A 55,586-nucleotide genomic window follows, 5' to 3' on the forward strand; every position below is an offset into this window, starting at 1 on the left:
ATCGGTGGTCTTACTCCATCAGAACGCGTTCACAACCTCACGGGGAACTACAGCTAGATGACCGCCGCGATTTGCGTACGCATGGTGATCACCACGACGAGCACCACGGCCATGATGACGGCCAGCGTGTAGAGCCAGCGGTACGTCCACAGGTGGGTGCCGACGCTACGTGGCGGCACGTGTCCGAGCGCCATGGCACGCCCGATGGTGAAGACCGCAATGGGGATAGCGGCCGCCCAGATCACCATGCAGTATGGGCACAGCGCTTTGAAGACGGCGACCGACTGGTAGGTGAAGTACGCGACGAAGACGAGCGCTCCGATCGATCCCGCCACGAGCGCGACCCACAACCACCGGGGGAAGGAAACCTTGGATAGCTGCAGCAGGGCAATCAGCGCAATGACGGAAAACGCCATGGCGCCGATCAGCGCGTTCGGCAGGCCCGCGACGAGGTGGGCTTGCGGGCTGAGAAGCGAGACGCCACACCCGATGAGCGTGTTGAGGTCGCAGGCCGGGGCCGCCAGCGGGTTCTTCAGGTATGCGAGCTCGGCAGCGAGCAGGGCCACGCTCGCCCAGATCCCAAAGAGGGAACAAACGAGGAGAACGAGTCCATACTGGGTGGCACCGAAAACGCTGGGGGTCCGGCTCGTGCGAGTCATTGCACCAGTGTATCGACAGGTTCGGCCGGAGCCAGCTGGTAGTAGGGCCGCAGCGGCGTGACGTTCACGGAGCCGCTCGAGGTGATCGAGACGACGCGGTAGTCGACCGGAAGCTGGCGGGATTTATCGAAGCGCAGGATCGTTATCTCGGCATCGGAGTTCATTCGACCCATGACGGTGTTTTCCTTCAGGCCGCGACCCGTGGAGGCATTAGTGTAACGGATCTGGGCACCGTCGCTCCCGGCGACGAGATCCGGCCCGACCCGGTGGTGGACGTGACCCGAGATCCACATGGGCGCGCAGCCCGTATTCTCGGCGACGCGCTGAGTGTAGGGGTCGTGCACGATCATGAGCGCGAGCGGCCCGCGGCACGCGGCCTGCGACAGCCGCGCCGCCATGTCGGGTTTCGACTCCTCGCGTTCGGCGAAGGTTCCTTGCCCAAGCACGGTGATCGTGGGGTCGATATCGCCCAGGATTGACAGTCCCGCGACGGTGATGCGCTCGCCCGACAGCACGTGCCAGCCGGCCGCACGCTCCTGCGCCGTCGTCGTTTTCGAATCGTGGTTTCCATCGGAGACGACAACGGGATAGTCCTGCCATGCCGTGGCGTAGGCGTCCACGCAGAACTGCTCGGCGCTCGTGCCGTTGGTCGTCGTATCGCCGCCATTGATGATGAAATCGGCGTGCACGGCATCCGCGATCCGCGCGATGGGCTCGGCGAGCGAAATATTGCAGTGCAGATCGGAGACGAAAACGGCGGTGACGAGATCATCGCCGCTGGCTTCCACGAGCTCACCGCGGCTGCCACCGGAGGCCAGGATCCGGTAGGCGGCGTGCGAGGGCGAGGGCGCGAGGGTGCGGGCGATCTCCGTGTTCACCCCGTCATAGAAGTCCATCGTCGAGTTGTATTGGGCGACCGCCGCATCGGCTCCGAGGTCAAGCAGCGGCCCCAGTTGGCCAACGACCTTGATGTCGCGAAGTGGCGTGTTCGCGAGCGCCTCGATGGACCGGGCGCCGGACAGGGGATGCCGGGCGAGCGGCGCGATCAGCAGCGCGATGCCGGCGATGGCGGTCGCGCCGAGCAGGGGCGCGATTCCCGGGGTGCGAAGGACGCGGGCGGTCACCGCGAGCGCCCGGCCGCGGGCCGTGAGCCGTACCGCGGTGATCGTGATCAGGCCGATACCAAAGGTGATGGCGGCGCGGCCAAGAATGTCAGCGATGAGGGCGTCGCGGGGACCCCGGATGGCGGCTTCCGGGTTTTCGGCGAGCTGGAGATAGGCGTTGAGGTTTGCCGTGAGCTGGGAGCCGAGATCCTGTGTGGGATCGGCCGCCGGCACCTCGTGGACGTCGACCTGGATGCCAAAAGGACGCGGCAGTGGCGAGTCGATCACGACGGCACCGAGCGGCCCCAGCGTGACGCGGATATCGCTGCTCAGGGTGGTGGTGATAACGGCGTTGTGGGGGCCGATCGCGGTGTCGACCTTCGCGGTTCCCCACCCGATGCCAAGGGACGCCGCCGTGAGCGCGAGGAAGGCGGCAATCGCGCCTCCGATGCGCCGCGGCGTGAACCGTGGGGTTACGGGCTCGTGGACGCTAACGAGCCGAGCCATGAGGCGATCGAGACAAAGAGCACGTTCGCGCCGATTCCGAGCGCGATCAAGGTGGCCCAGGTGTTCTTACAGCGTTGGGCGAGCGCGACGACGGCGAGGACGACGACGACCAGGGAGACGATCAACGAGATGAACAACAGCACCGAGGCGGCGGTTTGATCGCCGGCCGCGAGGGAGCGTCCCGTGGAGTAGGCGAATGACGCCTGGATCAAGACGACGATGATCGCGAGAACGAACGCAATCCACGGCAGCATCGATTCCGTGCGGCTTGCCGAACCAATCCGCGGCTTGTCCGGCTTTTTCTCGGGAGTTGTCATGCCTTTAGTCTGTCATGCGTCGATGACTCGTCAAGACGAATGATGACCTCGGCGATGACGTCGGCGGTCTCCTGCCACGATGAGACTTCGAGACATGGCACGCCGAGCGCCTTGACCGGGTAGTCATTGCCATGCGGGTCGAGTCGGTCGCCGATAAAGAGCATGTCGGTGAGCGCGATGCCGGTCGCCGCGGCAAGCTCGCGCATGCCGTAGGCCTTATCGACGCCGCGCGCGGTGATATCGACCGACGTCGATCCGCCGGAGCGCACCTCCAGATCGGCAAGCTGCGGAGCGAGTTCATCGCGCAGCCGGTTCTTTTTTTCGCCGCTCGGGTCCCATGCCTTCTTTGCCTCCAGCGGCGCGGCCTGGCCGAGCGCGGAGTAGGTGATTTGGGAGCCTCGGTCCTCGATCGCGGGCCCCCAGGTCTCGCTCTCCCACAGCCCGAGTTCCTTGGCCGTGGCTTCGACGGCGGCCATTGCGCGGTGGCGCTGGTCCTCGCTGAGGTTGCGCGCGTAGACCTCGCGGTAGGCCGAGCCGTCGGCAACGAGGTAGCGGGTGCCGCACGTCGGCATGAGGTGGAGCCTGCCGCTGGCCGCCTCGGTGAGGTCCAGGTGGGGCAGCAGTTGCGTTTCGAACTGCGCAAACTGGCCGCCCGAGATGACGCAGACGGGTACTCGCTCAAGGAGTTCCATGAGGCCACGGGCGACGTCGTTCGGAACCTGAGACTTCGAGGGCGCGAGGGTGTCGTCGAGATCGAAGGCGACGAGACACGGCGCGGGCCGGGATGCAAGACTGGCGGTATGACTCACGGTGATGATGTTATACCGACGATCGGATATGGGACGTATGCGCTCACGGACCCGGCATCCTCGGTGGCAAGCGCGATCGAGCTCGGCTACCGCCTCATCGATACGGCCTCGAGCTACGGCAATGAGCGCGAGGTCGGATTGGGCGTGCGAGATTCGGCTGTGGCACGCGATCAGGTCGCGGTGAGCTCGAAGCTGCGGGGCGATGACCAGGTGGCGGGCGCACGCGCGGGCCTGGAGCGAAGTTTGGACGACCTCGGGCTTAGCTACCTCGACAATTACCTCATCCATTGGCCGCTGCCGAGCCTTGGGCGCTACCTCGAGGTCTATGGCGAGCTCATGGCCGCGCGCGAGGAGGGCCTGATCCGGCGGCTCGGTGTCTCCAACTTCCTGCCCGAGCACCTCACCGCGCTTTACGACGCCTATGGCGAATGGCCTGCCATTAACCAGATCGAGCTGCATCCCTACTTCCCGCAGCAGGCGCTTCTTGCTTGGTGCCAGGAGCGCGGCATCGAGGTGCAGGCGTGGTCTCCGCTCGGCCGAAAGACCGACCTGCTCAGCAACGAGACTGTGACGACGATGGCGCTCGCGCATGCCTGTACTCCGGCCCAGTTGGTGCTGGCCTGGCACCTGGCTCGGGGCTGCGCCCCGATCCCCAAGACCGACTCGACCGAGCGCGCGGCCGAGAACCTCGCGGCAGGCTCGATCCGGTTAACCGGGCGTGAGGTCGAGGCCCTGGCGTCGCTCGAGCGCGGCCGAATCGGCGGCGACCCTGCCACCCACGTGGAGATGTAGCCGCCGTCTCACCGCCAGCTCGGCTGTGGCGCGCGCGGCACCGGTAGGGTTGAGGTCACGACCTGAGTGAAGGAGCTTTCATGGCTACGCCCCATATTTCTGCCGCCCCCGGCGATTTCGCCCCCGCTGTTCTCATGCCGGGCGATCCGCTGCGCGCCAAGCGCATCGCGGAAAAGGTCTTTGACGAGCCTCGGCTCGTCAATGAGGTGCGCGGCATGCTCGCCTACACCGGCACCGTCAATGGCAAGCCGCTGTCGGTCATGGGCTCGGGAATGGGCCAGCCCTCGGCGACGATTTATACGACCGAACTGTTTAAGTTCTACGGCGTCGAACGCATTATTCGCGTCGGCACGACGGGCGGCATCAGCCCGAACGTCTCCGTCGGCGACGTCATCATCGCGATGGGCGCGCACACGGACTCTGCCATGAATCAGCACCGGATCCCGGGCGTCAACTTCTCCGCCGTCGCCTCCTTTAACCTCGCCCAGGCCGCGGTTGCCGCCGCGGGAGACGCCGATAACGTGCACGTCGGCACGATCATCTCGCGCGATCACTTCTACCTCGTCGTCGACGGCCAGGTCCAAAAGCTTGCCGATTACGGCGTCCTTGGCGTCGATATGGAGGCCGCCGCCATGTACGGCGTCGCCGCCGAGTTCGGGAAGGAAGCGCTCACCGTGCTGACCGTCTCGGACCACCTGCTCGACGGGTCCAAAGACATGACTGCTGAGGAGCGCGAATCGAACTTCGATGGCGCCCTGAAGCTGGCGATCGCCGCCGCCCACAGCTGACGCGTGATCATCGCCCTACCTCAGGCCGGTGACCTGGCGGACTACACGGACCTCACCGACGTCGCGCTGCGCAAGAAACTCGAAACCGAGCGCGGCCTGTTCATGGCGGAGTCCTCCACCGTGATCTCGCGTGCGGTCGCCGCCGGTTACCGGCCGCGTTCCTTCCTCATGGCCGAGCGTTGGCTGGACTCGATGCGCGAGACGATCAGGCGCGCCACCGGTCACGACGACGGCGGCGAGGTGCCGGTCTATATCGGCACCGACGAGGAGCTCCGCCAGCTCACGGGCTTTCACGTCCACCGCGGAGCCCTAGCCGCGATGCACCGCCGGGAGTTGCCGAGCCTTGCCGAGACTCTCGCGGGCGCTCGCCGCGTCGCGATCCTGGAAGACATCGTCGACCACACCAATGTGGGGGCCGCATTTCGCTCCGCCGCGGCGCTCGGGGTCGATGCCATCTTGTGCACCCCATCATGCGCGGACCCGCTCTACCGGCGGGCCGTGCGCGTCTCGATGGGGACGGTCTTCCAGGTGCCATTCACCCGAATCTCGCCGTGGCCGCAGGGCATCGAGCAGCTGCGCGCACTCGGGTTTCGCGTGGCGGCGCTAGCGCTCGCCGAGAAGGCGCTCACGATCGATGAGCTCGCTGCTCGAAACGATGACAAGCTCGCGGTGGTGCTCGGGACCGAAGGCGATGGCCTCACGCGGCGCACGATCGCCGCCTGCGATGACGTCGTGACGATCCCGATGGCACACGGCGTGGATTCGCTGAACGTCGCCGCTGCGGCGGCGGTCGCCTTTTACGCCCTGCGAGCCCGGTAGCCCCTAGACGCCGCCCGCAAAATCGTGTTGCCGCCACGCTTCGTAGACGGCGATCGAGGCGGAATTCGCGAGGTTCAAGCTCCGCCGACCAGGCTGCATCGGGATCCGCACAATGCCCGCAAGCCGATCATCGGTAAGGACGCTGTCCGGAAGCCCGCTGGGTTCACAGCCAAAGAGCAGCACATCGCCCTCGTCATAGGAAATGTCAGCGAAGGAACGCTCGGACTTTCCGGAAAACGCCCAGACGCGCTTCGGCGCAAGCGCGGCGAACATGGCGTCAATATCATCGTGGATCACGAGATCAGCGAGATCGTGATAGTCGAGTCCGGCCCGCTTCAGGTGCGCATCCGAAAAGTCGAAACCGAGCGGTTTGATCAGGTGCAGTGTGGCGCCGGTGCAGGCGGCGAGCCGGATTGCGGCCCCGGTATTTCCGGGAATCCGCGGCTCGTGGAAAACAATATGGAACACTCCCCCATTAGACATTGGTCCCACCGACGAATCGAAATTCGTGACACAATCACGCTATGACCCAGGACACATCTAGCGTGACGACCGGCCATGCGCCGACGCCTGCCCCGGGGCTCCCCGTCGTCCTGGATGTGGACCTCGAAGGACGTGTGCTCGCGCGCAGCGCGAGCGAGCCACGCCAGCTCCTGGAGATCGGCCGCAAAGGTCAACCTCGCATCCTGACATCACTGGCGACCTCATGCACCGGGCTCTACATTCCCGGCCACCGCACGATCGTCGTCGAACACGACTGGGGCGGCGGGACCACGCCGCAACTGTCCCTACTCAATATGGTCGCAACCCACATTCCGGCCGGCCTCGAGGGATTTCACCTGCTCGCGCACGGCGCCGGTATCACCCATCGCGTCCTGCACGTCCACCATCAGGGCATCACGTATCTCTCCGATGACCGAAAGCGCCACACCCTCGACGTCTGGTACCGGGATTGGCGCAGCGCTCCCCAACTCCTGCACCTCGACGTGCCGGCCGATGCTCGCGCCACGACCTCCAAGGACGGGGCCAGCGTCGCAGTCTTCTCCCCCGACGTCAGCGAGATCACCATCCACCGGTTGCTCACGGGCGAGACCATCACCGTCGAGCTGCCACCCGGCAATATCGTGACGAGCACACGCCTGGTGCCCGATGGCTCCCGCATGATCACGACGTACCTGCGGCCCGACGGCTCGCGCGGCGCGTGGTGGTGGGAAGGCGCCGATCACGTGCGCGAAGCACGCCCAACGATCGGCAAAGTGATCCCCGGCGGGGTCTCTCCCGACGGCGCCCATGCCGTCTGCTTGGACGAAGCGACAAACACCTTCGTGCTGCTGTCGATCGATGGCGACGAACTCATGCGCTGGCACTGCGCTGATGTCGGGGTGACGACGAGCGCCGCCTGGAATATCGCCGGAGACATGTGCGCCGTGGACTCCGCTGGCGCATCGGGCGCGTGGCGCTGGAGGTTAGCCGACGGCGATATCACTCACCTGTGGTGATGGGAGCCAGGCGACGATACTGGCGATCGAGATACACGAGCGGCGCAAGCTCTCCTTCGGTCACCTTAATCTCGGTTACTTCGCCGACGATGAGGACCGAATCCGCGACGTCGTGGCGCGCCACGATCGACGCCCGCAGCCAGGCGGAGGCGCCCGGGAGGTAGGGCACGCCATCATCGGTGAGGTCGTAGGATCCGGGAAGGAACCGGTCACCGCCCCGCATCGCGAAGCGCGTCGCTACCTCATCGGAGGCGTCATCAAGGAAATTAATGATCACTTCCGAGGTGCCCGCAACCGCCATTCCTGCGCCCGATGCACGCGAGACTGCAAAGGCGATGCTCGGCGGTGCTGCCGCAACCGAGATCACCGATGTTGCGGTGAATCCAGCCAGTTCCCCATCAACGGTGAAGGTCACGACTGTCACGCCAGCGACGTGGCGACGAAAAATTGTTCGGAACATCTCCCGTAGTTCACTCATAGGACAAGTGTCTCATCATCCGACTACTATGGAGTGACCGCGTGACGGCACGAAGGAGACGAGATTTATGCACGTCGATCTGAACTCTGATTCGGGAGAGTCCTTCAGCAACTGGCAGATGGGCGACGACGCCACCATGATGCAGATCGTGACCTCGGCGAACATCGCCTGCGGTTTCCACGCCGGAGATGCCTCAGTGATGTCGACGACGGTTGGCCTCGCGGCAGAAAACAACGTCGCGATTGGCGCCCACGTGTCCTACCAAGACCTGGCCAATTTTGGCCGCGTCTTCCACGATGTTGCCCCGAGCGATCTGACGAGCCTCGTTCTTTATCAACTTGGCGCGCTGCAGGCCCTTGGTGCGCCGCGCGGCGCGAAGATCCGCTACGTCAAGCCGCACGGTGCGCTGTACAACACGATCGTGACCCACGAGGCTCATGCCCGCGCGGTCGTTGACGCGCTGGTGGAATTTGATGATGAGCTCCCCATCTTATGCCTGCCCAACTCCGTGATTTACCGAGAGGCTGAGCGGGCGGGACTGCGGCCCGTGGTGGAAGCATTCGCGGACCGTGCCTATACGCCTGAGGGCACACTCGTCTCGCGTCGCGAGGCCGGTGCCGTCATCACGGATCCGCAGGTCGCGGCCGAACGCATGGTGCGTCTCGCCACCGAAGGTGTCCTGGAAGCAATCGATGGCAGCGATGTCAGACTCCAGGCGGAATCGATCTGCGTGCATGGGGACACGCCCAGCGCCGTTAACCTCGCCCGTACGGTGCGGGAGGCGCTGTCGAACGCCGGGGTTGAGGTGCAGGCATTCGTATGAACCGCACGATTCGCCCCTGCGGAGATCTCGCTTTCCTCGTCGAACTCGACTCACTCGACGACGTCGTGGCGCTGCACCATGCCCTCACATCGACCAAGCCTGCCGGTTTAGTCGAATGCCTCGCGGCGGCTTCAACCGTCCTCGTCCGAGCGGTCTCGCCGGTCGCGGCGCTAGAACTCGCCAGGTATGTCCGAGGCCTCGATGTCCACGATCGGATTGAGCGCGATTCAAAGGAAATCGTCATCGATGTGCGTTACGACGGCGAGGATCTCGATGACGTTGCAAAGTTGTTAGGGATGAGCCGCGAGGCGGTCATCGAGGCGCATACCAGCCAGGCCTGGACTGCCGCTTTTGGCGGGTTTTCGCCAGGCTTTGTCTATTGCATTGGCGAGAACGACTCGCTCAACGTTCCCCGCCGGGACTCGCCGCGAACGTCGGTACCTGCTGGGTCGGTCGGATTGGCGGGACATTTTTCGGCCGTCTATCCCCGCTCCACTCCCGGTGGCTGGCAACTCATTGGCCGCTCGAGCGCACCCATGTGGGACGCGAGCGCCGATCAGCCCGCACTCGTCGCCCCCGGCAACATCGTCCGATACCGAGCTGTAAACGAACTCGTCGAGATCTCCACGACGTCCCCCTCAATGCCCACGGGAATCGAGCACGGACTCCGGATCAAATCAACCGGAATCCAGTCTCTCTTGCAGGATCAGGGCCGCCCAGGCTTCGCGGACCTCGGTGTCTCCGAATCGGGAGCCATGGACCTGCGTAGCGCTCGCCGAGCTAACCTGCTCGTGGGTAACCCGGTTGGATATGCCGTCATCGAGTCCCTCATGGGTGGCCTATCGGTGACGGCAATCGGTGACCAGGTCGTCGGCGTCGCGGGAGCCGATGTCGATATCACGGTCACGGGAGCTCCCCTGGGCGGCGATGTTCCCGACTACACACCGCCGATCAACCGCCCATTTGCGCTCCTTGATGGCCAGAGCCTGACCCTGGGCTCCCCCAAGCGCGGGATGCGTTCCTATCTCGCGGTTCGCGGCGGATTCGATGTTCCGACGGTGCTTGACTCGGCTTCCGCTGACCTGTTGTCCCAGGAAGGTCCCGCCCCACTCGCGCCCGGTGTGGAACTCCCGGTGGCGAGCGCTGCGTGGCCCAGTTTTGTATCCGACCCTAAGCATGCCCCGGCGCTACCCCGAGACGTGGTCTCGGCCTCCATCATTCTTGGCCCGCGCGATGACTGGTTCGATTCGGACCAGATCGACCTGCTGCTCTCTCAGGAGTGGACGATCACGGAGACATCGAACCGAATCGGACTGCGCCTGGATGGCATGCCGCTCAAGAGCCGGGATATCGGCGAGCTCCCCTCCGAAGGGACTGTGGCGGGCGCGATCCAGATCCCCCATGAAGGAAAACCCGTGCTCTTCATGCGCGACCATCCGGTGACCGGCGGCTACCCAGTTATCGGAGTCGTCAACCATCATGACCTTGATGTCCTAGCGCAAATGCCCCCGGGATCTAAGATCCGATTCCGCCTCTACCACCAACCCTCCGTCGCCGACGACGCCATCGGTGCGCGGGCACCGGAAGGAAACGAGTCATGAAGAAGGTCCTCATTGCTAACCGCGGCGAAATCGCGGTCCGCATCGCCCACACGTGCGCGGAAGCGGGTATCGCGTCCGTTGCGATCTTTGCCGACCCGGATGCCGAGGCCCTGCACGTGCGGGTCGCCGACGAAGCGTATTCGCTGGAGGGCGAAGAAGTAGCGGACACCTACCTAAACGTCGAGAAGATCTTGGATATCGCGCGCCGCAGCGGCGCCGACGCGCTACACCCCGGATACGGTTTCCTGGCCGAACGCGCCGATGTTGCCCAGGCCGTCATCGATGCGGGCCTAATCTGGATTGGCCCGGAGCCCCAAACGATTGAGCTGCTTGGAGACAAGGTCGCCGCCAGAAAGATCGCCGAAAAGGTTGGCGCTCCCCTCGTCAAAGGTAGCGATGGCAATGTGCCCGATTCTCGCAAGGCCCGTGAGGTCGCCGAAGAGCTTGGGCTACCGATCGCTATCAAGGCTGCCTATGGTGGCGGCGGGCGCGGCATGCGCGTCGTTCACCGCCTGCAGGACGTGGAAGAGGCATTCGAGTCGGCAGTACGCGAATCCGAGGCGGCCTTTGGACGCGGTGAGTGCTACCTCGAGCAGTTCCTAGAAAAACCCCGCCACGTCGAGGCCCAGGTTATCGCCGACAAGCATGGCAATGTCTTTGTGCTTGGCACCCGCGACTGCTCCTTGCAACGCCGTAACCAAAAACTCGTGGAGGAAGCACCCGCACCATTCCTCACGGCTGAACAAAACGACCTCATCGTCAATTCGGCGCGCGACATATGCCGCGAAGCCGGCTACGTCGGCGTCGGAACGGTGGAATACCTCCTCGGCGCGTCGGGCACGATCTCCTTCCTTGAGGTCAATACCCGCATCCAGGTTGAGCACACGGTCACCGAGGAAGTCACCGGTCTCGACATGGTCCTCGCCCAGCTGCAGATCGCGGCCGGCGAACGGGTGCCCCTGGACGGCGATGTGCAGCCGACGGGACACGCCTTCCAATTCCGGATCAATGCCGAAGACGTCGGCCGCGGGTTCCTGCCCGCCACGGGCACGATCGACGTATTCGACCCACCGACCGGCCCAGGTATTCGGATCGATACCGGAGTGCACACTGACTCGGTGATCTCCGGGCGCTATGACTCGATGCTCGCCAAGGTGATCATCTCCGGAATCTCGCGCAAGCACGCCATCCGGCGAGCGCGCCGAGCGCTCAAAGAGCTGCGGATCCGAGGAATTACGACGGTCTTGCCGTTCCATCGCGCAATCTTGGAAGAGGAGGCGTTCGTCTCCGATGAGGGCCTCGGCGTGTACACCACGTGGATCGAGCAAGAGTTCTCCGACCGCATCAAGGACGATCCCGACTTCCGGCAGGCGGTTCCGAGTCAGGAACGCGTGCGCATGATGATCGAGATCGACGGCAAGAACGCGAAGCTCGGTGTTCCCGCGGCCTTCATGCGGGCTTTGGTCGCTGGCGGCGACGGGGGCGCCCTCGATGCGCTCGACGGCTCGGTGTCGGGACAGGAGCCGGGTGATCAAGCCGAACTCCGCTCCCCTATGGCCGGCACCGTCCTCAAGGTCGTCGCGAGCGAAGGGCAGGACCTCGAAGAGGGAGATCCCGTCGTGGTCTTGGAGGCCATGAAAACGGAAACGCCAATCCACGCCCACCGTGCCGGAACCCTCGAAGAACTCGCAGTCAGCACCGGTGACAAAGTCACGCTCGACGACGTCCTCGCCCGAATCGTTACGGAATGAGGTAGTCCGAGTCCTTGGCGTCCGTAATCAGCATGTAGCCGGGGCCGTGGCCGAAGGCTAGATCGGGCGCCGATTCCATCACCGCCGCCTGGGGCGTGACGCCGCACGCCCAAAACACCGGGATGCTCCCGTCGGGAATGTTGACCGGAGAACCAAAATCGGGCCTGGCCAAGTCGGTTATCCCGATCATCGCCGGCTCCCCCACGTGCACCGGAGCACCATGCACCGCGGGATAACGCGAGGTAATCCGCACGGCATCGGAGACGCGATCGGCAGCGATTGGGCGCATCGAGACCACCAGCGGTCCCGAGATCCGGCCCGCAGTCTCACAGCGGATCGACGTTCGATACATCGAGACGTTCGTGCCCTGATCGATGTGAGGGATTCGGATCCCGGCCTCCATCAAAGGCGCTTCAAACGTGAAGGAGCAACCCAGGATGAAGGTCACGAGATCATCGCGCCAATACGGCGTGAGGTCCGTGACCGTATCGACGAGCTTGCCACGTTCGTAGACGGTATAGGCCGGAAGATCGGTGCGGATATCGCCGCCAGCAAGCAGCGGTCCGGAGGTCTCCCCCGCATCCAGGACCCCAAGAATGGGGCACGGCTTCGGGTTGCGCTGGGCGAACAGCAAGAAGTCGAAGGCAATATCCTTCGGCACGATCATGAGGTTTGCTTGCGCATAACCTGCGCACCACCCCGTCGTGGGCACGGTGAGTCCCTGCCGGAACAGTGACCGTGCCGCACGCGGGTGAAGGTCCCGTGCCTCCTCAAGCGGCGGTGCCGTGACCATGGGGCCTTATCCTCCGCTCCACAGCTGGGCGAGGCCGCCAAGCGATTGCCAGCCAAGGAAGATCGTCAGCAGCCACGTCACGACCCCGATCACCAGGAGCCAGGCGGGATACACATAGCCGTTGAGCAGGTCGCGCCGGCGCCACGCCACCCACAAAATGAGTGCGAAACCAACGGGCAGGATGAGTCCATTGACGGCACCGGCCACGATAAGAATCGTCGTCGGAGCTTGGCCCAGCAGGAGGAAGACGATCGTGGAAAACACGATGAAGCACACCGTCACGATGTTCCGCGTCCAGACCGAGGCACCTTGTTTGGTCATGAAGGACACCGAAGTAAAGGCCGCGCCAACCACCGAGGTAATGGCCGCGCCCCACAGGATGACGCCGAAAATCCTCATTCCGATCTCGCCAGCGGCAGCGCCGAAGGCGGCCGCGGCCTGATTCTCCACGCCCTCGAGGTTCACACCCGATGTCACGACACCAAGGATTGCGAGGAACAACAAGAATCGCATGACCCCGGTGACGAGGATCGAAATCACCGATGAACGAGAGATCCGTCGAACATTTTCCGGACCGACAATTCCCGTGTCGACCATGCGGTGCGCGCCCGAGTACGTGATGTAACCACCCACGGTGCCGCCAATGAGGGTCGTGACAACGATGAACTCGAACTTGTCGGGGATGACAGCCTGCTTCAGGGCCTCGCCGTACGGCGGAGCGGATACGACCGTCACGTAGATCATCAGGGCGATCATGACGAATCCCAGGATCACGACGATGGAGTCGAGCGCCTTACCGGCGACCTTCCACAAGAACACGCCAATGGCTAGCGTCGCGGTGATGACGCCACCGATCTTGGGATCGAGGCCGAGCATGGCGTTCAGTCCGAGTCCACCGCCGGCGACGTTGCCGATATTGAAGACGAGCCCACCGAGGGCCACCATGGCGCCGATGGCCCATCCCAATCCGGGAAGGACGAGGTTGCCGAGGGTATTGGATCGCTTACCGGAGACGCCGATTACTCGCCACACATTGAGCTGCACAGCGATGTCAACGATGATCGAGATCGTGATGGCAGCCGCGAAAGCGGCTCCCATTCGGATCGTGAAGTTGGTTGTTTGGGTGATAAACCCGGGGCCAATGGCCGATGTGGCCATCAGGAAGATGGCACCGATCAAGGTGCCCGACGCGGTTGCCGAGGGCGCTTTAGCAGCGCGCGTTTCCGTAGAATCGGGACCGATCGGCCCGGCAGGGTCTGTGGTCGACATGGTGATCTCTTTCGTCGAGGGATCTAGCGCATCACAATGCGAGGGTGGTCACACTCTAGCCGAGTTCCGCAACGCTTATGCCGCCCTGGGCCGATCTTGACCCAATCGTGACGTTAGGGCTGCATGGCTCGCGCTTCTCGCCGTTCGGTAATGATGGCGACGAGACCACCACCGAGAGCCCCAAACAGGTGGGCTTGCCAACTCATGTTGCCCTGCGGGATGAAACCCGCAAAGAAGGTCGTGCCCCACCACATGAAAAAGACGACAAGAGACACGATCCGAACAGCCTTGTGGCGCCTATTCTGTTCGACGAACGCAGCGACCAGGATGTAGCCGAAGTACCCGAAGATCACGCCGGACATTCCGACGGTGACACTGCCCGGAGCACTGAGCATGATGACACCAATGCCGGAGACGATTGCGGCGGTGATCGTGACGGCCCAGAATCTCTTGGGGCCTTCTACCGCTGTCATGATGCCGAGCCAGATCATGGCGATGGTGTTGTTGATCAGGTGCATGATGCCGCCGTGCAGGAACGGCGCCGTCACGATGGACCAGAGTCGACCCCAGCCGCCGGCCGGAATCCCAAAGCCCCGCCAAACCTCGGGGCCAACAACCACCTGGATCACGTAACACAGCCACATCATCAGGATCATCACAAGGGGCGGCGCAAGGCGCACCGCCCACGAACGCTGCTGCCGGTCACGAAACTCCGGGTTGGAAATCACGTCACTATTGTGCCCAGATTGCCCATGATCGCGATAGATTGGTGACATGACAAAGAGAATTCTTCTGGTGATTGCCTCGACGCGCCCCAGCCGTGTTGGCGGTCACTACGCTTCCTGGTTTGCTGATCGAGTTCGCAGCGATGACCGGTTCGAGGTCGAGATCGCGGACCTGCGCGAGATGAACCTGCCGATGATGAACGAAGAACGCCACCCGCGTTTTGGCGACTACCGCCTGGAGCACACCAAGGCTTGGGCAGAGACGGTGCGAAGCGCAGATGCCGTCGTCTTCGTCATGCCGGAATACAACTACGCATTTACGGCTCCGCTGAAGAACGCGATCGACTATCTCTTTGCCGAATGGAACGCCAAGCCTATTGGTTTCGTGTCCTATGGCGGCGCCTCGGGTGGCCTGCGAGCCGTCAACTCCCTCGCCCCGGTGATGTTCGCTTTGAACATGAAGGCCGTTCATCCCCTGGTCGCCGTGCCGTTCGCGCAGCAGTACGTGAAGGACGGCACGCTTGAGCTGCCGGATTCCTTTGGCGAGACCGCCGACGGCCTCCTGGACGCGCTCGACAAGGCGATCAGCCCGATCGAAGACCACAGCCAGGCCTGACATGTCGACTCGTTCAGCTCTCGTCATCGTCGCCCACCCCGACGACGCCGATTTTGGCGCCGCCGGAACCCTAGCGACGTGGGCGGATGATGGCTGGGATATTACGCTCGTCTGCGTTACCCGAGGGGATGCCGGCGGCGTCGATGCGGTAGAACGGGACGCCATGCCGCGGATCCGCGAAGCCGAGCAGCGGGCGGCCGCCGACATCGTGGGCGTCTCCCGCGTACTGTTCTTGGAAGGCTACCGCGACGGACACGTCGAGCCCTCCCGCGATCTGCAACGCGACCTCGTGCGGATCATCCGGCAGGTCCAGCCCGACCGGGTTCTGCTCCAGTCACCGGAGCGCTGGTACGACTTCCTGCACGCTTCCCACCCCGATCACCTTGCTGCGGGCGAGGCGGCGATGCGCGCGATCTATCCGGCAGCGGAAAACCCCCATGCCTTCCCCGAACTGCTGGAAGAAGGCCTCACCCGCTTCGTCGTACCGGAAATCTGGCTCATGGCACACCCGAGCGCAAACGAATACGTCGACATCACAGACACCTTCGAGCGCAAAATTGCCGCTCTGAAGGCTCACGAGTCCCAGACTGGGCACCTCGGTGACCGCCTGGAAGCAAATCTGCGCCAGGGTGGCGTGCGCATGGCCACCGAGGCAGGTTTGCCCGATGGCCAAGTCGCGGAGCGGTTCTATCGCATCAAGATGCTCTAGCTACGGGGATACCTGTCCCCCGTTGGCGTTCAGCGTCTCACCCACGACGTAGCTCGATTCCGGCGAGGTCAAAAAGACGTAGCACGGCGCCATCTCCGTAGGCTGACCGGCGCGTCCGAGCGGAGTGTTCTTGCCGAACTCGGGGAGCTTGTCCTTCGGCTGACCATCGGATACCTGCAGCGGCGTCCACACCGGGCCCGGGGCTACCGCGTTGACGCGGATGCCCTTCGGCGCCAGGGACTGGGACAGCCCCTTCGTGAAGTTATTAATGGCAGCCTTCGTCGAGGCGTAATCGATGAGGTGGTCCGAGGGCGAGTACGCCTGGATGGACGTCGAGTTCACGATGGTCGATCCCGGGGAGAGATGCGGGAGCGCCGCCTGACAGATCCGGAACATCGCGATGATGTTGACGTCGAAGGTCTCCACCACCTGTTCGTCGCTCAGATCCTCGAAGTTCTCGACCGAAATCTGCTTACCCGCGTTGTTGACGAGGGCATCGAGTCCACCCAGGCCCTCGACGGCTTCGGCCACGAGCTTCTCGCATGCGTCCTTCGTCGAGAGGTCTTCGGCGATGAGCACGCAGGTGCGGCCCTCGGCTTCGATGATGCTCTTCACGTGCTGGGCGTCTTCTTCTTCGGCCGGCAGGTAACCGATCGCGACGTCGGCACCTTCGCGCGCGAAGGCGATCGCGACGGCGGCACCGATTCCGGAGTCACCGCCGGTGATAAGGGCTTTGCGGCCCTTGAGGCGGCCAGTGCCACGGTAGGTTTCTTCGCCGCGGTCGGCCTTGGGTTTGAGTTCGGCGTCGAGGCCGGGTTCTTCTTGGTGTTGCTTCGGCGGGGAAATCTCCGCGAAGCGCGTTACGGGGTCTTGGAAGGTCAGCTGGTCATGCGCGGTAGCCATGCCTCCAGGCAATCACGCTGCGCGATCTCGCGCGCGTTCGCCACAAGGAGTCCGGCGTGGGTACTTTAGCCGCGCCGTAAAAACTCACCTCTCATCTGGTCTCTACTCCTGCCCGCGTGCACCAGCACATGCGTGAGCAGGCGCGCCTTGCGCGGGCTGAGGCTGCCGGCCCCGATGAGTCCCCGCGAGAGCAGATCGGTTTCACTGCCGGGGTATCCGTAGGTCCCTTCGAGCGTCCGCCCGGCACCCGTCTTGGTCGCGAAGATCACGGGTAGCCCGCCAGCCACGAGATCCTCGCAGTGGTCGGCTGCGGCCGGCGACATGTGGCCAACCCCCGAGGCTGCCACGATGAGCGCGTCGATCCCCGTCGCCGCCAGCGCCGGCAGATAGCTGCCACCCTCGGCGAGCCCCACTTCAACGATCGGGATCGAAACGTCCGAAGGTGGCGGAACTGGCAGCGGATCGAGCCGCTTGGCCGGATTCAGCATGACGGTTACGTATCCTTCGGCAACTCGCGCAATGGGTCCCCAGTCGGGCGAACGGAAGGTAGACAGCGACGTCGAATGGGACTTCGTGACGGCTCGGGCCAGGTGGATTTCGTCGTTGAAGGCAACAAGGACGCCGCAGCCACGAAGGTCGGGGCTGATCGCCGCGCGGATGGCAGCGATGAGGTTGGCGGGGCCGTCGGCGCTGGGCTGACTCGGCGAGCGCATCGCCCCGGTGATCACGAGTGGTTCGGGCTGGTCCCACAGGAGGTCGAGGAGGAAGGCCGTTTCTTCTAGCGTGTCTGTGCCGTGGGTCAGGACGATTCCGCGAGCGCCATCGGCGATGGCCGCACGCGCAAAACTAAGCGCGGCAAGGACCTCTGTCATCGTCATGGCCGGCGAGGCGAGGTTGCTGAGTGAGGTGGCGCGAATACTGGCGATATCGGCGAGCCCTGGAACCGCTGCGATGAGATCCGCCGCCGACATCTGCGGAGTAACTGCCTCGCTCGTGTCCGATGGTGTCATGGCGATGGTGCCACCGAGAGCTCCGAGCGCCACACTGGGCCGATGCGACATGTCGGCCTCCTTCCGTCTCCAATCTTTATAGCCCACGTGGCTCAGGGAGACGAACCCGCTGCGCGTTCTCACGCTCGGTAAGCTAGGTGACATGTCGAGCTCTCGGACGCAGGATCCCCGGATCAACGCGCTGCTTGCTCTCGTCGATTCGATCATGGCCCAGCGTAATCTTCCGATCGTGCCCGTACCGTTTGCGATGCAGGGCGATCCGGCTCGAGAACACATCATTGCGGCGTCGAATTTTCAGCTCTCCGCATTTGTTCCTGGCTCAGACGGCAGCTACGACAAAAGCCGCGGCCTGTTCCTCGCGACCGGTAAGATTGGGCTGCTCATCAGCGCGGGCATCATGGCAGGACAGGCGGCGCGTAATGCTCGCCGGCGCCGCGCCGCCGAGGCTGCTATGACTCCCCGGTGGGTGGCGGGCGAATCCGGAGCGCTGTGCGTCTCCCAGCTCGGGTTCTATTTGGTAACGAGCAGTGGGATCCACTTTTGGGGCTGGGGTGCGCTCGACTATGTCTCGATTACGGCAGCAGAAGAAATCGAGCTTCTGGGTCGCGCCGAGGCAGGGGCCGTACGCTGGCGCCTGCGATCCGAGGTCGCCGAACTCGTGTTCTTCCTGTGGGCGATCGTTCGAGCGCCTCACCATCCGCAGCTCACCGGCGAGCAGTGGCACATCGCGGCCGGCCGCGATTTTCATCGCGACCTGCCCGCGAGCGATTAGTCAGTTTCCGCTACGAGGATGACGTACAGGTTGCGAGGTCCGTGTACACCCTCGACACGGGAGAGTTCGATATCGCTCGTGGCACTGGGGCCGCTAATCCAGGTCAGCGGCTGGCCACTGGTCACGGCGGGTTTGACGCGAGCGACGGCTTCGGCGACTCCCGAAACCACCTGGCTTGCCCGTACGACGCACACGTGACGGTCGGGCACCAAGGTCAGCGCTCTTCGCCCTTGGTCGGGGCCGTGGTCCATGATGATGGTTCCCGTATCCGCGATGCCGACCGCTGCGGCGGTAATGACGCCCGCAATATCGTTGAGGCGCTCGGGGCTCAGCGGCTCATCCTCAGTCACGAGCCGGACCTCAGATGGCAACTCCGAGAGCCAGCCGCGTTCGAGTCCGGGAGGGACGAGCATCGAATCCGCCCCCAGATCATCAATGGCGCTAGCCACGCGGTTTGGCAGGTCTTTCGGGGTGCATCGCACGACCGTTGCGCGATATTCCGCGACCCGTTCGGCGAAGACGTCGAGCAGCTCGCCGTCAAGCTCGACAGCCTCCGCATAGCTCCAGTCGATCGGCGCATTCATCTCGGGATCGCCGTCGTGAATGTCGGCAAGTGCGCTGCGCACTCGCGCCAGCATCTCCTCACGTGCGGTGCTCACTTGTCTTCCTCCTCCTGCCACCACTGCCGGAAGGACTGTTCGGGTGGCAGTGGCACATCCCGAGCGTTCGTCCACTTAGAGATGGGCCACGGCAACGCGCCAATGTGGTCGGTGAACCGGCCGAGCGCCTTGCTACTAAGTCCCGAGGCTCGTTGCGCGGCTTCCAGCCGGGCGTGATCTGCCATGACCCAGGAGCCAGCCTTCATCATGGCTGCCTCGGCACTCGGTGTGCCTCGCTTGGAATCAACCACCTTGCCGCGCAGGTGCACGAGCAGGTCCGCGATCGGGATCTTGACCGGGCACACGTCGTTGCAGGCACCGCACAGGGAGGAAGCAAACGGCAGCGACTTATCGACCGCGGACTCGGTGCCCCGCAGCTGTGGGTTGAGAATCGCGCCGATCGGTCCGGGATAGACCGAACCGTAGGCGTGCCCGCCCACCTTTTCGAAGACTGGGCAGATATTCAAGCAAGCCGAGCACCGAATACACCGCAGCGCTTCCCGCCCGGCGGGATCGGCCAGCGCGTTGGTCCGTCCGTTATCGAGCAGAACGACGTGGACGTTTGTCGGTCCATCGCCCTCGCTCACCCCTGACCACACCGAGGTGTAGGGGTTCATTCGTTCTGCCGTCGAGCTTCGCGGCAGCAACTGCATGAAGACTTCGACGTCGTCGAACGTCGGCAGAACCTTCTCGATACCCACCACCGAGATGAGGGTTTCGGGCAGCGTCAGGCACATTCGGCCGTTGCCTTCCGATTCCACGACGACCAGCGAGCCAGTCTCCGCGATCGCGAAGTTGGCACCGGAAATCCCTACCGATGCGCGCATGAACTTGTCCCGCAGATGTGTCCTCGCGGCTCCCGCCAGATCGGCCGGGTCATCGCTCAGATCCGGAGGCGCGGGAGTTCCGTACTGCCCCATCTCCTCAAGGAAGATCTCGCGTACTTCGCTGCGGTTACGGTGAATCGCCGGCACGAGAATGTGGCTGGGCCGGTCGTGACCAAGCTGCACGATGAGTTCGGCGAGATCAGTTTCCCAGGCGGCGATGTCTGCCTCCTCGAGCGCTTCGTTAAGCTCGATTTCCTGGGTCGCCATCGATTTCACCTTGACGACCTCTTGGGCTTGGGCGGCCTTGACGAGGTCGGTGACGATCGCGTTGGCTTCCGCGGCATCGCGCGCCCAATGAACGGTCGCACCGTTACGAGTGAGGGACTCTTCCAGTTGCATCAGGTACGTATCGAGGTTTCGCAGCACCCGGTTCTTGATCGCTTCGCCCGCTGCGCGCAGCTCTTGCCAGTTCGGCACTTCGGCGACGGCGTTCGCCCGCTTGGCGCGGATCGTGTGTGTGGCGTGATAGAGGTTCTTGCGTTGTTGGACGTTACCGATTTCTGCCTTGGCTGCTGCAGGAAAACGGGGCGAGTCCGTGAGGTCGCCCTCGGGCGGCGCTGGGGTGAGCCGATGCTCCGTCATGGTCACGCATCTCCTTCGGTGTGGGCCAGGATTTCAGCGAGATGAATGGGCTTGATTCCGGCCTTCGTCCGATCAAGTACTCCCGAAATGTTCATCAGGCACGAGTTGTCGCCGGCCACGAGATACTCGGCGCCGGTAGCCGCGACGTTTCGCGCTTTATCGGCTGCCATGGCGGTCGAGACATCCGGGTTCTTCACCGAGAAGGTCCCGCCAAACCCGCAGCACCGGTCCGCATCGGGCAGGTCAACCAAGCTCAGTCCACGAACTGCCTTTAGCAGTTGGTAGGGCCGATCCCCGACCTTCGTAATGCGCAGCGAGTGGCACGTCGGATGGTAGGTGACGCGGTGCGGGAAGTAGGAGCCCACATCGCTGACACCGAGGACGTCGATTAGGAACTCGGGAAAGTCGTAGCTCTTCTCTGCGATCTGATCGATCCTGTCGACGACGCGCTCCGATATCTCCCCTCGCTCCAGTAGGCGCCGGGCGAGCATCGGATGTTGGTGGCGAATCGCGCCGATGCAGGAACCCGAGGGGCCTACGACGTAGTCGTATTTTTCGAAGGCCCGTAGATAGGTCTGCACCGAACTGGTCGCCTCATCGAAGTAACCGGTATTTGTGAAAATCTGCCCACAGCACGTTTGTTCCCGCGGAAAGTCAACATCGCAGCCAAGGCGACGCAGGACTTTGACGACCGCTTTTGGCGTCGAGGGAAACATCGTGTCATTGATGCAGGTGGCGAACAGAGCGACGGTGGTCAACGCAAATCTCCTAAGGCAGCATCCACGACAGGATGGGGGTTGATTGCAAGCCTACGAGTAGGCACAGCACAATGAGCAGGCCAACGGACCAACCGACGACCTTTCGAAGAATGTCAGACTCTCGACCGACCAGGCCGACGGCAGTCGCCGCGATCGCGAGGTTTTGAGGACTGATGAGCTTTCCGACGACGCCACCGGAGGTGTTTCCGGCGACGAGGAGCGTCGGATCGATATTGGCATTGATGGCAGCGGTTTGTTGCAACGTGGCAAACAGTGCGTTAGCGCTGGTATCTGATCCGGTCACCGCGGTACCAATCCAGCCAAGGATGGGAGAAAGGAAGGCAAAGGCCGCCCCCGTCCCAGCAATCCAGGTACCGATGGCATGGGTTTGCCCCGAGAAGTTCATGACGTAGGCGAGCGCCAGGACCGAACCAATGGTCATGAAGGTAAACCGAAGTCGGCCAAGCACCTCGATGAATGTCCGGGCGGCTTGCTTCGCCGATACCCGATACACGAGGGCGACAATGACTCCCGTCAGGATCAAGATCGTGCCAGGAGATGACAGCCAGGACAGGGTATAGACCGTTGAGATCGATACCTCGCCCGCAGCAGTCAGGACTCGGCCATCGAGGCCCGGCCACCCGAAGGTGAGGTCGGTTGCAGTCAATGCCGACGTGACAGGCCGCACGAGCTTGGCGATGCCAAAGACCACGACGACGAGGATGTAGGGCACGAGCGCCATCGCAATCCGCTGGGCAGTGAGTTCGCGGCGAGCGGTCGGCGCGATAGCCTCGCCGCCGGCTTCTTGCCGCAACCGCTCTTGCGCTTCCTTGGTTCCTCTCGGCCGCCAAACTTGCAGGAAGGCGACACATGCGGCCAGCGCCAGCAATGAGGCGATGACATCGGTGAGCTCGACGGAGATGTAATTCGCCGAAATCCATTTGCCGAGCGCGAAGGACACACCCACGACGAGGGCTACGGGCCAGACGTCGCGCAGTCCGCGCACCCCATCGGTCACGAGCAGCAGGATGAGCGGGATGAACCATGCAAGTGACGCGGTCTGGGCAGCCACATACCCGCCGATTTCGTGGTAGTCGATGCCGGTGAGGTTTCCGGCCGTGATGATCGGAATGGCGACGGCGCCAAACGCGACGGGCGCCGTATTAGCGATGAGTACCGTGACCGCGGCCCGCATCGGACGGTAGCCGACGGCGACCAGCATGACTCCCGTGATGGCTACCGGTGCACCGAAACCAGCAAGCGCTTCGAGTAGTCCACCAAAACAAAAGGCAATAAGGATCGCGAGAATCCGAGGATCATCGCTCACCAGGCCAAAGGTCGCCCGCAGGTCTTCAAATCTGCCGGACACAACAGTCAGCTCATAGAGCCAGACCGCTGCGAGAACGATGTAGGTAATGGGAAAGATTCCGAAGGCCGCGCCCTGGGTGGCGCTGAGCAATGCCAGGGATGCGGGCATCTTGAATGCCGCGACCGCCACGATCAGGGCAACGGCCAGCGATGCGAGGCCCGCCAGGTGAGCTTTCCACCGCAGAATACCGAGCGTGACGAACATCGTCACGAGGGGCAAGAGCGCCACGAGGGCGGAAACCGCGAGGCTGCCCAAAGGGGCTATGTCGGGCTGGAACGTCATCGTCACTCCGGTGATCATGGCCATTACTAGATATGGTTAGACCATACATGTATGGTCTAACCTTACAAAATTGGCGCAACCCGACATAATTGGTCTCATGCAGGCGAGTGTCGATGCGGTGCTGCGTTACATCGACGACGAAATCACGAGCGGCCGCCTGGTCGCCGGGGACCAAGTCATGCCCGAACGCGAACTGGCCTCCCACCTGGGGGTCTCGCGCACCGCGGTGCGCGAAGCCATCAGAGTTTTCCAAGCACAGGGCATCATGACCTCGGGGGTCGGTCGCGGTCCTGCGAGTGGAACGAGGATCTCGCCCTCTCCTGCCGATGCCCTGGCTACGCTGGTCCGACTCCACGTCGAACTCGGCGGTTTTGATCTGTCTTCGATCATGGAAACGCGAATCGCATTAGAGACATCAAGTGCGAACCTTGCGGCCGATCGCGCCACTGACGAGCAGCTGACGGAAGTTGCCGCACTGGCGAGAAAGATGGCTCGGCCAGACCTTGATCTCGACGGATTCAACGAACTCGACACGGAATTCCATATCGCGATCGCTCATGTGAGCGGCAATGACCTGGTGGCTGACCTTACCCACGCCGTGCGCGCCTCGGTGGCGGCCCCCATTTATCGCGCCTCGCGCGAGTTGGAGGACTGGGAAGCGTTTCGTCGCCGGCTAGCCTCGGAGCATCAGGCGCTAGTCGATGCCCTGCGTTCGCGCGATGCGAAGCGCGCTGCCGAGATTGCGGAACACCACATCCGCACCGCCTACTCGGAGCTTTTTACTTCTGCGGAAACGACTTCCAAAACGCTCGCCACACCTCGACATGAGCAGCGCTAGCAAGTTTGTCGTGATTGACCGCCAGGGTCGATTTATCGCCGGCAGGTTTGGTCTGGATATTGACACTGACCTTGGAGCCATCGTCCAGGTCGCAGCGCCAGTAACGCCACTTCTCGGTGGAGCTGACGCGCGGCTCCCCCACGGTCACGGTGCCCGCAAAGTCTTCGCGCCCGGCGGTCATCGTCTGCCACGTCGACAGCGCCTCGTCCATATCGCCCGCCAGCGTGCGAGATACCGTTACCGAAAAGCTCCCATCGCACGTTTGCCCCACCTGACGCACGCCAATGGCCTGCTCGAAGGTGACCGCGCATGACTGCGCCCACCACTGCGGACTGCTCGATTTGCCTTCAGCCTCAATGGCGGCGAGCGCCACGCGGGCGATCTCAGTGTGAGAAGCATCGGAATGCGGCGTTAAGATTGCCAGCCACCGGTCCCAGGAGATTCCCGACCCCGTCTCGCATGCTTTGATTTCGAGGTCGTTCACGTCAGCTCCTGCACAACCTTGGTGATGAGATCCTCGGGCAGCTCACCATCGAGTTCGAACCATAGACTGCCCTTGCCTCGGATATGCGGAGCAAGTTCTTTGCGCAGTTCGTCATCGTGCGGCACCGGATAGATTCCCACATGGTCTTTGATTCCAGAGATGAACACGAGGGCCCGCTTCTTCGGGTCCGCCTTGTAGCCAACGATGCCGTAGCTCAGCACATGATGAAGGTCTGGCACGATCGAGCGTACGAGCGAGCGCAGCGCCAGAAACTGCTCGCGCGCATTGGCCGGCACTTGAGCTATGTATTCCTCAACGGTTCGGGGCTTGGCGCTCGCGTTGGCGATCGTCCACGACTTCTTCACCATCGCTTCCAACACCGCAGCGTCGATGTCGGCGAGCTTGTTGACGTAGAGGCAGGACACCGAGCTTCGGTGCTTACCGAGCTCTTTCAGTTCGGTGCCGTAGTGTTCGAAGCCTTCCGAAAAATAGATCGCAATGGCGCTCTTTCGCGGACTGAACGAGAGTTGGGGCATATCGCCTTCACGACCGGAGTCGTATCGATATTGCTGGCTACCGAACCCGATGATGGATGGCCCCCACATCACTGGCTCCTTACCCGAGATCGTCTTCATCATGGTGATGAGCTCTGCTGATTCTGCTTGGCGACGCTCAGGGACCGTCTGAAGAAACTCCGCGAAGGAGACCTCCGTCGGCATCGTTTTGTTCTCTGCCATGGCGTGAGTCTAGTGTGCTGGCCACACCCCCACCACAGATGCGGCAATCTACTAGACTCTCATTCGTGCTGCCCCACGCCATTGGTTTCGATCGCGAACGATACATCTCTCTCCAGTCGCAACAAATTGATGCCCGACGCCAGCAAATCGGCGGCAAGCTCTACCTGGAGATGGGCGGCAAACTCTTCGATGACATGCATGCCTCCCGCGTCTTGCCAGGCTTCACGCCCGACAATAAGATCGCGATGCTCCAGACCCTCGTCGACGAGATCGAGATCGTCGTGGTCGTCAACGCTAAGGATCTGGAACGCCAGAAGGTCCGTGCGGATCTCGGAATTCCGTACGAGGATGACGCCCTGCGGCTCGTCGATATTTTCCGCGAGCGAGGTTTCCTCGTCGACAATATTGTTTTGACCCAGCTGGATGAAGCCAACGCCGCTGCGCGGTCTTTCAAGAACCGCCTGGAGCGGCTCGGGCTGAAAGTTAGTCGCCACCGCACAATCAAGGGCTATCCGGCCGATACGCGAACCGTTGTCTCGAAGAACGGTTTTGGACGAAACGAGTACATCCAAACAACTCGTGACCTTGTCATCGTGACGGCGCCAGGGCCGGGGTCGGGAAAGCTTGCGACGTGTCTGTCGCAGATCTATCACGATCACGAGCGCGGCATCCAATCGGGCTACGCCAAGTTCGAGACCTTCCCGATCTGGAACCTGCCCATCGATCATCCGGTGAATCTCGCTTACGAGGCTGCAACTGCAGACCTCGATGATGTCAGCCTGATCGACCCTTTCCATCTCGCCGCCTACGGCGTCCAAGCCGTGAGCTATAACCGCGACGCCGAAGTCTTTCCGCTCCTCAAAGTCCTGCTCGATGAGATTGCGGGCGGCTGCCCATACCAGTCGCCCACCGACATGGGCGTCAACATGGTCGGCTCGTGCATCTCCGATGACGAGGTATGTCGCGAAGCCGGCCGGCAAGAGATCATCCGGCGCTACTACAAGGCGCTCGTCGAAGAACGCCGAGATGAACTCGATCCCACGATCTCGCAACGGATTTCGTTGCTCATGGGCAAACTCGGCATCACGCCCCATGACCGAGCGGTCGTGCGCCCCGCGCTTGAGGTTGCCAAGCGCACGAAAGGTCCGGCCTCAGCGATTGAGCTCGCCGATGGACAGATCGTCACCGGCAAGACGACTCCCCTGCTCGGCTGCAGTGCGGCAATGCTGCTGAATGCATTAAAGGTACTCGCAGGTATTGACGATGAGGTTCAGCTTCTCGCGCCGGCGTCGATTGCTCCGATCCAAACGCTGAAAACTGAGCACCTGGGGAGCCGGAATCCAAGGCTTCACACCGACGAGGTCCTCATTGCCCTGTCGGTCTCGGCGGATTCTTCGGAGTACGCCAGGCAAGCGCTAGCCCAGTTGAAAAAGTTGCGCGGTTGCGAGGTCCATACGACCACGATCCTCGGCTCGGTTGACGAGAGCATCTTCCGAAATCTCGGTATTAACGTCACGAGTGAGCCTCAGTACCAAGTCAAGACCCTCTACCGAAAGCGGTGACCGTGGAGTTCCTTAAAGCCCAGAGCCACACGCTATTTGTCTATGACCGCCTGGAGAACCGGGCGGTAGTCCAGCAGGACTTCGGCGTCAACGATGCCGATGCCTATGACGCCCTTGATACCGCGCAGGAGCATTACGAAGACACCTCACGCTACGGTGTCTTCCTGCTCGGTCAGCGGGCGCAGACCCGCTATTAGCGGCTTAGCCGTGAACGAAGCCGTGCAGGTGATCGCGCTCGGCTTCCAAGTCATCGAGCCGCGACTTCACGACATCGCCGATCGAGACAATCGCGACAAGTGTGTCCCCATCCATGACGGGAAGATGACGGATTCGCCGCTCGGTCATCTTTGATGCAAGCGTTTGAATCTCATCGCTGTTCACACACGTCTCGAGATCACTCGTCATGATCTGGGAAACCTGACCATCCACCGATCCCGTTTCAGCAATGCGTCGCACGACGTCACGCTCTGAGACGATTCCCACGACCTGATCGTTGTCGACAACGACGACCGCTCCGATCGAGTGCTTGCTGAGGGTAGACAGCAGCTGCGAAATGGTCGAGTCCGAGGTCAGGGTCACGACATCCGTGCCCTTCTTCTTCACGATATCTTCTACACGCATGTGTCGAAGGTAACACGGAACTGACGTGGCGACGAGGTCTGGGGAACGCAGGCCCCGTCTTTTAGGTCAGCGCCACGTGGGATGCCAGGGATGTTGCTGGTTAGTGACCTTGGCCGCTGTGGTGGTGTAACGCGGCCTTCTCGCTGACCATCGCATGGTGGGCGATCGCGTCGGCCAGCCGGTCAGAATTACCAGAACGGGCGGCTCGCACGATCTCTCGGTGGACATCGAGGAACTGCTGCGGGTCATCGTGCTGCGTCACGATCCACACCAGACGCGTTTCGATCCGTTCGACGATTTCTTGCAGTATCGAGGAGCCGCAGTGCTTGCGTGCAAGCGCATGGAATTCCGCGTTGAGTCCGATTGCGTCCCCGGTATTGCCGGCATCGATCGCTTCCTGGGTGCGACTGAACAGATCCTCAATCTCTGCAAGCGCATCTTGCGTCATCGCGCTGGCGAGTCGGCTAAACAGAATCTGATCGAGCGCCGCTGAGACACTGATGAGGTCGTTAAGCTCCTCAATGGAAGTCTCGCGAACGAAAAAACCGCGCCGCGGGCGCCGTTCGATCAGGCCACTCGTCGCCAATTCTTGCAGTGCTTCACGAACGGGCACACGCGAAATACCGAATTCTTCAGCAAGAGCGGCCTCGCCGAGTCTCTGACCAGGTGCGAATGTCTGGTCTAAAACCCGTTTCTTGACTTCTGTCGCCACCATTTGCGCAAGGGTTTGATGTGCAACTCCCGGAATTACCATGCCTCAAGGGTACAGAGACGAGTTGGTTTTGGGCATCCGTGTCGACAACGCATGGATCACAAAAACGGTTAGTGTGATCTGCTTGGAATTCACGTCACCTTGCGTCATTACGACCCGTCCAATGAGGACCCTCCACCCCCACCAAAACAGCACCGGAAAAATAAAACTGACTATAGATATGAAAAAGAGTAGAGCATTTTTCTACCGGATCGGCGCTGCTGTGAGCGCGGCTGCATCGGAGATCGCTGCCCGCTGGCACTGACCGTAACCGCATCGCCCCCCGGCCCATGCACCTCCCGCAGCAGGGAAGGCGGGGAGAGTCACAATTTAATGTATTCCGCGAAAGCGTTGCCCTCAGCATGCTGAGATTCTTAGATTGGACAGCCTCAGACACTGCCGTCACGGGAGAAGATCGTGCCGAGGCTGCTGCGCTACGCAATTAACCTCACCCTTGACGGTTGCTGTGACCACGAGGCAGGGGTTGCTACGGACGAGGAATTAATGGAGCCTCGGTGACGTGGAATGTGCAGCTCTTGCGAGGCGATGTCGAACAAGCAGTCCGCGACCTGAAGGAACAACCGGGCGGCCTCCTCATCGTGGGTGGCGCGAGACTCCCCCAATCCCTCGCGAAATGGGGCTTGATTGATGAATACGAGTTCGTGATCCACCCGATCGTCGCGGGCCATGGACCGAGATTGCTGACCGGTTTACCTAACAGCTCCGTCTCGAGCTCCTCAGGCGTCGTACCTTTGCCTCCGGCGCCGTCGCTGCGCTCTACCGACCGGCGACAACGCTCTGGAGGATAGAAAAAACCCGGAATCGCGAGCGATTCCGAGATAAAATCAGCTAAAGTGACTTACATTGTGGAGCTAAGGGGATTCGAACCCCTGACCTCTTCCATGCCATGGAAGCGCGCTACCAACTGCGCCATAGCCCCGTGAAGCGAGTTCTACTTTACCTAGCGGGACTCGCCATTGCCAAATCCGCAGACCGTGCCGTAGCTCACCACGGCCCCATGTTGTGGACTCGCAATCGCCATCCGGGGCGGTCGGCAAAGATGCCAGATTCGATTTCGGTCCAGTGACAGTTATCGAGGCCGCGGAAGACAGGCTGGGCTGTGTCTTGGACACCCAGCAGGCTGCGCAGCGTCTGGGTGATCGCCGAGCCGTGAGAGACAACGATCAGGGTGCTTCCCCGCTCCCCCTTATCGACATAGTCCATCACTCCTTGGGCCATTCGAGTGCCGACGGCGATCTTCTCTTCAAGCCCAAGGCCCTCGGGAGAACCACCAGCGCGCCATAGGGCGTAAGGCTCGGGGTATTTCTCGGCTAGCTCGGCACCGCTGAGGCCCTCGAATGCACCAAAGCCGCGTTCCCGCAGTCGGATATCGGTCTCGACGATCACATCGAGGCGTTCGGCGATCGCTTCGGCGGTCGCCAGGGCTCGGGACAGATCCGAGCTGACCATGCGCACAGGCCTGGTATCGAGATATTGGGCGAGCGAGCGGGCAGCGGCAGCGGCTTGCTGACGCCCGACCTCGTTGAGCGGGATATCGATCTGACCCTGGACTCGTCCGTCGGCGTTGTGATCGGTTTGACCGTGCCGAACGAAAACGACTCGATCAGTAGTCACTGCTGTCCTCGAGCGCGTTTTCGCGCGAAAGCTGGGTAATGTCCTCGGGCAGCGCGATGATGGGGCAATCGTGCCAGAGGCGCTCCAGGGCATAGAATTCTCGCTCATCGGCGTGTTGCACGTGGACGACGATGTCGCCGAAATCGAGGAGCACCCAGCGCGCCTCGGCGTAGCCTTCTTCGCGCTTTTGTTTCACGCCGGCGTTGCGCAGCTGGAGCTGGATTTCCTGGACGATGGCTTGCACTTGGCGTTCATTGGCGCCGGTGGCAAGGACAAAGGCGTCGGTCAGGGGCAATCGCTCGGAGACATCGAGGGCGACGATATTCGTGGCCTTCTTATTCGCCGCGGCGCGGGCCGCCACGATTGCTAGGTCACGGGACTCTTCGGTTGCAGGCACTACGCTCCTATTGGTGAGGCGATAAGCGTGATGATGGACATGGCAAGGGCAGCGGGGTCCCCGTCGCGCACCTGCTGGGCGGCGAGGAAAACCAGTACCGCAAGGACAACGACGGCGAAGATGATCAGGACGATCTGCAGCCACCGCGGCGTCGTGCGCTCGCCCGCTTCGCTTGCGGGCTCACTTTCCTCGGGAAAGCCCGCATGCTCGGGTGCGCCCTGGGCTTGCCGTAGGGAGCGGCGCGAGAGTGGAGCGGGGCTTTCCGCTTCCTCCTCCGATTCCTCGGTTTGGGCCTCGAACAGCGAGACGCGCGGCGGGATTTCCTCCTCCGCCACCTCGTCTTCGGGCTCCGGCTTTCCTGCTGGCGCATCCGGCGGCGCGGGGCTCTGCTCCTCGGCAGTCTCGGGTTCGGGCGAGTCCGGATCAGGAGCTTCGGGCGCTTCGGGCTCAGGCTCGTCTTCGGCAGGGACGGGCACGGGTTCCTTCGGCGGTTCTACCGTGATCTGCTCCGGCGTGCTGGCAGGACTCTGCGCTTCATAGTCCTGCGGCCGGAGCGTCTTGATTTCGCCCGTGGCCTGGTCGACGATGCGAACGCCTTGCGCCGTCGTCGGTGGGGCGATGGTGCGATACTTCGGCCCGCGCCGGCGCTTGTCCGCGATCTCGTCTTCGTCGAGTCGGTCAACCAGGGCTTCGCGCAGCGAGCGGCGCGATGGCTCGGGCTCGCCATCGGCGCGCGGCGGCCGGGGCGGGATGAGCTCGCCGTCGATGCCCTCATCGATGGTGAAGGCCTCGGTGAGCGTAAGCTCACCGGTGGCGATGGCGTTTCGCTTGGCTTCTTCTTCCTCGGCCCGGCGGCGCAATTCGCGGCGGGTGAGAGGAGCGTTTTCCTGCTCGGCTTCCCAGCGCTTGCGCATTTCCCGGCGCGACAGTGGCGCCTGATCAGCCATCACGCACCTCGTTTCGCACGGAACGCTTGCGCGAATACAGCTCGTATTTGGCGATGTACTGCACGACGCCGTCGGGCACCAGGTACCACACAGGTTGACCGGCAGCGACGCGTCGGCGGCAATCCGTCGAGGAAATGGCCATCGCAGGAACCTCCAGCAGGGATACTCCCGCCTCGGGCAGTCCCGCGTCGTCGAGCTCATGGCCCGGCCTGGTCACTCCAACGAAATGCGCGAGCGAGAAAAGCTCATCGGCATCCTTCCAGGTAAGGATCTGCGAGAGCGCGTCGGCGCCGGTGATGAAGAAAAGCTCGGCCTCGGGGTAGGTCTGGCGCAGATCGCGCAAGGTGTCGATCGTGTAGGTGATGCCGGCACGGTCAATATCGACTCGGGAGACGGAGAACCGCGGGTTGGAGGCGGTCGCGATGACCGTCATGAGGTAGCGGTGCTCGGGTGTTGTGACATCGCGATCGAGCTTGAAGGGCTGGGCGCCCGTCGGCACGAAGATAACCTCGTCGAGATCGAAGATGTCTTGGACCTCGCTCGCTGCGACGAGGTGACCGTGGTGGATGGGATCGAAGGTGCCACCCATGACGCCGATCCGCAGACGCGGTCGATCCTGCGGCGGTGTGGTGGACTGTGAAGACGTCGTTGGGGCCATAGCCGACTAGTGGCGAGTCCACACGCTCCGGAAGGCGTAGACCGTGAGTAGGCCGATCATGAGCAACGCAAACGCGATAATGCCGTACATGATGGGCGGCATCGGCAAATCGACGGGCGTGAGGTGTGCAGCTTCAGCGGGCAGCTTCACGAGCGAGCTGGTCATGGTCTGGCCTCCAGGCAGCATGGGTACTTCGACTCCCCCTAGTGTGGCACGAAAGCGCCACGTCATGCCAGGTGTGCCATCGCGCGAGGGTTAGGCCTCGGCGTACAGGCGCAGCAGGCGCGCAACTTCGGCTTCCTGGGCGGCAGTGGCGGGAGCAAACCAACGCCGGGAGTCAACGACATCGGGATGCTCGGCCAGATATTCGCGCACAGTTCCCGTAAACACCTTGTTCAGGTGCGTTGAGACGTTGATCTTCGTCATGCCCGCGCGGATCGCGGCCTGCATGCCATCATCGCTCACGCCCGAGGATCCGTGCAGGACGAGCGGCACCGGCACGGCGTCGCGCAGGGCGGCAATGAGATCGAAATCAAGTTCGGCGCCCCGCGTCGTCATTGCGTGCGACGAGCCAACCGCGACTGCCAGGAGGTCGACACCGGTATCTGCGACGAACTGGGCCGCATCACCCGGGTCGGTGCGAGCCGACGGGTCATGTACCCCGTTCTTGCCGCCGACCTCACCGAGCTCGGCTTCGACGCTCACGCCCGCGGCACGCGCGTATTCAACAATGCGGGCGGTCGCTTCGCGGTTCGCATCGTCGGGCAGGTGGGAGCCGTCGTACATCACCGAGGTGAAGCCTAGGTCGATCGCGCGGCGGCACAGCTCTTCGTCTTCGGCGTGGTCGAGGTGGACGATAACTGGGACGTCCGCCGCCTTGGCGACCGAGAGCGTGCCCAGGGCGATCGGCTCGAGCATGCCATCGTGGTACTTGACGGCGTTTTGCGAAATCTGCAGGACGACGGGCCGCTCGGATTCTTCGGCGGCGCGGGTGAAGGTGCGGGCGTTTTCGAGGTGGATGACGTTAAAGGCGCCAAGGCCAGTGCCATCGGCGGCGCACGACTGGGCGACGGAGTGAAGGTCAGTCAGCATCAGAGTTCTTTCGTTATGACTCGTGGGAGGAAGGCCGCGAGGGTTTCGGGGTTGATCCGGCCGGCGACGGGCTCGGCCACCGCCGCCGCGCCGGCTGCCACAAGGTGGGGCACGTCCGCGTCGGTAAGGAGGGTCTCGGCGACGTCGCAGCTGGTCAGCGGAGCAGCGCCGGGAAGGGCGGCCACCCGCGGGGCCATGGCGGCGATGGCGGCCGCGACGACCGCGTCGCCGGCGCCAACGGTGTTGCCGCGCACGTCCGCTTCCAGCCAGGCGTGCACCGGTCGGCGGCCGGGCGCGTGAACCTCCAGGCCCTCGGCGCCGCGCGAGACGATGACGACGCCAGCGCCGGATTCCTGCAACGCGGCCACGCCACGTGAAAGGTCCTCGGTTCCCGTCGCTGCGGCTAGCTCGAGGTGATTCGGCTTAAGCACGTGCGCTCCCGCCTGAGCTGCCGCCACGAGGAAGGACCCGGAGGTATCGGCGATGACGAGGTGGCCGTCCTCGCGGGCGCGCGAAATGAGCGAGGTGTAGGCAGCCACGGGGCTACCCGGCGGGATCGAGCCATTGAGCGAGAAGACCGCGCGAGTTCCCGCGGCCGCAGAAATCTCGCGCAGCGTCGCCAGCGTGTCACTCGTGAGGGCCTGCCAGTCGGACTCATCGACACTCGGGCCGGCCTCGTTGAACGCGGTGGCTCCCGAGTCATCGACGACTGTCGTCGTCGTGCGTAGCGAGCCTTCGATCAGTGTGAAGCGCGCGTCGAGATGGTCGATTCCGGCAAGGAACTCCTGGGCGAGCGCGCCGCCAATAAACCCGCCCACGGAGGCGGCAATCCCGAGGTCGGCGAGGACGTTGGCGGCGTTCAGGCCCTTGCCACCAGAGATCCGCACAATGTCTGAGACGCGGTTGGCCTCTCCGAGCTGGAGGTTATCGACGCGGTAGGTGACGTCGAGGGCGGGGTTGGGGGTGACGATGTGGATCGGGGCGATCATTGCGGCTCTCCTGGTTCGCGGGCTGTCCCCATCCCATCACAGCCGGCGGGCTCGATCACGATTTCGCCGGCGGCCACGAGGGCGCGATAGCCGGCCCCCAAGCACTGCGACCAGCTGCCGAGCTTGGCGGGACGCACCGAGGGCATCGGCGAAATTCGGAGCCGATGCGTCAGCGCCTGCGTGAGCGGCTCGGTGAGATCCGCGCCCGCTCGCGCGAGCCCGCCGCCGAGCACGATATCCATCGAACCGAGGATCGCCAGCGTCGCGCCAAGCGAACGTGCCAGCAGGGTCACGGCCACCTCGATTGTGGCGCGCGCGTGATCGTTGCCGGACCTAGCGGCGGCAAAGACCTCTTCGGCACCGTTGATCTCGCGGGCCGGGATCCCGCTGCGGCGCGCATACTGCTCGACGATTCCCGATGCCGATGCGTAGTGTTCCAAGACGACGTCCCGGCCGTGCAGGGAGACGAGCGCTTGCCCGAGCTCGCCTGCATAGCCGTGGTTGTTGAACGTCGTCCCGGCGAGCACGACGGCGGCCCCGATCCCGGTGCCGATGGCGAGGTAGATCATGGTGGGAGAGCCGGTCCCCCACACCATTTCTGCGAGCGCGCCGGAGCGAACATCGTGCCCGAAGGCAACCGGGGCGCCGATTGCTTCCTCGAACATCGCCTTCAGCGGCGCATCACGCCACCCGAGGTTCGCGGAGTAGACGCCTATCCCGACATCCTCATCGACGATGCCGGGCACGGCGATGCCCACATGATTGACGAGTTGAAGCCCCATCTCAACCGCATGCGCACGCAATTCGCGGGCGAGGTCGGCCAGTGTGTCGGCCAGCGCCTGCGGCTCTTGCGGGGTCGGCCTCGTGCGCTGCGCCGCGAGCACCCCGCAGGGCGCCACGAGCCCGGCCTTGATCGTGGTCCCGCCGACGTCGAGCGCAATCGCGTGGGTCATGATGCCCGCTTAGTGTTCGTCGTCAGTAAGAATGACCGACCGGGTGAGGTGGCGCGGCTGATCGGGGTTGAGCCCCTTGGCCTCGGCCCGCGCGACCGCGAGGCGCTGCGCCAACACGAGGTGCGCCATCGGATCGAGGTCGGAGGTCACGAACTCCGCGCCGGTGGCTGCCACCTGGTCCGCGAGGCCCGCGGGGGCCTTGCCAAAGACCCAGGTCAGTCGACCCGGCTGGGCGATAGAGATCGGGCCGTGGCGGTATTCCATCGCGGGATAGTTCTCGGTCCATGACTGGGACGCTTCCCGCAGCTTCAGGCCCGCTTCGGCCGCGAGGCCGATGGTCCAGCCGGTGCCGAGGAAGGTGATCTGGTCCGCCTCAATCCACGAGGCAGGCAGCTCAGCTTCCAGGGCCGTGTGTGCGTCGGCGATCGCTGCCGTGAGATCTTCTCCGAGGCTGGCGCGGAAGAATGCCAGGGCGGAGGTGGCGAATCGGGTCTGGACGACGGATTCCTCGTCCGCAAAGTCAAGGACCACTTCGTCATCGACGGCGCCGCGAGCCGGGCCGTCGCCGACCGCCGTCAACAGGACCGTCGGCGCGGTGCCGTGCACGGCCTTCAGGACGTCGATGATCTCAGTCGTCGTGCCCGAGCGGGACAGGCAAATGATGCGGTCGTAGTCGCGGTCGGTCGGGAACTCCGTCGCGGTATAGGCATCGGAGATACCCTTGCCGGCAGCGGTCCGCGCGGCGCAGTAGGACTGCGCGATGAACCACGAGGTGCCGCAGCCGATTACAGCTACGGATTCGCCGTCGTGTGGCATGACGGATGCGGACTGCTCGGCGACGGCGACCGCCTGCTCCCACATCGCTGGTTGGGTAAAGATCTCGGTCTCGGTGATGCTCACGTCAGCTCCTATGCGCGCGTCGCATTGTTTTGATCGTTTTCAAACACTTCGATCATATTCGATCATCAGATGATCGGCAACTAGGTGAATAGGAATGCAAAGATGAGGAAGGTTGGGATCACGAGCACCGTCGTTGCCATGACCACTCCCCTGGCGATGTCCTGCCCGGCTCCCACGCGATGGGCTGCGAGGTACGCATTTTGGGCGGTCGGCAGGCCCGCCATGCAGGTCACCGCAAAGAGATCACTTCCGCCTAATCCCAGGCCGTAGCGAGCAAGAAGGTATCCGATCGCCGGCTGGATCACGAGCTTAATGACCGTTGCGAGCGCAATCGGCGCGGTTGCCGCACGGTAGAGCTTTGGGGACTGGCCCACAAACGACAGCCCGAACGCAATCAAAATGCAGGGAACGGCTGAAGATGCGACGACGTCGACGACGTCGAGGATAACTGCCGGCGGACGTAATCCAGCAACCGACAGCGCTGCGCCAGCAACAGCCGCCCACACCAGGGGATTCTTCCCGACCGTGATGGCTACCGACCTCACGGTGGGCCGGCGATCGGCGGCGAGGATGTCGGCGAGCACGAAGAGCGTGGGAGTTAGAAACCCCACCTGGAACATAATGACCGGAGCAACGTGCACCGAGGAGCCTAAGACGTAGGTCGCAAGCGGCACCCCAAGGTATGCGGCATTGGCAAGGGAGGCACCCATAGTGCCGATCAAAGTCCGTTCACCGCTTAGGCGCAGCCCCCAGCGACCGATAACAGCAAACATCCCAGCTGCCGCGAGGCCGGAGACCGCCGCGACGATGAGCGGCGCCCCGAGTAGATCGCCCACGTGAGCGTTGAGCAGCGTGAGGAAGACGAGCGCGGGCAGCCCCACGAGATAGACGAGCCGATTGAGCGCGTCTTGCGCGGACGTCGGCATGAGTTTCGTCCGCCCGAGCAGCCAGCCGAGGCCGATGACTGCCCACACCACCGCTAACCCGGATACGACGCCGCTCATACGGCGATCGTGTCACGTCAGCGAGCCGCGCGCCCCGAGCGCCAGAGCGTGAGCGGTACGCACGATCCAGGTGATTGATCCTGTTAAAGTGTGGAGTCAAGGAGTCACTATCAAGCACTGCTGACGGGATCACGGATGAACCGCCATGACCGCCTTGCCTCGATCGCTAGTCACGTTCAACGCTTAGGCAATATTCGGGTCGATGACGTCGTCGAGACGTACGGCGTCTCGCTTGCCACCGCGAGGCGAGACCTCGACCTCTTGGCGGAGCAGCATCTTCTCGTACGAACCCACGGCGGAGCATCGCGCGCGCCGGACTCAGCAACGCTGCCGGTGAACTTCCGCACCGGTCGCGCGGCCGCCGCAAAGAACCGGATTGCTGCCGCGGCTGCGACGGTCGTCTCCCCCGGTTTCGTCGTGGGCCTTAATGGCGGAACGACGACCACCCAGGTAGCGCGCGAGTTGGCGGTGGCGAACCTGCCTATGCCGGAGGGCCAGCCACGCCTGACAATCGCGACCAATGCCGTGAATATCGCCTACGAAATGACGGTTCGAGCCGGTATCCGAGTGGTGGTCTCGGGCGGGGTGGCCCGCGCCCATACCTACGAGCTCACCGGCCCCCTCGCCTCCGATTTCTTTGCTGACCTCTGCCTGGATGTCTTGTTCCTCGGCGTTGACGCGATCGACGAACGCGGTGGTTACGCCACGGATGATCGCGAGGCAGCGGTAAACCAGTCGCTTGCTGCAGCGGCCCGCCAGGTCGTCGTCGTGGCTGACGCCGAGAAGCTTGGCCAGCGCGCATTTGCCCGCATTATTCCGGCGCAGCGGATCGACACGCTCATCACCGACGCACCGGCGTCCCACCCCACGCTCGTGGCACTCAGCGAGCGCGGCGTGACCATCATGTCGGTGTAATTTCCACCATTGTTTCTGATCGATTATGATCGGTTATGCTCCATTGAGTCGTCAGTGAGGACATCTCGCGCCTGTTTCTCCCCGGACCTATACCGCGTCGTTGGCCCCAAGCAGTGACGGTGGTCGTCTTACGCTCCCCATCGAGGAGGGGATGGATGAGGAAATCCGCGCCCTTGTCGAACGTCTCCGGCCCGACGCCGTACGCAATTCCGATGGGACGGAACTTCCAGACATCGCAGCCGAGCTCGTCGAGAAGGTCTACTCGGCATACTTCCCGGCGCGCGGCAACATGGATTTCGCGCGGGCAAACCCCGAGACCCTGACCCACATGTTCCTCATGTCCGCGCCGATCACGGCGCTCGGCGAGAACGCACTATCGATCCGATTGATCGATGGCTACTTCACCGACCAGCTGCGCCCCGATACGAGCGAGGCAGCGCTCGCCTACCTGCAGGTCATCGACCGCACGAGCGGGAGCGAACTCGATCGCAGCGCCTACCGCATCGAGGGCGAGGGCCACGACGCGACCGTCGTCATCACCTCCCCCACGCCCTACCACGTCTACACGGCGGCCTTCCTTGCCGAGCAGGTCTGGGACTCCACCCAGATGTACAACTACATCACCAACGATTGGCACCTGGATCCCAGCCGCGAGAGGGTCCGGCCCTACGAGGTGCGCCTGCCCAAGGTCTGGGATTTCATGCGCGATGCCATCAAGGACTGGTGCGAGGCCCACCCCGAGGTCGACGTCGTTCGGTTCACGACGTTCTTCTACCACTTCACCCTCGTGTTCAACTCCGAGGGCGTCGAAAAGTTCGTCGACTGGTTCGGCTACTCGGCGTCCGTCTCGCCCGAGGCGCTACAGGAGTTCGCCACTGAATACGGCTATGAGCTGAGCGCGGAGGACTTCGTGGACGCGGGCTACTACAACTGCCCATTCCGGGTCCCCACGAGCGCCTACCGCGATTGGATCGCCTTCCAGCACCGCTACGTCACGGGCAAGGTCAAGGTCCTCGTTGACGCCGTCCATGAGGCCGGCAAAGAAGCCATGATGTTCCTCGGCGATAACTGGATGGGCACCGAGCCCTACGGCGAACTGTTCCCGAGCATCGGGATGGACGCCGTCGTGGGTTCGGTGGGCTCGGCGGCGACGTGCCGCATGATCAGCGACATTCCCGGCGTGAAGTACACCGAGGGCCGCTTCCTGCCCTATTTCTTTCCCGACGTTTTTAACCCCGAGGGTGACCCGGTTGGCGAAGCCAACGAATCGTGGTTGACGGCTCGACGAGCCATCGTCCGCTCGCCGCTGACCCGTATCGGCTACGGCGGCTACCTCTCGCTTGCCACCCAGTTCCCGACTTCATAACCGCATCGAGGAAATCATTACCGAATTCCGCTCGCTGCACGAGATGTCGGGGGGCGAGCGCCCCGCGACCTCACGCCACAAGGTCGCGATCCTCAATTCCTGGGGCAGCCTGCGAACCTGGCAGACACACATGGTCGCCCACGCCAAGTGGTACAAGCAGATCTACACCTACCTCGGCGTGATCGAGTCCCTCGCGGGCCTGCCCTTTGACATCGAATGGCTCTCCTTTGACGACATCCGCGAGGGCGTGCCCGACGATATTGCCGTCCTCAGCAACGCGGGTGCGGCCGGAACCGCGTTTTCCGGCGGCGATAACTGGGCCGATGAGAAGGTCGTGACGGCCGTGCGGCGCTTCGTCGCCGGCGGTGGCGGCTTCATCGGTGTGGGTGAGCCCTCGGCCTATACCCCGCCGGCGCGGCAGGGCTATCCGCAGGCAGGAGCGGGAGCGATCCTCCAGCTTGCCGACGTGCTCGGTGTCGACCGCGAAACCGGATGGTCGCTCTCGACGAATAAGTACCCCCAGGTAAGCGATCACGAGATCGCCTCCAAGCTCGGCGAGGAGTTGTGGGCCGGGGAACGTCCCGGCGATGTATTCGCTACGACGGCGAGCATTGTGCGGCTGCACGAGGACAGCGTCGATATTGCCGTCAACTCCTATGGCGAGGGACACGCGGTCTACCTGGCAGGCCTGCCGTACTCGGTGGAAAACGCGAGGCTGTTACACCGCGCGATTATCTGGGCCGCGACCGGCGGCCAGCATGACCTGCGCGAGGTGTGGTTCACGAGCGATCCCGCGGTGGAAGTCGCTTTCTACCCCGGCGCCGGCCGACTGTTTGTTTATAACTCCAGCCACGAGAGCCGCCAGGCCGTGCTTTACGGTCCGGCCGGAGAGGGACTGGAGGTCAGCCTGCGCGACCTCCAGTCCACCTGGATCGAGCTCGACTAGCGATCCTCGTCCGGATCGGTCCACAGGCCCGCGTCGCGCTCGTGCCAGAGCTCTTCGCGGGCTTCGGTCTTGGCGTCCATCCGCTCGCGGTATTCGCGGCGCCGGTCCTTCGTCGTTCGCCGGCTGCGCTCATCGAGTCGGTTGTCGGTGCCGCGGGCCCCAAGGAGTTCGGCGCCCGTCGTCATCGTCGGCTCCCAGTCGAAGATGACGCCACCGTCCATGGAACCGATGACGACTTCATCGCCGGGCGTGGCGCCGGCCTCAAACAGGCCGTCTTCCACGCCGAGCGTCGTGAGGCGATCGGCGAGGTAGCCGACGGCCTCGTCGTTGGCGAAGTCCGTTTGGCGCACCCAGCGTTCCGGCTTGCTGCCGCGGATCTGGAAGACCGGCTGGCCGCCGCGTTCATGCCGCGTGATGGTGAAGGCGGGCCCTGCCTCCTCGCGCGTGGCGAGCGGACGTAGCACGACGCGTTCTTCCGGTTGCGGTTCTTTCGCGCGGGCGCGCAGCACGGCCTCGCCGAGCGCGTATCCGAGTTCCGTGAGGCCCTCGTGGGTGGCCGTCGAGATCTTGATGACCGCGTAGCCCTGCTCGCGCAGATCCCCCTCGACGAACTCGGCGAGTTCGCGGGCTTCGGGGACATCGATCTTGTTCAGCACGACGATGCGTTCGCGCTCCATCAGCGGGATTGTGCCGCCGGAGATATCGAGATCGGCCGCGTACTGGGAGAGCTCGGCCTCCAGCGCGTTCAGGTCCGAGATCGGATCGCGGTTGGGCTCCAGTGTGGCGCAATCGAGCACGTGGACGATGACGGCGCATCGCTCGATATGGCGCAGAAACTCGAGCCCGAGGCCCTTGCCCTGCGCGGCGCCCGGGATGAGGCCAGGCACGTCGGCGATGGTGTAGCGCTTGTCCCCCGCAACGACGACGCCGAGGTTAGGCACGAGGGTCGTGAACGGGTAATCGGCGATCTTCGGGCGCGCCGCACTCATCGCGGCAATGAGCGAGGATTTTCCGGCCGAGGGGAAGCCCACGAGCGCGACGTCCGCAATCGATTTGAGCTCGAGCACGAGGTCGCGTTCCTCGCCCGGTTCACCGAGCAGCGCGAAACCGGGTGCCTTGCGCTGGGGCGAGGCGAGGGCCGCATTGCCGAGACCACCCTTGCCGCCGGCGGCGGCAATGTACTGGGTGCCAGCGCCCACGAGGTCGGCAAGGACCTGCCCGTCACGTGATTTCACGACGGTGCCATCGGGCACCCGCAAGATGAGGTCCTCCCCGTTGGCACCTACCCGCAGGTCGCCCTTGCCCTGTGTGCCCGAGGTGGCGCGGCGATGCGGCAAGCGGTGGTAATCGGCCAGGGTGGTGATCTGCGGGTCGACCTCGAGAATGATGTTGCCGCCGTTACCGCCATTAGCGCCGTCGGGTCCACCGAGCGGCTTGAACTTTTCTCGGCGCACCGATGAGCAGCCGTTGCCGCCGTCGCCCGCCTTGGCGTGGAGCGTGACGCGGTCGATGAATGTCGCCATGATGGGCCCTCCTAGGGGTCTGGCTTTTCAACACTAACGGGCGGACAGCCAAGCTGCCCGCCCGTTAGGATCTGCGCGACGGAAACCGTGCGCGAGTGTCTTAGGCGTCCTGCAGGACGACGTCCACAACCTTGCGGCCGCGGCGATCCGCGAAGCGAACCGCACCGGCTTCAAGCGCGAACAGCGTGTCGTCGCCGCCCCGGCCAACGTTCTGGCCGGCATGGAACTTGGTGCCACGCTGACGGACGAGGATCTCGCCAGCCTTGACGATCTGGCCGCCGAAGCGCTTCACGCCGAGGCGCTGAGCGTTGGAATCGCGGCCGTTGCGAGTAGAGCTCGCACCCTTCTTTGTTGCCATGATGTCCCTCTCTGACTTTTCGGCGCGTTAGCCGTTGTCGATGCCGGTGATCTTCAAGCGGGTGAGCTTCTGACGATGGCCCATGCGCTTGCGGTAACCGGACTTGTTCTTGTACTTCACGATGGAGATCTTCGGGCCCTTGTCGTCGCGGACGATCTCTGCCGTCACGGCGACCTTGGCCAGGTCCTTCGCGCCCGTGGTGATCTTGTCGCCGTCCACGAGCATGAGGGGCGCTAGTTCAACGGAGTCGCCGATCTCGCCGGCCATCCGGTCAACGACGACAACGTCACCGACGGACACCTTCTCCTGTCGGCCGCCGGCCTTGACGATCGCATACACCACGTTGCTGCTCATCTCTGTCGATTCGGGCGTAGCTTAGCCGCGATCTGATCGCGGGAGGGCTACGCAATGTTTCTACGTACGAAGCGCCGATTGGCGCACCGAGGATCTAGATTACGTTACTTGCCGCCCGGGCGGCAACCTCCAGATCCCGTTGGGTTGGCTATTTTGTTGTGTCCTTGGGCACGTCGGGCGCGACCGTCGAGCTTGTGGCTCGCCGGGAACGCCGTGCGGGCTTGGACGAGCCCTCACCGGCAACGACGCTCGCGGTACCGGCCGCGATCGTCGGGCTCTGCTCGATGACGACCGGCTCGCTGATCGCATCGGGGGCCTGCGAGGAGGATGTTGCGCGGCGGCGCTTGCGCGGTTTGGACTCCGGCTGCTTCACTTCCGGCTCCGGCTTTTCCTCCGGCTCCGGCGTCGCGTCGACCTTGGCGATGGCCTCGCTGACCGCACGCTCCTCGGCCTCCTCCTTGGCGTGGCTGCCCGCGGCTGCCGCGGCAATCGTCGCGAGCGTGGCCTTGACGGCCTCGCGGGCTTGCGCTGCGGCGTCGTCGTCATCGGGGATGTCCTCGGAGGCGCCCTTATCAGGTGACGGCGCTGCGTCGTGATTGTGGGAGCTTGTGGACTTCTTCTTGCGGGACCGGCCCGAGCGCTGCTCGCCGCTGGCCTCCTTTTCGACGGGTTCGTCGTGGACGAGGAAGCCGCGTCCACCGCAGTGTTCGCATGGCTCCGAGAACGCCTCCACGAGGCCCTGGCCCACACGCTTGCGGGTCATCTGTACGAGCCCGAGGCTCGTGACCTCGGCGACCTGGTGGCGGGTGCGGTCCCGCCCCAGACACTCAATCAGTCGGCGCAGGACGAGGTCGCGGTTGGATTCGAGCACCATGTCGATGAAGTCAATGACGATGATGCCGCCGATGTCGCGCAGCCTCAGCTGGCGAGCGATCTCCTCGGCCGCTTCAATATTGTTCTTCGTGACCGTCTCTTCCAGCGTCCCGCCCTTGCCGGTGAACCGGCCGGTGTTGACGTCGATCACGGTCATGGCTTCCGTCCGGTCGATGACCAGCGAGCCGCCGGAGGGCAGCCAGACCTTGCGGTCCATTCCCTTAGCGAGCTGCTCATCGATCCGCATCGCGGTAAAGACGTCCTCCGACTTGTTCCACTTCTCGATTCGGTCAACGAGATCCGGGGACATGTCCTTGACGTAGCTGGAGACCGTTGAATAGGCCTCCTCGCCCGAGATGACAAGCTTGGCAAAGTCCTCGTTGAAGACATCGCGCACGACGCGCACGGCGAGCTCGGGTTCGCCCTTGAGCAGCACCGGCGCTGACTTGGCCTTCTTCGACTTCTTCTGGATGTCCTTCCAGATCGACATGAGGCGGTCGACGTCGCCGCGCAATTGCTCTTCGGTCGCGCCCTCGGCCGCGGTACGGACAATAACGCCCGAGCCGTCGGGAACGATGTCCTTCAGCAGCTTCTTCAGCCGAGTCCGCTCCGATTCGGGCAACTTGCGAGAAATACCGGTCATCGCGCCCGAAGGGACGAGGACGAGGTAGCGTCCGGCAAGCGTGACCTGGCTCGTGAGGCGGGCACCCTTGTGCCCGATCGGATCCTTGGTGACCTGCACGAGGACAGAGTCTCCGGAGGACAGCGCCTGTTCGATACGACGAGGCTGGCCATCGAGGTTGACGGCATCCCAGTTCACCTCGCCGGCGTATAGCACGGCATTGCGGCCCTTGCCGAGGTCAACGAAGGCCGCCTCCATAGAGGGCAACACATTTTGTACGCGACCAAGGTAGACGTTGCCGACCATCGAAGTTTGGGTGCGGCGCGCGACGTAATGCTCGACGAGGATGTCGTCTTCGAGGACGGCGATCTGGTTCAGGCCATCCTTTTCGCGCACGACCATGATGCGGTCGACGCTCTCGCGGCGAGCGAGGAACTCGGCTTCGGTGATGACCTGACGGCGCCTGCCTGCTTCCCGGCCTTCCTTGCGGCGCTGGCGCTTGGCTTCGAGCCGGGTCGAGCCCTTCAGCGGGGTGACTTCGGCACGGGCACGCTCGCCGGCATCGCGGCGCCGACGGCGGCGCGTGCGGCGCGATGAGCCCTGCTCATCGCTATCGTCGTCCTCATCGTCATCGTCCGAGGACTCGTTGGGCTGGGAGGTCTCCTTATTATCGGAGTCTTGATCGGTGCCCTCTTGCGACTTGCGGCCGCGTCCGCCGCGGCCACCGCGGCGGCGGCGCCGAGTGCTTGAGCCACCGGAGCGGTTCTCATCATTGTCCGACTCGTCCTGCTCCTCCGCTTCATCTGCGCTGTCGTCCGCATCTTCGTCATCGGAGTCATCCTCGGCAGGCTCGTTGCGCGCCGGGCGCGGGTTGCGGGTGATCTCGGGCGGCTGGAAGAGCAGGGTCGCGGCCGGAATTTCGATGCCAGCCTCGGTCTCGTCCTCTTCGACAGTCTCGTCCTCGTCCGTCACCTCGTCGTCATCGGCCTTGAGTCCGAGTTCCTGTAAGACGTCGAGTTTTTGATCCTCGGTCCGCTTCTTAGCCGGCGCTTTGCGTCGCGCCGAGGGCGCTGCCGGTGCGGATGAAAAGAGCGGCAAATCTGCCGCGTCGGGCGTAGTGTCCACGCTAGTACTCCTGTCGGCAACGCCGCACACCACGCGCCGATTGGCGGGGGTGCACCACACAGGTGCACCAAAAGTCTGACAATCAGCCGTATTTCACCAGGAAACGGGCTGGTTCCGATCTGCTGTCTGCAGCGACGATAACTACGGCGCATCAAGCGGATCGGACAGCCACGGCGCAGGTGCGCTACACCGTGGTGCTGGTTGAAAGTATCGCACACTACGGTCCGCTTCTCGCGCTGCGGGACATCGACACGCCGGAGGCGAAAGAAAAAGGACCCCTCCGTTGAATGCCGCCTTTTCCGAAATGTCCGGTTTGCAGGCCTAACTTTGACACTGTGTCGACATCGATCCGACACCACTGTCAGGAAGCCGGGACCATGGTCCCTAAGTCATGACTTAAGTCCCAATTACCCTGAGATCACCATCAGCATTCATGCGACCGAAAGGCAGATCGGTGGACGCACTCGACCTCGCACGGTGGCAATTCGGCATCACGACCGTTTACCACTTCATTCTTGTTCCACTGACGATCGGTTTAACACCGCTTGTCGCCCTCATGCAGACCATGTGGTACAAGACCCAGAAGGACCACTGGCTGCGACTGACCAAGTTCTTTGGCAAGCTCCTCATCATTAACTTCGCGCTCGGTGTCGCCACCGGTATTGTCCAGGAGTTCCAGTTCGGCATGAACTGGTCCGAATACTCCCGGATGGTCGGCGACATCTTCGGCGCTCCGCTGGCAATTGAGGCACTGGCCGCGTTCTTCCTCGAGTCCACATTCCTCGGATTGTGGATCTTTGGCTGGAACCGACTAAGCAAGAAGATTCATCTGTGGACGATCTGGCTCGCCGCGATCGGCGTGAACCTATCGGCCTACTGGATCCTCGTTGCCAACTCCTTCATGCAGCACCCCGTCGGCGCGAAGTTCAATCCCGAGACCGGCCGCGCCGAACTCGATGACTTCATCGCCGTCATTACCAATAACACGGCGGTGGCAGCCTTCACCCACACCGTCACGGCCTCGTTCCTGACCGCTGGTACCTTCATCGCAGGTATTGCGGCGTGGTGGATCGTTCGAGCGGTTCGCCAGGGTAAGGAAGCACAGGCGCGCGAAGTCTGGCGTCCGGCAGCCATCTTCGGCATGATCACGATCATCATATCGGGCATTGGCGTGGCCATCACCGGCCACTACCAGGGCCAGCTCATGAGCCAGCAACAGCCCATGAAGATGGCCGCGGCCGAAGCGATCTGTGAAACGGAAAACGGCGCAGGACTCTCGCTGCTGACCATCGGTGACCTGACAAACGACTGCGATCGCTCCAAGCACATCCTGGTCATTCCCGGCCTCGCCTCCTTCATGGCCTCCAACGACTTCAACGGGGAGTTCCCCGGCGTGAAGGACGTGCAGGCCGAGATGCAGGAACGCTACGCCGAACAGTTCGGACCGGATCAGGATTACACGCCCAACCTGTTCGTGACCTACTGGTCCTTCCGACTCATGATCGGGCTCGGAGTCTTCTCCGCGGCCCTTGCCGGCGCGGCCCTCTTCCTCCTGCGCGGCGGCAACGTCACGAATAAGAAGTGGTTCGCCACCCTTGGCCTGATCGCCATTCCGATGCCGTTCCTCGCCTCCAACCTCGGCTGGATCTTCACCGAAATGGGTCGCCAGCCCTGGGTGGTGGCCCCGAACCCGGCAAACCCCGTCGATAACGTGTACATGCTGACTGCCATGGGCGTCTCCCCCTCGGTGACCTGGCTGCACGTCATGATCTCGATGGTGCTGTTCACGCTGCTGTACGCAGCCCTGGGCGTCGTGTGGTACAAGCTCATGGCTCGCTACACGAAGGAAGGGATCGACTCCGGTCACACGCCGGATCACGACCCCGAGGCCGATGATTCCGCTACCCAGATGACCTTCGTCTACTAGGCCCGAAAGGAGAACGACAATGAGTCACGAATTTCTTCAAATCCTCTGGTTCATCCTCATCGCGGTCCTGTGGGCCGGGTACCTCGTCTTAGAAGGCTTCGACTTTGGTGTCGGCATGCTGCTGCGGTGGCTGCCGAACAACGCTAAAGAACGACGTCTCATGCTCAACTCGATCGGCCCGCACTGGGACGGCAACGAAGTATGGCTGCTCACCGCTGGTGGCGCGACCTTCGCCGCCTTCCCGGAGTGGTACGCCACCATGTTCTCGGGCTTCTATCTTGCCCTGTTCGTCATCCTCGTCGTCCTGATCCTGCGGATCGTCGCCATCGAATGGCGCGGCAAGATCTCCGACGTCGTCTGGACCGAGCGTTGGGACTGGATCCACACGGTCTCCGCGTGGGTTGCCACCTTCCTGTGGGGTGTCGCCTTTGCCAACCTCGTCCAGGGCGTTCGGATGGAGGTCGTCGCCCGCGGCACGTGGGAGGCGATTCCGCCCGCAGAGATCACCCAGGGCACGCTCGCCAATGCCGTGCACGTGATGCCCGGTGGCTTTAGCGGCTTCTTCTCCCTGCTCACGCCCTACACGATCCTTGGCGGGCTCGTGACCTGCGCACTGTTCCTTACCCACGGCGCGATCTTCCTCGCGCTGAAGACCGAGGGCGACCTGCAGCAGCGGGCCATCGCGCTGTCGAAGAAGGCCTCCATTGCCTCCCTCGTCATCGCCGGTGTCTTCGCCGTGATCGCGCAGCTCGTCTACGGGGGCCACTGGCTCGGCTGGATCGGCCTCGTCGTGGCAGCCGTCGCGCTCGTCGGAGTCGTCCTTGCGACGCACGCCGAGCGGGAGGGCTGGGCCTTCATTGGCAACGCCGTGGCAGCGATCTTCGCCGTCGTGTTGATCTTCTCGACGATGTACCCGAACGCGCTGAAGTCCTCGATCGATCCGGCCTACAACCTGACGATCTGGGATGCCTCGAGCTCGGAAAAGACGCTGCCGGTCATGACGATCGTCGCGCTGACCCTCGTTCCCGTGGTCCTGGCCTACATCGCCTGGTCCTACTGGATCTTTAGGAAGCGGCTCACGGTCGATCACATTCCCGATGAGAATGCTGGTCTGCCCATGAGCTTCCTGTCGAACTAACACCGAAGCAAGGCGCGGCGGCTGGGATCTCCTGGCCGCCGCGCTTTGCTATGGAACTGTTTGGGATAATGGTGAACTGTGACGCCCCTTGATCCTCGCTTGCTCTCCCACGTGCGGGCCGCGCGACGCTACATCATCTTCACCGCGGTAACCGGCTTTGTGCAGGCGGGGCTCATCATTGCCCAGGTCCTGCTCATCGCCCACGCGATCGCCCCCGTCATCACCGATGGCGTTTCCCTGGCCTCCCGGCTGCCCTTCGTTTGGGCGCTCGCCGGCGTCGTGCTCGCCCGCGTGGTGACGACAATCGCGCACGAGCGCTACGCCCACCGCGCCGCCGATGACGTCGTCGCCGAACTGCGCGGCGCGGTGCTGCGCCACGCGATCGCGATGGGGCCGCGCGCGGGCACCGAACGTGGCAGCGAAGTCGTCACGCTCATCACGCAGGGCCTGGAAGACCTCCGCCCCTACTTCGTGAGGTACGTCCCGCAGCTCATCCTCGCGGCGACCGTCACGCCAGCCACGCTCATCGTCGTCTTCCTCTACGACTGGGTGGCGGGCCTGACGATCCTGTTCACGATCCCGCTGATTCCGCTGTTTATGGCGCTCGTGGGGTGGATGACGCAGTCGTATTCGACGACGCGGCTGGCCAAAATGCGCCGGCTCAACGCCGAGGTCATCGACCTGCTGACGGGCCTGCCGACGCTGCGCGGCTTTGGCCGGGAGCTCGGGCCGATCGCGCGCGTGAAAGTCATCGCGCAGGCCTACACCAGGGTGACGATGCAGACCTTGAAGGTCGCCTTCCTTTCCGGCGCGGTGCTCGAATTCCTCGCGACGCTCTCCGTCGCGCTCGTCGCCGTCGGCGTCGGCATGCGGCTCGTGAGCGCGCTCATCGCGCTGCTGCCGGGCCTCGTCGTCATCATGCTCGCGCCGGAGTGCTTCCAGCCGCTGCGCCAGGTCGGCGCACACTTCCACGCCTCGGCCGATGGCATCGCTGCGGCCGACGCCGCCTTCGAGCTGCTAGCCCAGCCCGTGCTCGCCGATGGCACGCGCGAGGCACCGGCACCCGATGGGCGCGCCCCCGCGATCGAGTTTTCCGCCCTCAGCGTCGCGGCGCCCGGGCGCGACCTCCTCGCCCCCGCGCGCCTGAACGGACGCGCCGAGCCGGGCACGCTCACCGCCCTCGTGGGAGCCTCGGGCAGCGGCAAGACGACGGCGATTATGGCGGTGCTCGGGCTCGTGCGGCCGGCCGCCGGCGCGGTGCGTGTCGAATTCGCCAGCGGCGAGCACGCCGACGTCGCGGACCTGGCGCGCGAATCCTGGCACCGCTGGTGCACCTGGGTGCCGCAGCGCCCCTCGATCATCCCGGGGCGAGTCATCGACCAGTTCGCCGCGAGCGAGACCTCCGAGGCTCCGCTGCTCGCGGGCGCCGAACTGCCCTCGGCGCGGCTGGAGGATGCGGCCGCGATGACGGGCTTCGACGAAGTCATCGCCGAGCTGCCGGCGGGCTGGGATACCGTCATCGGGCACGGCGGCTATGGCCTGTCCGTCGGGCAGGCGCAGCGCCTGGCGCTCACGCGCGCACTCGTGGAGCCGACGCCCGTCATGCTGCTGGACGAACCGAGCGCGCACCTGGACGCCGCCGCGGAGCGGCACGTCCTGGCGAGCCTTACCGCGCTGAAGGATCAGGGCGCGACCGTCATCGTCGTCGCCCACCGTCCCACGCTCATTCACCTGGCCGACGTCGTCATCGATGTGCGAAGCGAAAGCGCCTCGACGCTAGCGAGGACCTCATGATTGCTGATCTGCGCCGCGCGCTTCCCCTGCTTCGGCTGCGCCCCGGCGGCTTTGCGCTCTCCGTCCTGTTTGGCTCGCTCGGGCTCGGCTCGGCGATCGCGCTGTCGGCGGTAGCCGCGTGGCTCATCGCGCGCGCCTCCCAGATGCCGCCCGTGCTCTCCCTGACCGTCGCCGCCGTGGCGGTGCGAACCTTCGGCGTCTCACGCCCCGTGCTGCGCTACCTGGAGCGGCTCGCCTCCCACCAGGTCGCACTCGAGGGCATGGCGGCGCTACGCGTCCAGCTCTACCGGATCATCTCGCGCGGCAAGGTCTCGGCGCTCGCCGGCGTGCGGCGCGGGGATCTGCAGGCGCGGGTCTCCACCGACGTCGAGCAGTTGGCCAACGTCGTCGTCCTCACGCTGCTGCCCGCTGCCGTCGCGGCCGTCGTCGGTATAGGGGTCGTCGTCTTCCTCGCGTTCCTCTCCCCCCTCATCGCGTTGATCGTCGCGCTGTGCCAGATCGCTGCCGGGCTCATCGGGCCCTACCTGACGATGCGGGCGGCGCGGATTTCTGAGATCGAACGCCGGCAAAGCGAAGTCGAGCTCGGTGCCGATGCCTTGAGCGCGCTGACGGATGCGACCGAGCTGCAGGTCTCCGGCCGCCTGGGCGAGGTGTTGCAGCGCATTGAGGGGCACGAGGCCGCCCTGACGCGGGCCTCCGACCGTGCAGCGCTGCCCGCCGCGCTCGGCTTCGGGTTCGACACCCTCGCCCTTGGTATCGCCGTCATTGGCGCGATCCTCGTCGGGATTAGCGAGGTCGCGACGGGGGCGCTGACCGAGGTCGAGCTCGCCGTCGTCGTCCTCACCCCGCTCGCCGCTTTCGAGGGCATTAGCCTGCTCGGGCCGGCCGCCGTGCAACTGGTGCGCTCGGCCGCCGCGGCATCCCGCATCCTCGCGCTGCTCGATACCGCGGCCGGTGAGCCCGTCACCGCTCCCCTCGGTGACGACGTCGACCCCACGCCCGGCGCGCGGCCGCCCGCCACCCGCGAGGGCGCGCACCTGCGCCTGACTGGCGCATCGCTCGCCTGGCCTGATCATCCGATCATCGCCCGCGACATCGACCTCGACATGCCCGAGGGCGCGGCCATCGCCGTGGTGGGACCCTCCGGCGTCGGCAAGACGACGCTGCTGGCGACGCTGGCCGGCTATATCCCGGTGGCCGACGGCGAGCTAAGCCTCGATTCCCGCCCCGCCGAGCGCGAACGGCTCGCGGAGACGGTTGCCGTCACCGCAGAAGACGCCCACATCTTCCACGCGAGCCTGCTGGAAAACCTGCGCGTGGGCAACGGCCAGCTGACGCCCGCAGATGCCAGGGAGCTGCTGGAGCGAGCGGGCCTTGGGCCGTGGCTCGCCTCGCTGCCCGAGGGCCTCGAAACCATGATGGGCTCGGACGGCCACACGGTCTCGGGCGGCGAGCGGCGGCGCATTCTGCTCGCGCGCGCGCTCGGTTCGGGCGCGCCCATCCTGCTCATGGACGAAACGGCCGAACACCTCGATGGCGAAACGGCCGACCGGCTCATCGCCGATCTGCTCGCCTCGGCACGCAGCGCGGGCCGCTCCGTCGTCCTCGTGACCCATCGACTCTCGGCGCTTGCCGGGGCGGACGAGGTCATCATGCTCGGGCGCGCCGGATCTGACGCTCGTATCCTTGATCGAGGGAGCCACGAGCACCTGCTCGATACCAACGAGCACTACCGCTGGCTGCTAGCGCAAGAACAGGAGCAAGCATGAGCGAGCATCCGCACACCCCGGCCCTTTACGGGGCCGCCCTCGACCTCGCGGCGACGCTGGAAACCCCCGAGCTGCTACAACGCTTCGTCGATCTCGCCGCCGAACTCTCCGGCGCGCGCTACGCCGCCCTCGGGGTCCTCGCCGCCGACGGGACGACCGTCCAGTTCGTCCACCACGGCATGAGCGAGCAGGATGCGCGGGCGCTCGGCCATCCGCCCGCGGGCACCGGCGTGCTCGGCGCGATTCCGGCCAATGGTGCGCTCGTCCTCGAGGACCTCACGACCCACCCGGACTTCGGCGGCTTTCCGGACCACCACCCGCCGATGCGCACCTTCCTCGGGGTTCCGGTCACGATCCGCTCCCAGGTCTATGGCCGGCTCTACCTGGCAGAAAAGCCGGGCGGGTTCACCGACCACGACGTCAGCCAGATCCAGTCGCTGGCCGCGGCGGCCGGCGTCGCCGTGGAAAACTCCCGGCTCTATGGGCACGCGCGGGCGCGCGAACGCTGGATCCAGGTCTCCCAGGAGATCACGACGACGCTGCTGGAGGGCACCGAGGAGGAAGAGGCCCTCGAGATGATCGCTGATCGGGTGCGCGAAGTCTCGGGCGCCGATACCTCGTGCATCGTGCTACCGAGCCTCGGCCAATCCTGGGCGTGCGAAATCTCCAATGGTTACCGCGCGCGCGACCTGCTCGGCACGGTCTTCCCGCCCGACGGGCGCGCCCTGACGGTGCTGGCCGACGGCACGGGACTCATCGTCGATTCGCTGCAGCGTGCCTCCAGCGTCAAGGTCGAGGCGCTGCTGCACTTCGGCTCCGCCCTGTATGCCCCGATGATCGTGCGCGGCGCGCGGATGGGCGTGCTGATTCTGCTGCGTAAGCCCGGGCGTCCCCCCTTTGAGGGCGCGGACCTGCTCATGGCCGAATCCGTCGCCCAGCAGGCGGCCCTCGCCCTGGAGCTGGCCAGCGCCCGCCACGCCCAGGACCTCGCCAACCTCGGTGATGAGCGCGCCCGCATCGGCCGCGACCTCCACGACCTCGCGATCCAGCAGCTGTTTGCCACCGGCATGCAGCTGGAATCAGCCCGGGAGCAGGCCCGAGATGCGGGCCGCGCAGACCTCGTGGAAATCCTCGAGTACTCGCTGTCCTCCGTTGACGAATCGGTGCGCCAGATCCGCTCGATCGTCCACCGGCTGCGCGAGCCCGATGAGGCCCTCATCATCGTCGAACGCCTCCGCCGCGAGGCATCACTTGGCCGCACCGCGCTCGGCTATGCCCCCTCCCTCGTCATCTCCGTCGACGGCGTTGACGTCGACGATACGGCCGACGACGGTGAACTCGTCGACCAACTCGATGCGCGCGTCGATCCGGATATCGCCGATGACGTCGTCGCGGTCGTTCGTGAGGGGCTGTCCAATGCGGCGCGGCATGCGCGCGCCCACTCCGTGCAGGTGCAGGTCGCGGTCAAGGGCCGGGGGCCGACGGGCCGGATCGAGATCCAGGTGGAAGACGACGGCCTCGGGCTCGACCCGCACTCCTCGCGCCGCTCGGGGCTCGATAATTTGGCGGCGCGCGCTCGCCGCCACGGCGGCACGTTCTCGCTCGGGCGGCCCGAGCGCGGCCGGGGCACGCTGCTCAGCTGGCAGGCCCCGCTGACCTGAGGCTACTGGCGCCAGCCGGCGGCGCGCTGGCCGGCGACCCAGGCCGCGACCTGGGTGCGGCGCTGCAAGCCCATCTTGGCCAGCAGTGCGGTGATGTGGTTCTTGACCGTCTTTTCCGCAACACCCAGCTTCTCGCCAATTTCCCGGTTGGACAGGCCATCGCCGATGAGCTCGAGCACCTTGCGCTCCGAGGGCGTGAGGTTGGCCGTCGGATCTTCGTGATCGGCGCGCCGGCGCGTCACGGTCCGCTCATCGAGCAGGATCCGGCCATCGGCCACGGCCTTGACGACGTCGGAGATCTCCACGCCGCGCACGGTTTTCAGCAGGTAGGCCTTCGCGCCCGCGTGCAGCGCCTGGGCGAGGGCGTCATCGTCGTCGAAGGAGGTCAGGACTACGGCCTTGGCGTCGGGTACCTGCTCGGTGAGCGCGTTGATGATGTCGATGCCGGTGCCGTCGGGCAGCTGGAGGTCAACGAGGACGACCTCGGGACGCACGAGGGTGGCGCGGCGCACGGCCTCGGCGACCGATCCGGCTTCCGCGACGACCATGAGGCCGTCGGCGCGGTCAACAATTTCGGCGATTCCCCGGCGCACGATCTCGTGATCGTCGACGATCATGACGCGGATATCACGGGGAGCAGATGAGGTGGTCACGTCCAAAACCCTAGCACTTTGCCAGGTGGGCGGGAGCCGGAAGCCGCTGGCAGGAAGGGCAGCGGTGCGAGGAGCGGTTGGCGAAGGACTCGCGCACGATCGGGCGGCCGCAGCGCGGGCACGGCGCACCGGTGCGGCCGTAGGCGTTGAGCTCGCGCGCGAAGTAGCCCGAGCGCCCCGAGGTGTCGACGTACAGCGCGTCGAAGGAGGTGCCGCCGGCCGCGAGCGCCTCGGCAAGGACATCGCGGACGTGGCCGAGCAGGCCAAGCACTGCGCGCTGGGTCATGGTGGCGGTCGCGCGGCCCGGGTGGATGCGAGCGCGCCACAGCGCTTCGTCGGCGTAGATATTGCCGATCCCGGCGATGAGGCTCTGATCGAGCAGGGCGCGTTTGATGGAGGTCGTGCGGCCGCGGATCGCACGCGCGGTGGCGGCGGGCTCGTAGTGGTCATCGAGGGGGTCGCGCGCGATGTGAGAGACGACCTCGGGAATAAGCGCGGCGCTGCTCCCCCAGCCGGCGCTCTTGGAATCGCTCGTGGGCACGAGCGGGCTGACGAGCAGGTGGCCGAAGGTGCGCTGGTCGACGAACCAGACGTCGTGCTCGCCGATGTGAAAGCGCGCGCGCCGATGGTGGGTGGGCATTCCGGGGCGCGGGTCGATGAGGATCTGGCCGCTCATGCCGAGGTGGATGACGAGCGCTTCGGCGCGCTCGGACAGCTCCCACCACAGGTACTTGCCGCGCCGCACGACGCCCTCAAGGCGCGTGCCGGCAAGGACGTCGAGGATATGGTCCTCGCCGCCCGGAGAGCGCCGGGTGGCGCAGGGGTGGAAGAATTCGGCGTCGATGACGGGCTGAGTTAACAGGTGGCGGGCGAGGCCCGCGCGGACCGTTTCGACTTCGGGCAGCTCAGGCATCGCTCAACAGGACCATGGCCTTTTCGCATGCGTCGCGCAGCGCCACTCGTTTGGAGGGCGCTTGGGCCTGGGTCGTCACCTCGCCGACGGTGACGATCGCGGTGAAGCGCCGGTCGTGATCGGGGCCGCTGGTTTCGATCTCGTAGTGCGGTTCGCCGAGGTCGAGTTCGGCGGCGCGCAGCGCGAGCTGGGTGCGCCAATCCACGCCCTGGCGGCCGGAAAGGACGCGCTGGAGTTGCCCCTGGATGAGGCGCAGGACCATCATTCGCGTCGTCTCGAGACCGCCGGTGAGGTAGGCGGCTCCGATGAGTGCTTCCATCGCGTCGCACAGGATCGAATCGCGATTGCTGCCGCCGGTTTTCACCTCGCCTTTGCCCAGCAGGACATAGCTGCCGAGGTCGATATCGCGCGCGATATGCGCGAGGGATTCTTGGGAGATGACGCCGGCGCGCAGTTTGGAGAGTTCGGATTCGCTGTGGCGCGGGAACTTGTGAAACAGGTAGTCCGTCACGATGATGTCGAGCACGGCGTCGCCGAGGAACTCGAGACGCTCGTTATCGGGCAGGCCACCGGCCTCGTGGGCGAAGGAGCGGTGCGTGAGCGCTTGGACCAGCAGGTCCTCATCGACCGCGGCGCCAAGGCTTTGGAGCAGCGGGGCGCTTGCTGTCATGACTCCTCGTCGTCTCGCGGGCTCGCCAGCCCGGACAGTGCTGACCAGCGGGGATCGAAGTTTTCGTGGTGGTGGTCCGCCGGGGCGTCGCGCAGGGCGATTCCGCAATCGGGGCACAGCCCTTCGCAGTC

The 55,586-nt window shown here is 64.2% G+C and carries 57 protein-coding genes, 1 tRNA gene and 1 pseudogene (1 of these 59 running past the window's edge); 21 read left to right on the forward strand and 38 right to left on the reverse strand.

Going from position 1 to position 55,586, the window contains the following annotated elements:
• Positions 1–53: 53 nt before the first annotated feature.
• The 4 genes from BLU67_RS08765 to BLU67_RS08780 are packed head-to-tail and all read right to left on the reverse strand — an operon-like array spanning position 54 to position 3,395.
• Positions 54–659, reverse strand: coding sequence for a vitamin K epoxide reductase family protein (locus tag BLU67_RS08765; RefSeq protein WP_092565084.1), 606 nt, complete (start codon positions 657–659; stop codon positions 54–56).
• A complete protein-coding gene (locus BLU67_RS08770) occupies positions 656–2,269 on the reverse strand; it encodes a metallophosphoesterase family protein (RefSeq protein WP_092565086.1) in 1,614 nt (537 codons plus the stop codon). Before BLU67_RS08770 ends, BLU67_RS08765 begins: the two co-directional genes overlap by 4 nt.
• On the reverse strand, positions 2,236–2,586 hold the full coding sequence (locus BLU67_RS08775) for a hypothetical protein (protein WP_092565088.1): 351 nt from the start codon (positions 2,584–2,586) through the stop codon (positions 2,236–2,238). Before BLU67_RS08775 ends, BLU67_RS08770 begins: the two co-directional genes overlap by 34 nt.
• Positions 2,583–3,395 carry an HAD-IIB family hydrolase gene (locus BLU67_RS08780; protein WP_143027390.1) on the reverse strand — a complete coding sequence of 271 codons (813 nt, stop codon included), beginning with the start codon at positions 3,393–3,395 and terminating at the stop codon, positions 2,583–2,585. The genes BLU67_RS08775 and BLU67_RS08780 overlap by 4 nt, the downstream gene beginning before the upstream one ends.
• On the opposite strand from BLU67_RS08780, the gene BLU67_RS08785 reads away from it, so the two are divergent.
• From BLU67_RS08785 to BLU67_RS08795, 3 genes are all read left to right on the forward strand, one after another.
• Positions 3,387–4,187: an aldo/keto reductase gene (locus BLU67_RS08785; RefSeq protein ID WP_092565092.1), complete on the forward strand. Its 801-nt coding sequence runs from the start codon at positions 3,387–3,389 to the stop codon at positions 4,185–4,187. The two genes, BLU67_RS08780 and BLU67_RS08785, sit on opposite strands and share 9 nt — an antisense overlap.
• An 80-nt stretch (positions 4,188–4,267) precedes the next feature.
• Positions 4,268–4,975, forward strand: coding sequence for a purine-nucleoside phosphorylase (deoD, locus tag BLU67_RS08790; RefSeq protein ID WP_092565094.1), 708 nt, complete (start codon positions 4,268–4,270; stop codon positions 4,973–4,975).
• A gap of 3 nt (positions 4,976–4,978) precedes the next feature.
• Positions 4,979–5,794: a TrmH family RNA methyltransferase gene (locus BLU67_RS08795; RefSeq protein WP_261977083.1), complete on the forward strand. Its 816-nt coding sequence runs from the start codon at positions 4,979–4,981 to the stop codon at positions 5,792–5,794.
• Between the two features lie 3 nt (positions 5,795–5,797).
• Here BLU67_RS08795 and BLU67_RS08800 read toward each other — a convergent pair whose 3' ends face one another.
• Positions 5,798–6,262, reverse strand: coding sequence for a tRNA (cytidine(34)-2'-O)-methyltransferase (locus BLU67_RS08800; protein WP_092565096.1), 465 nt, complete (start codon positions 6,260–6,262; stop codon positions 5,798–5,800).
• Between the two features lie 56 nt (positions 6,263–6,318).
• Between BLU67_RS08800 and BLU67_RS08805 the strand changes: the two genes are divergently transcribed.
• The gene (locus BLU67_RS08805; protein WP_092565098.1) at positions 6,319–7,293 is read left to right on the forward strand and encodes a hypothetical protein; all 975 of its coding nucleotides are present in this window, start codon (positions 6,319–6,321) and stop codon (positions 7,291–7,293) included.
• Here BLU67_RS08805 and BLU67_RS08810 read toward each other — a convergent pair.
• The gene (locus BLU67_RS08810) at positions 7,277–7,771 is read right to left on the reverse strand and encodes a flavin reductase family protein (RefSeq protein ID WP_092565100.1); all 495 of its coding nucleotides are present in this window, start codon (positions 7,769–7,771) and stop codon (positions 7,277–7,279) included. The two genes, BLU67_RS08805 and BLU67_RS08810, sit on opposite strands and share 17 nt — an antisense overlap.
• A gap of 67 nt (positions 7,772–7,838) precedes the next feature.
• Between BLU67_RS08810 and BLU67_RS08815 the strand changes: the two genes are divergently transcribed.
• The 3 genes from BLU67_RS08815 to BLU67_RS08825 are packed head-to-tail and all read left to right on the forward strand — an operon-like array spanning position 7,839 to position 11,946.
• Positions 7,839–8,594, forward strand: a complete 756-nt coding sequence (locus tag BLU67_RS08815; RefSeq protein WP_092565102.1) for a LamB/YcsF family protein — start codon at positions 7,839–7,841, stop codon at positions 8,592–8,594.
• Complete coding sequence (locus BLU67_RS08820; protein ID WP_092565104.1) at positions 8,591–10,195, forward strand: 5-oxoprolinase subunit B/C family protein; 1,605 nt, start codon at positions 8,591–8,593, stop codon at positions 10,193–10,195. Before BLU67_RS08815 ends, BLU67_RS08820 begins: the two co-directional genes overlap by 4 nt.
• Positions 10,192–11,946: an acetyl/propionyl/methylcrotonyl-CoA carboxylase subunit alpha gene (locus tag BLU67_RS08825; RefSeq protein ID WP_092565107.1), complete on the forward strand. Its 1,755-nt coding sequence runs from the start codon at positions 10,192–10,194 to the stop codon at positions 11,944–11,946. The genes BLU67_RS08820 and BLU67_RS08825 overlap by 4 nt, the downstream gene beginning before the upstream one ends.
• Here the strand turns inward: BLU67_RS08825 and BLU67_RS08830 are convergent.
• The 3 genes from BLU67_RS08830 to BLU67_RS08840 form a co-directional block, all read right to left on the reverse strand.
• The gene (locus tag BLU67_RS08830) at positions 11,936–12,739 is read right to left on the reverse strand and encodes a putative hydro-lyase (RefSeq protein WP_092565109.1); all 804 of its coding nucleotides are present in this window, start codon (positions 12,737–12,739) and stop codon (positions 11,936–11,938) included. The two genes, BLU67_RS08825 and BLU67_RS08830, sit on opposite strands and share 11 nt — an antisense overlap.
• 6 nt (positions 12,740–12,745) lie before the next feature.
• Positions 12,746–14,008 carry an NRAMP family divalent metal transporter gene (locus tag BLU67_RS08835; RefSeq protein WP_092565111.1) on the reverse strand — a complete coding sequence of 421 codons (1,263 nt, stop codon included), beginning with the start codon at positions 14,006–14,008 and terminating at the stop codon, positions 12,746–12,748.
• A gap of 113 nt (positions 14,009–14,121) precedes the next feature.
• Complete coding sequence (locus BLU67_RS08840; RefSeq protein ID WP_176780761.1) at positions 14,122–14,736, reverse strand: rhomboid family intramembrane serine protease; 615 nt, start codon at positions 14,734–14,736, stop codon at positions 14,122–14,124.
• A 46-nt stretch (positions 14,737–14,782) separates the two neighbouring features.
• On the opposite strand from BLU67_RS08840, the gene BLU67_RS08845 reads away from it, so the two are divergent.
• Together BLU67_RS08845 and BLU67_RS08850 are read left to right on the forward strand one after the other, a co-directional pair.
• On the forward strand, positions 14,783–15,349 hold the full coding sequence (locus tag BLU67_RS08845; RefSeq protein ID WP_092565115.1) for an NADPH-dependent FMN reductase: 567 nt from the start codon (positions 14,783–14,785) through the stop codon (positions 15,347–15,349).
• A gap of 1 nt (position 15,350) precedes the next feature.
• Positions 15,351–16,058 carry a PIG-L deacetylase family protein gene (locus BLU67_RS08850; RefSeq protein ID WP_092565117.1) on the forward strand — a complete coding sequence of 236 codons (708 nt, stop codon included), beginning with the start codon at positions 15,351–15,353 and terminating at the stop codon, positions 16,056–16,058.
• On the opposite strand, the gene BLU67_RS08855 is transcribed toward BLU67_RS08850, so the two are convergent.
• Complete coding sequence (locus tag BLU67_RS08855; RefSeq protein ID WP_092565119.1) at positions 16,059–16,961, reverse strand: SDR family oxidoreductase; 903 nt, start codon at positions 16,959–16,961, stop codon at positions 16,059–16,061. It lies immediately after the preceding gene.
• A gap of 65 nt (positions 16,962–17,026) precedes the next feature.
• Entirely contained in the window at positions 17,027–18,022 is a 996-nt protein-coding gene (locus BLU67_RS08860) for an asparaginase (RefSeq protein WP_092565121.1), read from the reverse strand.
• A 91-nt stretch (positions 18,023–18,113) separates the two neighbouring features.
• Between BLU67_RS08860 and BLU67_RS08865 the strand changes: the two genes are divergently transcribed.
• Positions 18,114–18,743 carry a hypothetical protein gene (locus BLU67_RS08865; protein WP_092565123.1) on the forward strand — a complete coding sequence of 210 codons (630 nt, stop codon included), beginning with the start codon at positions 18,114–18,116 and terminating at the stop codon, positions 18,741–18,743.
• Here BLU67_RS08865 and BLU67_RS08870 read toward each other — a convergent pair.
• The 4 genes from BLU67_RS08870 to BLU67_RS08885 are packed head-to-tail and all read right to left on the reverse strand — an operon-like array spanning position 18,740 to position 23,298.
• On the reverse strand, positions 18,740–19,402 hold the full coding sequence (locus BLU67_RS08870; protein WP_261977084.1) for a LutC/YkgG family protein: 663 nt from the start codon (positions 19,400–19,402) through the stop codon (positions 18,740–18,742). The two genes, BLU67_RS08865 and BLU67_RS08870, sit on opposite strands and share 4 nt — an antisense overlap.
• Positions 19,399–20,871, reverse strand: coding sequence for a LutB/LldF family L-lactate oxidation iron-sulfur protein (locus BLU67_RS08875; protein WP_092565125.1), 1,473 nt, complete (start codon positions 20,869–20,871; stop codon positions 19,399–19,401). The genes BLU67_RS08870 and BLU67_RS08875 overlap by 4 nt, the downstream gene beginning before the upstream one ends.
• A gap of 2 nt (positions 20,872–20,873) precedes the next feature.
• On the reverse strand, positions 20,874–21,587 hold the full coding sequence (locus tag BLU67_RS08880; RefSeq protein WP_092565271.1) for a (Fe-S)-binding protein: 714 nt from the start codon (positions 21,585–21,587) through the stop codon (positions 20,874–20,876).
• A 52-nt stretch (positions 21,588–21,639) separates the two neighbouring features.
• Positions 21,640–23,298, reverse strand: coding sequence for an L-lactate permease (locus BLU67_RS08885; protein WP_092565273.1), 1,659 nt, complete (start codon positions 23,296–23,298; stop codon positions 21,640–21,642).
• A 79-nt stretch (positions 23,299–23,377) separates the two neighbouring features.
• Here BLU67_RS08885 and BLU67_RS08890 point away from each other — a divergent pair, with 79 nt between their 5' ends.
• Positions 23,378–24,118, forward strand: a complete 741-nt coding sequence (locus tag BLU67_RS08890; RefSeq protein ID WP_092565127.1) for a FadR/GntR family transcriptional regulator — start codon at positions 23,378–23,380, stop codon at positions 24,116–24,118.
• On the opposite strand, the gene BLU67_RS08895 is transcribed toward BLU67_RS08890, so the two are convergent.
• The gene (locus tag BLU67_RS08895; protein ID WP_092565129.1) at positions 24,060–24,602 is read right to left on the reverse strand and encodes a hypothetical protein; all 543 of its coding nucleotides are present in this window, start codon (positions 24,600–24,602) and stop codon (positions 24,060–24,062) included. The two genes, BLU67_RS08890 and BLU67_RS08895, sit on opposite strands and share 59 nt — an antisense overlap.
• Positions 24,599–25,339 (reverse strand): DUF1801 domain-containing protein, encoded by a 741-nt coding sequence (locus tag BLU67_RS08900; RefSeq protein ID WP_092565131.1) that lies wholly within the window; start codon positions 25,337–25,339, stop codon positions 24,599–24,601. The genes BLU67_RS08895 and BLU67_RS08900 overlap by 4 nt, the downstream gene beginning before the upstream one ends.
• Positions 25,340–25,407: 68 nt before the next feature.
• On the opposite strand from BLU67_RS08900, the gene BLU67_RS08905 reads away from it, so the two are divergent.
• Both BLU67_RS08905 and BLU67_RS08910 read left to right on the forward strand, forming a co-directional pair.
• On the forward strand, positions 25,408–26,901 hold the full coding sequence (locus BLU67_RS08905) for a DUF1846 domain-containing protein (protein ID WP_410002423.1): 1,494 nt from the start codon (positions 25,408–25,410) through the stop codon (positions 26,899–26,901).
• Positions 26,902–26,903: 2 nt separating this feature from the next.
• Positions 26,904–27,098, forward strand: a complete 195-nt coding sequence (locus BLU67_RS08910) for a hypothetical protein (protein WP_092565135.1) — start codon at positions 26,904–26,906, stop codon at positions 27,096–27,098.
• Between the two features lie 4 nt (positions 27,099–27,102).
• Here BLU67_RS08910 and BLU67_RS08915 read toward each other — a convergent pair whose 3' ends face one another.
• Positions 27,103–27,522, reverse strand: a complete 420-nt coding sequence (locus BLU67_RS08915; RefSeq protein WP_092565137.1) for a CBS domain-containing protein — start codon at positions 27,520–27,522, stop codon at positions 27,103–27,105.
• A gap of 100 nt (positions 27,523–27,622) precedes the next feature.
• A complete protein-coding gene (locus BLU67_RS08920; protein WP_092565139.1) occupies positions 27,623–28,276 on the reverse strand; it encodes a GntR family transcriptional regulator in 654 nt (217 codons plus the stop codon).
• 524 nt (positions 28,277–28,800) lie between these two features.
• Here BLU67_RS08920 and BLU67_RS12695 point away from each other — a divergent pair.
• On the forward strand, positions 28,801–29,082 hold the full coding sequence (locus BLU67_RS12695) for a dihydrofolate reductase family protein (RefSeq protein WP_410002424.1): 282 nt from the start codon (positions 28,801–28,803) through the stop codon (positions 29,080–29,082).
• 58 nt (positions 29,083–29,140) lie between these two features.
• Here the strand turns inward: BLU67_RS12695 and BLU67_RS08930 are convergent.
• The 11 genes from BLU67_RS08930 to BLU67_RS08975 form a co-directional block, all read right to left on the reverse strand.
• Positions 29,141–29,213, reverse strand: a tRNA-Ala gene (locus tag BLU67_RS08930).
• Between the two features lie 65 nt (positions 29,214–29,278).
• Positions 29,279–29,908 (reverse strand): histidine phosphatase family protein, encoded by a 630-nt coding sequence (locus BLU67_RS08935; RefSeq protein ID WP_261977086.1) that lies wholly within the window; start codon positions 29,906–29,908, stop codon positions 29,279–29,281.
• Positions 29,898–30,305 carry a ribosome silencing factor gene (gene rsfS / locus BLU67_RS08940; protein ID WP_092565143.1) on the reverse strand — a complete coding sequence of 136 codons (408 nt, stop codon included), beginning with the start codon at positions 30,303–30,305 and terminating at the stop codon, positions 29,898–29,900. Before rsfS ends, BLU67_RS08935 begins: the two co-directional genes overlap by 11 nt.
• Positions 30,305–31,252 (reverse strand): hypothetical protein, encoded by a 948-nt coding sequence (locus BLU67_RS08945; protein WP_092565145.1) that lies wholly within the window; start codon positions 31,250–31,252, stop codon positions 30,305–30,307. Before BLU67_RS08945 ends, rsfS begins: the two co-directional genes overlap by 1 nt.
• A complete protein-coding gene (nadD, locus tag BLU67_RS08950; protein WP_092565147.1) occupies positions 31,245–31,910 on the reverse strand; it encodes a nicotinate-nucleotide adenylyltransferase in 666 nt (221 codons plus the stop codon). Before nadD ends, BLU67_RS08945 begins: the two co-directional genes overlap by 8 nt.
• 6 nt (positions 31,911–31,916) lie before the next feature.
• The gene (locus BLU67_RS12280) at positions 31,917–32,075 is read right to left on the reverse strand and encodes a hypothetical protein (RefSeq protein ID WP_176780762.1); all 159 of its coding nucleotides are present in this window, start codon (positions 32,073–32,075) and stop codon (positions 31,917–31,919) included.
• 90 nt (positions 32,076–32,165) lie between these two features.
• The gene (locus BLU67_RS08955) at positions 32,166–33,002 is read right to left on the reverse strand and encodes a class II fructose-bisphosphate aldolase (protein WP_092565149.1); all 837 of its coding nucleotides are present in this window, start codon (positions 33,000–33,002) and stop codon (positions 32,166–32,168) included.
• Positions 33,002–33,991, reverse strand: a complete 990-nt coding sequence (locus BLU67_RS08960; RefSeq protein WP_092565151.1) for a 1-phosphofructokinase family hexose kinase — start codon at positions 33,989–33,991, stop codon at positions 33,002–33,004. Before BLU67_RS08960 ends, BLU67_RS08955 begins: the two co-directional genes overlap by 1 nt.
• Positions 33,988–34,944, reverse strand: coding sequence for an ROK family protein (locus BLU67_RS08965; RefSeq protein ID WP_092565153.1), 957 nt, complete (start codon positions 34,942–34,944; stop codon positions 33,988–33,990). The genes BLU67_RS08960 and BLU67_RS08965 overlap by 4 nt, the downstream gene beginning before the upstream one ends.
• A 9-nt stretch (positions 34,945–34,953) precedes the next feature.
• Positions 34,954–35,844: an SIS domain-containing protein gene (locus BLU67_RS08970; RefSeq protein WP_092565155.1), complete on the reverse strand. Its 891-nt coding sequence runs from the start codon at positions 35,842–35,844 to the stop codon at positions 34,954–34,956.
• 80 nt (positions 35,845–35,924) lie between these two features.
• Positions 35,925–36,848 (reverse strand): AEC family transporter, encoded by a 924-nt coding sequence (locus BLU67_RS08975; protein WP_092565158.1) that lies wholly within the window; start codon positions 36,846–36,848, stop codon positions 35,925–35,927.
• Positions 36,849–36,983: 135 nt separating this feature from the next.
• Here BLU67_RS08975 and BLU67_RS08980 point away from each other — a divergent pair, with 135 nt between their 5' ends.
• Together BLU67_RS08980 and gnpA are read left to right on the forward strand one after the other, a co-directional pair.
• Positions 36,984–37,763: a DeoR/GlpR family DNA-binding transcription regulator gene (locus tag BLU67_RS08980; protein WP_092565160.1), complete on the forward strand. Its 780-nt coding sequence runs from the start codon at positions 36,984–36,986 to the stop codon at positions 37,761–37,763.
• 151 nt (positions 37,764–37,914) lie between these two features.
• Positions 37,915–40,075: pseudogene (gene gnpA, locus BLU67_RS12700) on the forward strand (1,3-beta-galactosyl-N-acetylhexosamine phosphorylase).
• Here gnpA and obgE read toward each other — a convergent pair.
• The 4 genes from obgE to BLU67_RS09005 form a co-directional block, all read right to left on the reverse strand.
• A complete protein-coding gene (gene obgE, locus BLU67_RS08990; protein WP_092565162.1) occupies positions 40,072–41,598 on the reverse strand; it encodes a GTPase ObgE in 1,527 nt (508 codons plus the stop codon). The pseudogene gnpA and the gene obgE sit on opposite strands and share 4 nt — an antisense overlap.
• Positions 41,599–41,698: 100 nt before the next feature.
• Positions 41,699–41,956 carry a 50S ribosomal protein L27 gene (gene rpmA / locus BLU67_RS08995; protein ID WP_092565164.1) on the reverse strand — a complete coding sequence of 86 codons (258 nt, stop codon included), beginning with the start codon at positions 41,954–41,956 and terminating at the stop codon, positions 41,699–41,701.
• A 27-nt stretch (positions 41,957–41,983) separates the two neighbouring features.
• Positions 41,984–42,310 (reverse strand): 50S ribosomal protein L21, encoded by a 327-nt coding sequence (gene rplU, locus BLU67_RS09000; protein WP_092565166.1) that lies wholly within the window; start codon positions 42,308–42,310, stop codon positions 41,984–41,986.
• Positions 42,311–42,458: 148 nt separating this feature from the next.
• Positions 42,459–44,930, reverse strand: coding sequence for an Rne/Rng family ribonuclease (locus tag BLU67_RS09005; protein WP_222842444.1), 2,472 nt, complete (start codon positions 44,928–44,930; stop codon positions 42,459–42,461).
• 433 nt (positions 44,931–45,363) lie between these two features.
• Between BLU67_RS09005 and BLU67_RS09010 the strand changes: the two genes are divergently transcribed.
• The 5 genes from BLU67_RS09010 to BLU67_RS09030 all read left to right on the forward strand — a co-directional run bounded on the left by BLU67_RS09010 (position 45,364) and on the right by BLU67_RS09030 (position 53,219).
• The gene (locus BLU67_RS09010; RefSeq protein ID WP_222842445.1) at positions 45,364–46,857 is read left to right on the forward strand and encodes a cytochrome ubiquinol oxidase subunit I; all 1,494 of its coding nucleotides are present in this window, start codon (positions 45,364–45,366) and stop codon (positions 46,855–46,857) included.
• A gap of 19 nt (positions 46,858–46,876) precedes the next feature.
• Positions 46,877–47,995: a cytochrome d ubiquinol oxidase subunit II gene (cydB, locus tag BLU67_RS09015; protein ID WP_092565172.1), complete on the forward strand. Its 1,119-nt coding sequence runs from the start codon at positions 46,877–46,879 to the stop codon at positions 47,993–47,995.
• A gap of 78 nt (positions 47,996–48,073) precedes the next feature.
• Positions 48,074–49,789 (forward strand): thiol reductant ABC exporter subunit CydD, encoded by a 1,716-nt coding sequence (cydD, locus tag BLU67_RS09020; RefSeq protein ID WP_092565174.1) that lies wholly within the window; start codon positions 48,074–48,076, stop codon positions 49,787–49,789.
• The gene (cydC, locus tag BLU67_RS09025) at positions 49,786–51,558 is read left to right on the forward strand and encodes a thiol reductant ABC exporter subunit CydC (protein ID WP_092565176.1); all 1,773 of its coding nucleotides are present in this window, start codon (positions 49,786–49,788) and stop codon (positions 51,556–51,558) included. Before cydD ends, cydC begins: the two co-directional genes overlap by 4 nt.
• Positions 51,555–53,219, forward strand: coding sequence for a GAF domain-containing sensor histidine kinase (locus tag BLU67_RS09030; protein ID WP_092565178.1), 1,665 nt, complete (start codon positions 51,555–51,557; stop codon positions 53,217–53,219). The genes cydC and BLU67_RS09030 overlap by 4 nt, the downstream gene beginning before the upstream one ends.
• Before the next feature lie 2 nt (positions 53,220–53,221).
• Here the strand turns inward: BLU67_RS09030 and BLU67_RS09035 are convergent, their stop codons facing one another.
• The 4 genes in view from BLU67_RS09035 to BLU67_RS09050 are tightly spaced (at most 46 nt apart) and all read right to left on the reverse strand, a layout consistent with a single transcriptional unit that may run on beyond the window.
• Positions 53,222–53,836, reverse strand: coding sequence for a response regulator (locus BLU67_RS09035; RefSeq protein ID WP_092565275.1), 615 nt, complete (start codon positions 53,834–53,836; stop codon positions 53,222–53,224).
• A gap of 46 nt (positions 53,837–53,882) precedes the next feature.
• Positions 53,883–54,785, reverse strand: a complete 903-nt coding sequence (gene mutM, locus BLU67_RS09040; protein ID WP_092565180.1) for a bifunctional DNA-formamidopyrimidine glycosylase/DNA-(apurinic or apyrimidinic site) lyase — start codon at positions 54,783–54,785, stop codon at positions 53,883–53,885.
• Positions 54,778–55,455 (reverse strand): ribonuclease III, encoded by a 678-nt coding sequence (rnc, locus tag BLU67_RS09045; protein WP_092565182.1) that lies wholly within the window; start codon positions 55,453–55,455, stop codon positions 54,778–54,780. Before rnc ends, mutM begins: the two co-directional genes overlap by 8 nt.
• Positions 55,452–55,586: the 3' end of a YceD family protein gene (locus BLU67_RS09050; protein ID WP_176780763.1), read on the reverse strand. Its footprint extends 453 nt past the window's final position; the window shows 135 of its 588 coding nt (coding positions 454–588); the start codon falls outside the window, past its right edge; it ends in the stop codon at positions 55,452–55,454. The genes rnc and BLU67_RS09050 overlap by 4 nt, the downstream gene beginning before the upstream one ends.

The organism is Bowdeniella nasicola (assembly GCF_900107735.1).
Lineage (GTDB): Bacteria > Actinomycetota > Actinomycetes > Actinomycetales > Actinomycetaceae > Bowdeniella > Bowdeniella massiliensis.

What these genes read in the sequence shown, in the direction of transcription:
- BLU67_RS08900 (WP_092565131.1), bottom strand. Translation starts at nt 25,339, where the DNA reads ATGGCAGAGAACAAAACGATGCCGACGGAGGTCTCCTTCGCGGAGTTT.
- BLU67_RS08825 (WP_092565107.1), top strand. Translation starts at nt 10,192, where the DNA reads ATGAAGAAGGTCCTCATTGCTAACCGCGGCGAAATCGCGGTCCGCATC.
- BLU67_RS08975 (WP_092565158.1), bottom strand. Translation starts at nt 36,848, where the DNA reads ATGAGCGGCGTCGTATCCGGGTTAGCGGTGGTGTGGGCAGTCATCGGC.
- BLU67_RS08820 (WP_092565104.1), top strand. Translation starts at nt 8,591, where the DNA reads ATGAACCGCACGATTCGCCCCTGCGGAGATCTCGCTTTCCTCGTCGAA.
- BLU67_RS08855 (WP_092565119.1), bottom strand. Translation starts at nt 16,961, where the DNA reads ATGGCTACCGCGCATGACCAGCTGACCTTCCAAGACCCCGTAACGCGC.
- BLU67_RS08865 (WP_092565123.1), top strand. Translation starts at nt 18,114, where the DNA reads ATGTCGAGCTCTCGGACGCAGGATCCCCGGATCAACGCGCTGCTTGCT.
- BLU67_RS08815 (WP_092565102.1), top strand. Translation starts at nt 7,839, where the DNA reads ATGCACGTCGATCTGAACTCTGATTCGGGAGAGTCCTTCAGCAACTGG.
- BLU67_RS08805 (WP_092565098.1), top strand. Translation starts at nt 6,319, where the DNA reads ATGACCCAGGACACATCTAGCGTGACGACCGGCCATGCGCCGACGCCT.
- BLU67_RS08920 (WP_092565139.1), bottom strand. Translation starts at nt 28,276, where the DNA reads ATGGTAATTCCGGGAGTTGCACATCAAACCCTTGCGCAAATGGTGGCG.
- rplU (WP_092565166.1), bottom strand. Translation starts at nt 42,310, where the DNA reads ATGAGCAGCAACGTGGTGTATGCGATCGTCAAGGCCGGCGGCCGACAG.
- BLU67_RS08845 (WP_092565115.1), top strand. Translation starts at nt 14,783, where the DNA reads ATGACAAAGAGAATTCTTCTGGTGATTGCCTCGACGCGCCCCAGCCGT.
- BLU67_RS08980 (WP_092565160.1), top strand. Translation starts at nt 36,984, where the DNA reads ATGAACCGCCATGACCGCCTTGCCTCGATCGCTAGTCACGTTCAACGC.
- BLU67_RS08770 (WP_092565086.1), bottom strand. Translation starts at nt 2,269, where the DNA reads ATGGCTCGGCTCGTTAGCGTCCACGAGCCCGTAACCCCACGGTTCACG.
- BLU67_RS08765 (WP_092565084.1), bottom strand. Translation starts at nt 659, where the DNA reads ATGACTCGCACGAGCCGGACCCCCAGCGTTTTCGGTGCCACCCAGTAT.
- cydB (WP_092565172.1), top strand. Translation starts at nt 46,877, where the DNA reads ATGAGTCACGAATTTCTTCAAATCCTCTGGTTCATCCTCATCGCGGTC.
- BLU67_RS08945 (WP_092565145.1), bottom strand. Translation starts at nt 31,252, where the DNA reads ATGGCTGATCAGGCGCCACTGTCGCGCCGGGAAATGCGCAAGCGCTGG.
- mutM (WP_092565180.1), bottom strand. Translation starts at nt 54,785, where the DNA reads ATGCCTGAGCTGCCCGAAGTCGAAACGGTCCGCGCGGGCCTCGCCCGC.
- BLU67_RS08960 (WP_092565151.1), bottom strand. Translation starts at nt 33,991, where the DNA reads ATGATCGCCCCGATCCACATCGTCACCCCCAACCCCGCCCTCGACGTC.
- BLU67_RS09035 (WP_092565275.1), bottom strand. Translation starts at nt 53,836, where the DNA reads ATGATCGTCGACGATCACGAGATCGTGCGCCGGGGAATCGCCGAAATT.
- BLU67_RS08775 (WP_092565088.1), bottom strand. Translation starts at nt 2,586, where the DNA reads ATGACAACTCCCGAGAAAAAGCCGGACAAGCCGCGGATTGGTTCGGCA.
- BLU67_RS08850 (WP_092565117.1), top strand. Translation starts at nt 15,351, where the DNA reads ATGTCGACTCGTTCAGCTCTCGTCATCGTCGCCCACCCCGACGACGCC.
- BLU67_RS08810 (WP_092565100.1), bottom strand. Translation starts at nt 7,771, where the DNA reads ATGAGTGAACTACGGGAGATGTTCCGAACAATTTTTCGTCGCCACGTC.
- deoD (WP_092565094.1), top strand. Translation starts at nt 4,268, where the DNA reads ATGGCTACGCCCCATATTTCTGCCGCCCCCGGCGATTTCGCCCCCGCT.
- BLU67_RS08915 (WP_092565137.1), bottom strand. Translation starts at nt 27,522, where the DNA reads ATGCGTGTAGAAGATATCGTGAAGAAGAAGGGCACGGATGTCGTGACC.
- obgE (WP_092565162.1), bottom strand. Translation starts at nt 41,598, where the DNA reads ATGGCGACATTCATCGACCGCGTCACGCTCCACGCCAAGGCGGGCGAC.
- BLU67_RS09010 (WP_222842445.1), top strand. Translation starts at nt 45,364, where the DNA reads ATGCGACCGAAAGGCAGATCGGTGGACGCACTCGACCTCGCACGGTGG.
- nadD (WP_092565147.1), bottom strand. Translation starts at nt 31,910, where the DNA reads ATGGCCCCAACGACGTCTTCACAGTCCACCACACCGCCGCAGGATCGA.
- BLU67_RS09030 (WP_092565178.1), top strand. Translation starts at nt 51,555, where the DNA reads ATGAGCGAGCATCCGCACACCCCGGCCCTTTACGGGGCCGCCCTCGAC.
- cydC (WP_092565176.1), top strand. Translation starts at nt 49,786, where the DNA reads ATGATTGCTGATCTGCGCCGCGCGCTTCCCCTGCTTCGGCTGCGCCCC.
- BLU67_RS12280 (WP_176780762.1), bottom strand. Translation starts at nt 32,075, where the DNA reads ATGACCAGCTCGCTCGTGAAGCTGCCCGCTGAAGCTGCACACCTCACG.
- BLU67_RS08830 (WP_092565109.1), bottom strand. Translation starts at nt 12,739, where the DNA reads ATGGTCACGGCACCGCCGCTTGAGGAGGCACGGGACCTTCACCCGCGT.
- rnc (WP_092565182.1), bottom strand. Translation starts at nt 55,455, where the DNA reads ATGACAGCAAGCGCCCCGCTGCTCCAAAGCCTTGGCGCCGCGGTCGAT.
- BLU67_RS08880 (WP_092565271.1), bottom strand. Translation starts at nt 21,587, where the DNA reads ATGTTTCCCTCGACGCCAAAAGCGGTCGTCAAAGTCCTGCGTCGCCTT.
- BLU67_RS08860 (WP_092565121.1), bottom strand. Translation starts at nt 18,022, where the DNA reads ATGTCGCATCGGCCCAGTGTGGCGCTCGGAGCTCTCGGTGGCACCATC.
- BLU67_RS08875 (WP_092565125.1), bottom strand. Translation starts at nt 20,871, where the DNA reads ATGACGGAGCATCGGCTCACCCCAGCGCCGCCCGAGGGCGACCTCACG.
- BLU67_RS08965 (WP_092565153.1), bottom strand. Translation starts at nt 34,944, where the DNA reads ATGACCCACGCGATTGCGCTCGACGTCGGCGGGACCACGATCAAGGCC.
- rpmA (WP_092565164.1), bottom strand. Translation starts at nt 41,956, where the DNA reads ATGGCAACAAAGAAGGGTGCGAGCTCTACTCGCAACGGCCGCGATTCC.
- BLU67_RS08890 (WP_092565127.1), top strand. Translation starts at nt 23,378, where the DNA reads ATGCAGGCGAGTGTCGATGCGGTGCTGCGTTACATCGACGACGAAATC.
- BLU67_RS08785 (WP_092565092.1), top strand. Translation starts at nt 3,387, where the DNA reads ATGACTCACGGTGATGATGTTATACCGACGATCGGATATGGGACGTAT.
- BLU67_RS08955 (WP_092565149.1), bottom strand. Translation starts at nt 33,002, where the DNA reads ATGCTGACTGACCTTCACTCCGTCGCCCAGTCGTGCGCCGCCGATGGC.
- BLU67_RS08885 (WP_092565273.1), bottom strand. Translation starts at nt 23,298, where the DNA reads ATGATCACCGGAGTGACGATGACGTTCCAGCCCGACATAGCCCCTTTG.
- BLU67_RS08835 (WP_092565111.1), bottom strand. Translation starts at nt 14,008, where the DNA reads ATGTCGACCACAGACCCTGCCGGGCCGATCGGTCCCGATTCTACGGAA.